The organism is Streptococcus sp. 9903, assembly GCF_013276625.1.
Classification (GTDB): Bacteria; Bacillota; Bacilli; order Lactobacillales; family Streptococcaceae; genus Streptococcus.
Window position 1 is genome coordinate 57672 of the sequence record NZ_VMLI01000005.1, and the last position, 55495, is coordinate 113166.

Annotated in this window: 73 protein-coding genes, 1 pseudogene and 1 riboswitch (1 of these 75 running past the window's edge); of the genes and pseudogenes, 10 read left to right on the plus strand and 64 right to left on the minus strand. The window is 40.7% G+C overall.

Annotated features, from left to right (window positions below; translation table 11 throughout):
- Positions 1–216 precede the first annotated feature (216 nt).
- From secY to HT696_RS03020, 57 genes are all read right to left on the minus strand, one after another.
- Complete coding sequence (gene secY, locus HT696_RS02735) at positions 217–1527, minus strand: preprotein translocase subunit SecY (RefSeq protein ID WP_049511466.1); 1311 nt, start codon at positions 1525–1527, stop codon at positions 217–219.
- Positions 1528–1539: 12 nt separating this feature from the next.
- Positions 1540–1980, minus strand: coding sequence for a 50S ribosomal protein L15 (gene rplO, locus HT696_RS02740; protein WP_000766087.1), 441 nt, complete (start codon positions 1978–1980; stop codon positions 1540–1542).
- A gap of 144 nt (positions 1981–2124) precedes the next feature.
- Entirely contained in the window at positions 2125–2307 is a 183-nt protein-coding gene (gene rpmD, locus HT696_RS02745; RefSeq protein ID WP_000057241.1) for a 50S ribosomal protein L30, read from the minus strand.
- A gap of 13 nt (positions 2308–2320) precedes the next feature.
- Positions 2321–2815: a 30S ribosomal protein S5 gene (gene rpsE / locus HT696_RS02750; RefSeq protein ID WP_000874202.1), complete on the minus strand. Its 495-nt coding sequence runs from the start codon at positions 2813–2815 to the stop codon at positions 2321–2323.
- 17 nt (positions 2816–2832) lie between these two features.
- A complete protein-coding gene (gene rplR / locus HT696_RS02755; protein ID WP_000624044.1) occupies positions 2833–3189 on the minus strand; it encodes a 50S ribosomal protein L18 in 357 nt (118 codons plus the stop codon).
- Between the two features lie 83 nt (positions 3190–3272).
- Complete coding sequence (gene rplF / locus HT696_RS02760) at positions 3273–3809, minus strand: 50S ribosomal protein L6 (RefSeq protein WP_000086635.1); 537 nt, start codon at positions 3807–3809, stop codon at positions 3273–3275.
- A 188-nt stretch (positions 3810–3997) separates the two neighbouring features.
- Positions 3998–4396 carry a 30S ribosomal protein S8 gene (rpsH, locus tag HT696_RS02765; RefSeq protein WP_000245504.1) on the minus strand — a complete coding sequence of 133 codons (399 nt, stop codon included), beginning with the start codon at positions 4394–4396 and terminating at the stop codon, positions 3998–4000.
- A 284-nt stretch (positions 4397–4680) separates the two neighbouring features.
- The gene (locus HT696_RS02770; RefSeq protein ID WP_001085697.1) at positions 4681–4866 is read right to left on the minus strand and encodes a type Z 30S ribosomal protein S14; all 186 of its coding nucleotides are present in this window, start codon (positions 4864–4866) and stop codon (positions 4681–4683) included.
- A gap of 17 nt (positions 4867–4883) precedes the next feature.
- Entirely contained in the window at positions 4884–5426 is a 543-nt protein-coding gene (gene rplE / locus HT696_RS02775) for a 50S ribosomal protein L5 (protein WP_000013542.1), read from the minus strand.
- A 23-nt stretch (positions 5427–5449) separates the two neighbouring features.
- Entirely contained in the window at positions 5450–5755 is a 306-nt protein-coding gene (gene rplX, locus HT696_RS02780; RefSeq protein ID WP_000497691.1) for a 50S ribosomal protein L24, read from the minus strand.
- A gap of 78 nt (positions 5756–5833) precedes the next feature.
- Positions 5834–6202 (minus strand): 50S ribosomal protein L14, encoded by a 369-nt coding sequence (gene rplN, locus HT696_RS02785; RefSeq protein WP_000616545.1) that lies wholly within the window; start codon positions 6200–6202, stop codon positions 5834–5836.
- Between the two features lie 25 nt (positions 6203–6227).
- Complete coding sequence (rpsQ, locus tag HT696_RS02790; protein WP_000440801.1) at positions 6228–6488, minus strand: 30S ribosomal protein S17; 261 nt, start codon at positions 6486–6488, stop codon at positions 6228–6230.
- A gap of 24 nt (positions 6489–6512) precedes the next feature.
- On the minus strand, positions 6513–6719 hold the full coding sequence (gene rpmC, locus HT696_RS02795; RefSeq protein ID WP_000772918.1) for a 50S ribosomal protein L29: 207 nt from the start codon (positions 6717–6719) through the stop codon (positions 6513–6515).
- A gap of 9 nt (positions 6720–6728) precedes the next feature.
- Complete coding sequence (rplP, locus tag HT696_RS02800) at positions 6729–7142, minus strand: 50S ribosomal protein L16 (RefSeq protein ID WP_000960946.1); 414 nt, start codon at positions 7140–7142, stop codon at positions 6729–6731.
- Positions 7143–7145: 3 nt separating this feature from the next.
- On the minus strand, positions 7146–7799 hold the full coding sequence (gene rpsC, locus HT696_RS02805; RefSeq protein WP_000529936.1) for a 30S ribosomal protein S3: 654 nt from the start codon (positions 7797–7799) through the stop codon (positions 7146–7148).
- A gap of 12 nt (positions 7800–7811) precedes the next feature.
- A complete protein-coding gene (gene rplV, locus HT696_RS02810) occupies positions 7812–8156 on the minus strand; it encodes a 50S ribosomal protein L22 (protein WP_000818137.1) in 345 nt (114 codons plus the stop codon).
- An 11-nt stretch (positions 8157–8167) separates the two neighbouring features.
- Complete coding sequence (gene rpsS, locus HT696_RS02815) at positions 8168–8449, minus strand: 30S ribosomal protein S19 (RefSeq protein WP_000533766.1); 282 nt, start codon at positions 8447–8449, stop codon at positions 8168–8170.
- A 103-nt stretch (positions 8450–8552) separates the two neighbouring features.
- Entirely contained in the window at positions 8553–9386 is an 834-nt protein-coding gene (gene rplB, locus HT696_RS02820; RefSeq protein WP_000512911.1) for a 50S ribosomal protein L2, read from the minus strand.
- 17 nt (positions 9387–9403) lie between these two features.
- Positions 9404–9700, minus strand: coding sequence for a 50S ribosomal protein L23 (locus HT696_RS02825; RefSeq protein WP_001055347.1), 297 nt, complete (start codon positions 9698–9700; stop codon positions 9404–9406).
- On the minus strand, positions 9700–10323 hold the full coding sequence (gene rplD / locus HT696_RS02830; RefSeq protein WP_000024549.1) for a 50S ribosomal protein L4: 624 nt from the start codon (positions 10321–10323) through the stop codon (positions 9700–9702). Before rplD ends, HT696_RS02825 begins: the two co-directional genes overlap by 1 nt.
- Positions 10324–10347: 24 nt before the next feature.
- On the minus strand, positions 10348–10974 hold the full coding sequence (gene rplC, locus HT696_RS02835) for a 50S ribosomal protein L3 (protein WP_173282719.1): 627 nt from the start codon (positions 10972–10974) through the stop codon (positions 10348–10350).
- 82 nt (positions 10975–11056) lie between these two features.
- Positions 11057–11365, minus strand: coding sequence for a 30S ribosomal protein S10 (gene rpsJ / locus HT696_RS02840; protein ID WP_001284513.1), 309 nt, complete (start codon positions 11363–11365; stop codon positions 11057–11059).
- Between the two features lie 243 nt (positions 11366–11608).
- A complete protein-coding gene (locus HT696_RS02845) occupies positions 11609–12235 on the minus strand; it encodes a phosphoribulokinase (protein WP_173282720.1) in 627 nt (208 codons plus the stop codon).
- Positions 12232–12822 carry an anaerobic ribonucleoside-triphosphate reductase activating protein gene (gene nrdG, locus HT696_RS02850; RefSeq protein WP_033678521.1) on the minus strand — a complete coding sequence of 197 codons (591 nt, stop codon included), beginning with the start codon at positions 12820–12822 and terminating at the stop codon, positions 12232–12234. Before nrdG ends, HT696_RS02845 begins: the two co-directional genes overlap by 4 nt.
- Positions 12815–13321, minus strand: coding sequence for a GNAT family N-acetyltransferase (locus HT696_RS02855; protein ID WP_173282721.1), 507 nt, complete (start codon positions 13319–13321; stop codon positions 12815–12817). The genes nrdG and HT696_RS02855 overlap by 8 nt, the downstream gene beginning before the upstream one ends.
- Positions 13322–13364: 43 nt before the next feature.
- The gene (locus tag HT696_RS02860; protein ID WP_000521618.1) at positions 13365–13505 is read right to left on the minus strand and encodes a hypothetical protein; all 141 of its coding nucleotides are present in this window, start codon (positions 13503–13505) and stop codon (positions 13365–13367) included.
- Positions 13506–13516: 11 nt separating this feature from the next.
- A complete protein-coding gene (gene nrdD, locus HT696_RS02865) occupies positions 13517–15724 on the minus strand; it encodes an anaerobic ribonucleoside-triphosphate reductase (protein WP_173282722.1) in 2208 nt (735 codons plus the stop codon).
- A gap of 119 nt (positions 15725–15843) precedes the next feature.
- Positions 15844–17382 (minus strand): damage-inducible protein CinA, encoded by a 1539-nt coding sequence (locus HT696_RS02870; protein WP_173282723.1) that lies wholly within the window; start codon positions 17380–17382, stop codon positions 15844–15846.
- Positions 17383–17637: 255 nt separating this feature from the next.
- Positions 17638–19170, minus strand: coding sequence for a cardiolipin synthase (gene cls, locus HT696_RS02875; protein WP_173282724.1), 1533 nt, complete (start codon positions 19168–19170; stop codon positions 17638–17640).
- Between the two features lie 145 nt (positions 19171–19315).
- Positions 19316–19786, minus strand: a complete 471-nt coding sequence (locus HT696_RS02880) for an SP_0198 family lipoprotein (protein WP_001827160.1) — start codon at positions 19784–19786, stop codon at positions 19316–19318.
- A gap of 87 nt (positions 19787–19873) precedes the next feature.
- Positions 19874–21124, minus strand: coding sequence for a folylpolyglutamate synthase/dihydrofolate synthase family protein (locus HT696_RS02885; RefSeq protein WP_173282725.1), 1251 nt, complete (start codon positions 21122–21124; stop codon positions 19874–19876).
- A gap of 307 nt (positions 21125–21431) precedes the next feature.
- Complete coding sequence (locus HT696_RS02890) at positions 21432–21737, minus strand: DUF1292 domain-containing protein (RefSeq protein WP_000017620.1); 306 nt, start codon at positions 21735–21737, stop codon at positions 21432–21434.
- 15 nt (positions 21738–21752) lie between these two features.
- Positions 21753–22172 carry a Holliday junction resolvase RuvX gene (gene ruvX / locus HT696_RS02895; RefSeq protein WP_050098599.1) on the minus strand — a complete coding sequence of 140 codons (420 nt, stop codon included), beginning with the start codon at positions 22170–22172 and terminating at the stop codon, positions 21753–21755.
- A gap of 3 nt (positions 22173–22175) precedes the next feature.
- On the minus strand, positions 22176–22442 hold the full coding sequence (locus HT696_RS02900) for an IreB family regulatory phosphoprotein (protein WP_000507059.1): 267 nt from the start codon (positions 22440–22442) through the stop codon (positions 22176–22178).
- A gap of 86 nt (positions 22443–22528) precedes the next feature.
- Positions 22529–23098 carry an SP0191 family lipoprotein gene (locus HT696_RS02905; RefSeq protein ID WP_164226535.1) on the minus strand — a complete coding sequence of 190 codons (570 nt, stop codon included), beginning with the start codon at positions 23096–23098 and terminating at the stop codon, positions 22529–22531.
- Positions 23099–23158: 60 nt separating this feature from the next.
- Positions 23159–23557 carry a transcriptional regulator Spx gene (gene spx, locus HT696_RS02910; protein ID WP_000591165.1) on the minus strand — a complete coding sequence of 133 codons (399 nt, stop codon included), beginning with the start codon at positions 23555–23557 and terminating at the stop codon, positions 23159–23161.
- A gap of 135 nt (positions 23558–23692) precedes the next feature.
- On the minus strand, positions 23693–26353 hold the full coding sequence (gene mgtA, locus HT696_RS02915) for a magnesium-translocating P-type ATPase (protein WP_173283310.1): 2661 nt from the start codon (positions 26351–26353) through the stop codon (positions 23693–23695).
- A gap of 194 nt (positions 26354–26547) precedes the next feature.
- Positions 26548–26698: riboswitch (M-box (ykoK) riboswitch) on the minus strand.
- A 57-nt stretch (positions 26699–26755) separates the two neighbouring features.
- Positions 26756–27817, minus strand: coding sequence for a Xaa-Pro peptidase family protein (locus HT696_RS02920; RefSeq protein WP_164226533.1), 1062 nt, complete (start codon positions 27815–27817; stop codon positions 26756–26758).
- The gene (uvrA, locus tag HT696_RS02925) at positions 27810–30641 is read right to left on the minus strand and encodes an excinuclease ABC subunit UvrA (protein WP_173282727.1); all 2832 of its coding nucleotides are present in this window, start codon (positions 30639–30641) and stop codon (positions 27810–27812) included. The genes HT696_RS02920 and uvrA overlap by 8 nt, the downstream gene beginning before the upstream one ends.
- A 374-nt stretch (positions 30642–31015) precedes the next feature.
- A complete protein-coding gene (locus HT696_RS02930) occupies positions 31016–31174 on the minus strand; it encodes a hypothetical protein (RefSeq protein WP_173219240.1) in 159 nt (52 codons plus the stop codon).
- A 94-nt stretch (positions 31175–31268) separates the two neighbouring features.
- Entirely contained in the window at positions 31269–31607 is a 339-nt protein-coding gene (locus HT696_RS02935) for a hypothetical protein (protein WP_173219237.1), read from the minus strand.
- Positions 31594–32016 (minus strand): DUF1492 domain-containing protein, encoded by a 423-nt coding sequence (locus HT696_RS02940; RefSeq protein WP_173219234.1) that lies wholly within the window; start codon positions 32014–32016, stop codon positions 31594–31596. Before HT696_RS02940 ends, HT696_RS02935 begins: the two co-directional genes overlap by 14 nt.
- A gap of 303 nt (positions 32017–32319) precedes the next feature.
- The gene (locus HT696_RS02945) at positions 32320–32568 is read right to left on the minus strand and encodes a hypothetical protein (protein WP_173219231.1); all 249 of its coding nucleotides are present in this window, start codon (positions 32566–32568) and stop codon (positions 32320–32322) included.
- The gene (locus HT696_RS02950) at positions 32555–32896 is read right to left on the minus strand and encodes a replication protein (RefSeq protein ID WP_173282731.1); all 342 of its coding nucleotides are present in this window, start codon (positions 32894–32896) and stop codon (positions 32555–32557) included. The genes HT696_RS02945 and HT696_RS02950 overlap by 14 nt, the downstream gene beginning before the upstream one ends.
- A gap of 50 nt (positions 32897–32946) precedes the next feature.
- Positions 32947–33213, minus strand: a complete 267-nt coding sequence (locus tag HT696_RS02955) for a hypothetical protein (RefSeq protein ID WP_023935896.1) — start codon at positions 33211–33213, stop codon at positions 32947–32949.
- 63 nt (positions 33214–33276) lie between these two features.
- The gene (locus tag HT696_RS02960; RefSeq protein ID WP_023935898.1) at positions 33277–33516 is read right to left on the minus strand and encodes a hypothetical protein; all 240 of its coding nucleotides are present in this window, start codon (positions 33514–33516) and stop codon (positions 33277–33279) included.
- The gene (locus HT696_RS02965; RefSeq protein ID WP_240147154.1) at positions 33516–34115 is read right to left on the minus strand and encodes a hypothetical protein; all 600 of its coding nucleotides are present in this window, start codon (positions 34113–34115) and stop codon (positions 33516–33518) included. The genes HT696_RS02960 and HT696_RS02965 overlap by 1 nt, the downstream gene beginning before the upstream one ends.
- Before the next feature lie 427 nt (positions 34116–34542).
- Entirely contained in the window at positions 34543–35049 is a 507-nt protein-coding gene (locus tag HT696_RS02975; protein ID WP_173219225.1) for a hypothetical protein, read from the minus strand.
- Positions 35050–35507: 458 nt separating this feature from the next.
- On the minus strand, positions 35508–36737 hold the full coding sequence (locus HT696_RS02980) for an AAA family ATPase (RefSeq protein ID WP_173219222.1): 1230 nt from the start codon (positions 36735–36737) through the stop codon (positions 35508–35510).
- A 3-nt stretch (positions 36738–36740) separates the two neighbouring features.
- A complete protein-coding gene (locus HT696_RS02985) occupies positions 36741–36896 on the minus strand; it encodes a hypothetical protein (protein WP_173219219.1) in 156 nt (51 codons plus the stop codon).
- Positions 36889–37164 (minus strand): XRE family transcriptional regulator, encoded by a 276-nt coding sequence (locus HT696_RS02990; RefSeq protein ID WP_173219216.1) that lies wholly within the window; start codon positions 37162–37164, stop codon positions 36889–36891. Before HT696_RS02990 ends, HT696_RS02985 begins: the two co-directional genes overlap by 8 nt.
- Complete coding sequence (locus HT696_RS02995) at positions 37157–37498, minus strand: DNA-binding protein (RefSeq protein WP_173219213.1); 342 nt, start codon at positions 37496–37498, stop codon at positions 37157–37159. The genes HT696_RS02990 and HT696_RS02995 overlap by 8 nt, the downstream gene beginning before the upstream one ends.
- A complete protein-coding gene (locus HT696_RS03000; protein WP_173219211.1) occupies positions 37495–37710 on the minus strand; it encodes a hypothetical protein in 216 nt (71 codons plus the stop codon). Before HT696_RS03000 ends, HT696_RS02995 begins: the two co-directional genes overlap by 4 nt.
- Position 37711: 1 nt before the next feature.
- Complete coding sequence (locus HT696_RS03005; protein WP_173219208.1) at positions 37712–37912, minus strand: hypothetical protein; 201 nt, start codon at positions 37910–37912, stop codon at positions 37712–37714.
- Between the two features lies 1 nt (position 37913).
- Positions 37914–38423: a hypothetical protein gene (locus HT696_RS03010; protein ID WP_173282728.1), complete on the minus strand. Its 510-nt coding sequence runs from the start codon at positions 38421–38423 to the stop codon at positions 37914–37916.
- A gap of 280 nt (positions 38424–38703) precedes the next feature.
- A complete protein-coding gene (locus HT696_RS03015) occupies positions 38704–39330 on the minus strand; it encodes a Rha family transcriptional regulator (protein ID WP_173219203.1) in 627 nt (208 codons plus the stop codon).
- Between the two features lie 14 nt (positions 39331–39344).
- Complete coding sequence (locus HT696_RS03020; protein ID WP_000040966.1) at positions 39345–39545, minus strand: helix-turn-helix domain-containing protein; 201 nt, start codon at positions 39543–39545, stop codon at positions 39345–39347.
- 207 nt (positions 39546–39752) lie between these two features.
- Here HT696_RS03020 and HT696_RS10635 point away from each other — a divergent pair, with 207 nt between their 5' ends.
- From HT696_RS10635 to HT696_RS03055, 7 genes and pseudogenes are all read left to right on the plus strand, one after another.
- Positions 39753–40310, plus strand: a complete 558-nt coding sequence (locus tag HT696_RS10635; RefSeq protein WP_240147153.1) for a helix-turn-helix domain-containing protein — start codon at positions 39753–39755, stop codon at positions 40308–40310.
- Positions 40311–40787: 477 nt separating this feature from the next.
- A complete protein-coding gene (locus tag HT696_RS03030) occupies positions 40788–41612 on the plus strand; it encodes a KilA-N domain-containing protein (RefSeq protein WP_078748291.1) in 825 nt (274 codons plus the stop codon).
- A gap of 160 nt (positions 41613–41772) precedes the next feature.
- Positions 41773–42940: pseudogene (locus tag HT696_RS03035) on the plus strand (site-specific integrase).
- A 160-nt stretch (positions 42941–43100) separates the two neighbouring features.
- Positions 43101–44045: a magnesium transporter CorA family protein gene (locus tag HT696_RS03040; RefSeq protein ID WP_000815623.1), complete on the plus strand. Its 945-nt coding sequence runs from the start codon at positions 43101–43103 to the stop codon at positions 44043–44045.
- Positions 44046–44056: 11 nt separating this feature from the next.
- Positions 44057–44734, plus strand: coding sequence for a DUF1129 domain-containing protein (locus HT696_RS03045; RefSeq protein WP_173219197.1), 678 nt, complete (start codon positions 44057–44059; stop codon positions 44732–44734).
- A gap of 278 nt (positions 44735–45012) precedes the next feature.
- Positions 45013–46047: a S66 peptidase family protein gene (locus HT696_RS03050; protein WP_173283313.1), complete on the plus strand. Its 1035-nt coding sequence runs from the start codon at positions 45013–45015 to the stop codon at positions 46045–46047.
- Between the two features lie 105 nt (positions 46048–46152).
- The gene (locus HT696_RS03055) at positions 46153–46416 is read left to right on the plus strand and encodes a SemiSWEET family transporter (RefSeq protein ID WP_000166114.1); all 264 of its coding nucleotides are present in this window, start codon (positions 46153–46155) and stop codon (positions 46414–46416) included.
- 84 nt (positions 46417–46500) lie between these two features.
- Here HT696_RS03055 and HT696_RS03060 read toward each other — a convergent pair whose 3' ends face one another.
- Genes HT696_RS03060 through mutL form a run of 3 tightly spaced genes read right to left on the minus strand, consistent with a single transcriptional unit; the run spans position 46501 to position 49632 of the window.
- A complete protein-coding gene (locus tag HT696_RS03060) occupies positions 46501–47064 on the minus strand; it encodes a DNA-3-methyladenine glycosylase I (RefSeq protein WP_173219191.1) in 564 nt (187 codons plus the stop codon).
- A gap of 9 nt (positions 47065–47073) precedes the next feature.
- The gene (gene ruvA, locus HT696_RS03065) at positions 47074–47667 is read right to left on the minus strand and encodes a Holliday junction branch migration protein RuvA (RefSeq protein WP_173219189.1); all 594 of its coding nucleotides are present in this window, start codon (positions 47665–47667) and stop codon (positions 47074–47076) included.
- 15 nt (positions 47668–47682) lie between these two features.
- The gene (gene mutL / locus HT696_RS03070; RefSeq protein WP_173283315.1) at positions 47683–49632 is read right to left on the minus strand and encodes a DNA mismatch repair endonuclease MutL; all 1950 of its coding nucleotides are present in this window, start codon (positions 49630–49632) and stop codon (positions 47683–47685) included.
- A 205-nt stretch (positions 49633–49837) separates the two neighbouring features.
- On the opposite strand from mutL, the gene HT696_RS03075 reads away from it, so the two are divergent.
- The 3 genes from HT696_RS03075 (at position 49838) to HT696_RS03085 (ending at position 52211) form a co-directional block, all read left to right on the plus strand.
- Complete coding sequence (locus HT696_RS03075; protein ID WP_173274955.1) at positions 49838–50278, plus strand: LytTR family DNA-binding domain-containing protein; 441 nt, start codon at positions 49838–49840, stop codon at positions 50276–50278.
- Positions 50275–50733 (plus strand): DUF3021 domain-containing protein, encoded by a 459-nt coding sequence (locus HT696_RS03080; protein WP_173274954.1) that lies wholly within the window; start codon positions 50275–50277, stop codon positions 50731–50733. The genes HT696_RS03075 and HT696_RS03080 overlap by 4 nt, the downstream gene beginning before the upstream one ends.
- Before the next feature lie 215 nt (positions 50734–50948).
- The gene (locus HT696_RS03085) at positions 50949–52211 is read left to right on the plus strand and encodes an NRAMP family divalent metal transporter (RefSeq protein ID WP_173274953.1); all 1263 of its coding nucleotides are present in this window, start codon (positions 50949–50951) and stop codon (positions 52209–52211) included.
- Positions 52212–52497: 286 nt separating this feature from the next.
- Here the strand turns inward: HT696_RS03085 and nrdI are convergent, their stop codons facing one another.
- The 4 genes from nrdI to HT696_RS03105 form a co-directional block, all read right to left on the minus strand.
- Complete coding sequence (gene nrdI, locus HT696_RS03090) at positions 52498–52968, minus strand: class Ib ribonucleoside-diphosphate reductase assembly flavoprotein NrdI (RefSeq protein WP_049539619.1); 471 nt, start codon at positions 52966–52968, stop codon at positions 52498–52500.
- A 77-nt stretch (positions 52969–53045) separates the two neighbouring features.
- On the minus strand, positions 53046–53579 hold the full coding sequence (locus HT696_RS03095; RefSeq protein ID WP_000729015.1) for a hypothetical protein: 534 nt from the start codon (positions 53577–53579) through the stop codon (positions 53046–53048).
- 60 nt (positions 53580–53639) lie between these two features.
- Complete coding sequence (locus HT696_RS03100) at positions 53640–54926, minus strand: response regulator transcription factor (RefSeq protein ID WP_173274952.1); 1287 nt, start codon at positions 54924–54926, stop codon at positions 53640–53642.
- Positions 54927–54937: 11 nt separating this feature from the next.
- Positions 54938–55495 carry the end of a sensor histidine kinase gene (locus HT696_RS03105; RefSeq protein WP_345789485.1) on the minus strand. It continues 1113 nt past the right edge of the window, so only the last 558 of its 1671 coding nucleotides appear in the window; the start codon falls outside the window, past its right edge; its stop codon occupies positions 54938–54940.

Genomic DNA, 55495 nt, shown 5'->3' on the forward strand with positions numbered 1-55495 from the left:
ACCCCTATTTAAAAACAAAATAGAAGAGGGGAGACCAAACTCTCACAAATGTCAGAGTTTAAATCTCCACTCCCTCAGCATTTACTGATTCATACTCAATGAAAATCAAAGAGCAAACTAGGAAGCTAGCCGCAGGTTGCTCAAAGCACTGCTTTGAGGTTGCAGATAAAGCTGACGTGGTTTGAAGAGATTTTCGAAGAGTATCAGTAAATACTTTTATTCTGTTCTATCCATGAAACCAACATACTTACGTTTCAATAGGTAACCTTCCAATTGCTTGATTCCTTCAATACCTGTAGAGATAATGATCAAGAGACTTGTTCCCCCAAAGGCAACAACATCAGAAAGACCAAATACATCTTTAGCTGCAATCGGCAAAATGGAAATCACACCAAGGAAGAGGGAACCAACAGTTGCAAGACGACGAAGAAGTTTAGACATATATTCTTCTGTACCTTTACCAGGACGAACTCCATGGATATAGGCACCGCTCTTTTGTAGGTTCTCTGCCGCTTTTTCAGGATTAATCTGCACAAACGTATAGAAGAATGTAAAGAGAATAATCAACAAAGCATACATGGCAATACCAGTTGGAGAAGTGGTTGCCAACATCTCTTGTGCTACCCTTACCCAAGCCCAATCATGACCTGTAGCGCTCAAAAACTGAAGAATCGCCGCAGGCGCTGCAGTAATGGAACTGGCAAAGATAACAGGGATAACTCCAGCAGGGTTTACCTTCAATGGAAGGTAAGAGCTAGATGGAGCACCTTGTGCAACCTTCGTATATTGGATTGGAATTTTGTATTCTGCTTGTTGAACATAAGTTGTAAAGTAAATGATCAACAATACAGTAATAATCAAAATGATTACGAAAATGATAGATGAAGTGATACGGCTACTTGGGACGTTCACAAAGTAGTCCACATAGATGCCCTGAATCATCTCTGGAATTGAGGCAACAATCCCGGCAAAGATAATCATGGAAACACCGTTTCCGTATCCCTTATCTGTAATTTGCTCACCCAACCAAGTGACAATCATACTACCAGCTGTTAAGATGATACCAATCGTCAGAAAAACTTGTGGAGTTAAAGCAGTTTTAATCAATTGAGCTCCAGCCAAGGTATTAAAACCAGCTGTAATCCCGATAGATTGCACAAAAGCGAGAACTAGAGCAATATAACGAGTGGCTTGATTCAATTTTCTTCGGCCTACTTCCCCTTGTTTTCCCCACTCTACAAACTTGGGTAAAATATCCATTTGCAAGAGCTGGACAACAATAGAAGCGGTGATATAAGGACTAACTCCTAGGGCAAAAATCGAAAAGTTTTTTAGGGCATTCCCTGAGACCAAGCTCAACATGTTTAAGAAGGATAATCCACTTAAAGCATTCAAGCTATTGGCATTCACACCAGGAACTGTAATGCTAGTCCCGATACGAAAGACCAAAACGATAAAAATTGTAAATAAAATTTTTGATCGAACCTGCTTGACTTTAAGAGCTTCTCTTAATAATTTAAAAAACATAGGTCACCTCTCTTAGATGACTTCTACTGAACCACCTTTAGCAGTGATAGCTTCTTCAGCTGATTTAGAGAATTTAGCTGCTTTCACAGTCAATTTCTTAGTCAACTCACCGTTACCAAGAATTTTAATACCTGATTTTTCAGCTTTAACAATTCCTGCTTCGATAAGAACAACTGGAGTTACTTCAGCACCATCTTCAAAGACGTTCAATTGGTCAAGGTTCACAATTGCGTATTCTTTAGCGTTGATGTTAGTGAATCCACGTTTTGGAAGACGACGGAACAATGGAGTTTGTCCACCTTCAAAACCAAGGCGAACTCCGCCACCGCTACGAGCTTTTTGACCTTTTTGACCACGACCAGATGTTTTACCGTTACCTGATGAAGTACCACGACCAACGCGGTTACGTACTTTACGAGAACCTTCTGCAGGTTTCAATTCATGAAGTTTCATTTTTATTTTCTCCTCTTTTGTAAAATGCTAGCGCCGATAAGGGAGAAAAGGTTGTCTCCCCCATCAACTCGCCTATACGACGTCATCATAGATGACTATATCTAGTTTTAGGGGATGGTATAGTGCACATCCCCTAAAAATTCATTAGTTTACTTCTTCAACTGTTACCAAGTGAGATACTGCTGTGATCATACCACGGATAGCAGCGTTATCTTCTTTAATAACAGAGCTGTTCAATTTGCCAAGTCCAAGTGCTACAACAGTTTTACGTTGTGATGGAATGCGTCCGATTGGAGACTTAGTCAAAGTAATTTTAATTTGAGCCATTTTATCCCCTTTCTTATGCCAAATCAGAAACTGAAATACCACGAAGGGCAGCAACTTCTTCAGCGCGTTTCAATTGTTTCAAACCTTCAACAGTTGCACGAACAATGTTGATTGGAGTGTTAGAACCAAGTGATTTAGATGTAATATCTGCCACACCTGCCAATTCCACAACGGCACGAACTGCACCACCAGCGGCAACTCCAGAACCTTCTACAGCAGGTTTCAACAATACTTTAGCTCCACCGAATTCTGAAAGAACTTCGTGTGGGATTGTTGTTCCAACCATAGGAACTTCGATCAAGTTTTTCTTAGCATCATCTACTGCTTTACGGATTGCTTCTGGAACTTCTTGAGCTTTACCAGTACCAAATCCTACGCGACCGTTGTGGTCACCAACAACAACAAGAGCTGCGAAACGAAGACGACGTCCACCTTTAACAACTTTTGTAACACGGTTGACAGCAACTACGCGTTCTTCTAATTCAACTGCATTGTCTTTAAATGCCATTTTCTAGTGTCCTCCTATTAGAATTTCAATCCGTTTTCACGAGCTGCATCAGCCAAAGCTTTCACACGTCCGTGATATAGATATCCACCGCGGTCGAACACCACTTCTGAAATACCTTTAGCGTTTGCACGTTCTGCAACGAGTTTACCGACAGCAACGGCTTGTTCAGTTTTAGTTCCTTTTGAAACTTCTTTGTCAAGAGTTGAAGCACTTGCGAGCGTTACACCCGCTACGTCATCAATCACTTGAGCGTAGATGCCTGTATTAGAACGGAATACGTTCAAACGTGGGCGATCAGCAGTTCCAGAGAGTTTTCCGCGAACGCGACGGTGGCGTTTTTGGCGGAGTTTGTTTTTATCTGGTTTTGAAATCACAGTTTTCACCTCTTTAGTTTTAAATCGTGTGCTATGCACAAAGTTGGAAAATAGGTTGGTGGTTGAAAATCAACCACTCAACATTATTTACCTGTTTTACCTTCTTTACGGCGAACGAATTCACCAACGTAACGGATACCTTTACCTTTATATGGTTCTGGTGAACGAAGGCTACGTACGTAAGCAGCTGTTTGCCCAACTACTTCTTTTGAAATTCCGCTAACAACGATTGTTGTTGGGTTTGGAAGTTCAAAAGTAATTCCTTCTGGAGCTTCAACTTCGTCTGGATGAGATTTACCAACAGCCAAAACAAGTTTAGATCCTTGAAGTTGTGCACGGTAACCAACCCCGCGCATTTCAAGTTCTTTCTTGAATCCTTCTGATACACCAACAACCATGTTGTTCAAAAGGGCACGAGTAGTTCCGTGGATAGTTTTCATTTCTTTTGAATCGTTTGGACGGTGAAGAGTTACTTCAGTGCCTTCCACACGGATTTCAATATCTTTTGAGAACTCACGAGTAAGTTCTCCTTTAGGTCCTTTTACAGTTACAAGGTTGTCATTGTTAGTGAGTTCAACACCAGCAGGCAACACGATAACTTTATTACCAATACGTGACATGTTTATTTTCTCCTGTTAAATTGTCAGGCCAGAACGGCCAGTTTTCACGGGGGCTAAATCGATTTCTCGATTTAAAGGAACATTTAGGTTTCAATTTCAAAGTGAATCTAGGCATCGTCTCGCAGGCATAACTTTGGGTTAGGCAAGAGACGATAACGAAGAGTCACAAAGAAATTGGGAGCTAAATATTACCAAACGTAAGCGATAACTTCTCCACCAACATTCTTTTGGCGTGCTTCTTTATCAGTAAGCAAACCTTCAGAAGTTGAAAGGATAGCAATTCCAAGTCCGTTAAGAACTTTTGGAAGGTCTTCACGTTTTTTGTAGACACGAAGTCCTGGTTTAGAAACACGTTTCAAGTTAGTGATAACTTTTTCACCGTTTGGTCCGTATTTAAGGAATACACGGATGATGCCTTGTTTGTCATCTTCGATGATTTCAACGTTTTTTACAAAACCTTCGCGTTTAAGGATTTCAGCAATCCCTTTTTTGATGTTTGATGCAGGTACTTCAAGTACTTCGTGTTTAGCTTGGTTAGCGTTACGAATACGAGTTAGGAAGTCTGCGATTGGGTCAGTCATAACCATTTTGTTTTTCTCCTCTTACTAGTAGTTTGCAAGTTGCACTTGCTAGTTAACACATGATACAAAGAGCGTAACAGCAAGAGCAAAAATAGGCAATTTGATGCAGGAGCGATGCTCCAAAGAAAATTGGTCTTTTTTGCCAAAGCTGTAGCTCGTGTTCAAATTGGCAAGCCCAACTGAACCCGGGCTAAACTCTGTGTGAAAAAGATAAACTTTCCTAGAAACTTTAGTTTCTTCGTCAAGTTCCCTATTTTCACTTGGAGTTTTGACGCCCTTGATATCTTAAATTACCAAGATGCTTTTGTTACACCAGGAATTTGTCCTTTGTAAGCTAATTCACGGAAGCAAACACGGCAAAGTTTAAATTTGCGGTAAACTGAATGTGGACGACCACATTTTTCACAACGAGTATAAGCTTGAGTAGAGAACTTCGCTGGACGTTTGTTCTTAGCAATCATTGATTTTTTAGCCATTAGATTTACCTCCTATATTATTTTGCAAAAGGCATTCCAAGGCCTGTAAGCAATGCACGTGACTCTTCGTCAGTGTTAGCAGTTGTTACGATAACGATGTCAAGACCACGAGTTTTGTCAACGTCATCGAAGTTGATTTCTGGGAAGATCAATTGTTCTTTCACACCAAGTGTGTAGTTTCCGCGTCCATCAAATGATTTTGTTGGAACACCGTGGAAGTCACGTACACGTGGAAGTGAAACTGAAACCAATTTATCCAAGAATTCGTACATACGTTCACCACGAAGGGTAACTTTTGCACCGATCGCAACACCTTCACGAAGACGGAAGCCGGCGATTGATTTTTTAGCTTTAGTGATAAGTGGTTTTTGACCTGAGATAAGTGCCAATTCTTCAGCAGCTTTTTCAAGGCTTTTAGCGTTTGATACAGCTTCACCAACACCCATGTTCAAAACGATCTTATCTACTTTAGGCACAGCCATCACTGATGAGTAGTTGAATTGTTCTGTCAAAGCAGGAACTACTTCATTAAGATATTTTTCTTTTAAACGATTTGCCATTATACTTCTCCTTTCCTTCGTGATTAATCAAGCACTTCGCCTGATTTTTTGTTGTAGCGAACTTTTTTACCGTCTACAAATTTGTAACCAACACGACCAGCTACACCATTTTTGTCCAAAACTTGAACGTTTGATACGTGGATAGCTGCTTCTTTCTCGATGATACCACCTTGAGGAAGCTCGTTAGTTGGACGTTGGTGTTTCTTAACGATGTTAACACCTTCAACGATAACTTTGTTTACTTTTGGAAGGGCAGTAAGGACAACAGCTTCTGTTCCCTTATCTTTACCAGCGATTACGCGAACTTTGTCGCCTTTTTTTACAAACATTAGGTTTCTCCTTGATTTTTCTTACGCCCATAAGGGCACCCTGGAGGTAAATCCAGGGGACTAGTTTGTTTCTAAAAATTAAAGTACTTCTGGAGCAAGTGACACGATCTTCATGAAGCCACCTTCACGCAATTCACGTGCAACTGGGCCAAAGATACGTGTTCCGCGAGGAGTTTTGTCTTCACGGATGATAACTGCTGCGTTTTCGTCAAATTTGATGTATGAACCATCAGCACGACGAGCACCTGATTTAGTACGAACGATAACTGCTTTAACAACGTCACCTTTTTTAACCGCACCACCAGGAGTAGCTTGTTTTACAGATGCCACGATAACATCACCGATGTTTGCAAATTTACGTCCTGAACCACCAAGAACTTTGATAGTCAAGATTTCGCGAGCACCGCTGTTGTCTGCGACTTTCAAACGAGTTTCTGTTTGAATCATTTCAGTTTTCTCCTTTCAGGTTTGATTAGATGATGACCGCTTCTTCAACAACTTCTACAAGACGGAAACGTTTTGTAGCTGAAAGCGGGCGAGTTTCCATGATACGTACGATATCGCCTTCTTTGGCAACATTGTTTTCATCATGAGCTTTGTATTTTTTAGAGTAGTTAATACGTTTACCATAGACTGGGTGGTTACGTTTTGTTTCAACTACAACTGTGATTGTCTTGTCCATTTTGTCAGATACAACACGTCCAACAAGAACTTTACGATTATTGCGTTCCATTGAAATTTCTCCTTCCCTAGTCTATTATTTCGCTTCAGATTGAACTGTTTTGATACGAGCGATTTGTTTTTTAACTTCTTTCAAGCGAGCTGTTTGTTCCAATTGACCAGTAGCAGCTTGGAAACGAAGTTCAAACAATTCTTTTTTCAATTCGTTTTCGCGCTTCGCGAGTTCTTCTTGAGAAAGACCACGAAGTTCTTTAACAAATTCTTTTACTTCATTAAGTTTCATGCCTTCTCCTTATTCTGCTTCACGTTTTACGAATTTACATTTAACTGGCAATTTGTGGCTAGCAAGACGAAGCGCTTCGCGTGCAATCTCTTCAGATACACCAGCGATTTCGAACATCACTTTACCACGTTTAACTGGTGCTACCCAACCTTCAGGTGCCCCTTTACCAGATCCCATACGCACACCGATAGCTTTAGCAGTGTATGATTTGTGTGGGAAGATTTTAATCCAAACTTTACCACCACGTTTCATGTAACGAGTCATGGCGATACGAGCAGCTTCGATTTGGCGGTTAGTGATCCAGTGGCTAGTTGTAGCTTGAAGACCGTATTCACCGAATGCTACTTCTTTTCCACCTTTTGCTTCACCGCGCATTTTTCCACGGAATTCACGACGGTGTTTAACACGTTTAGGTACTAACATTGGTTATTTACCTCCTTTAGTGTTTTTGCGAGCTGGAAGAACTTCACCACGGTAGATCCATACTTTAACACCAAGTTTACCGTATGTAGTATCTGCTTCTTCCCAAGCGTAATCGATATCTGCACGAAGTGTGTGAAGCGGAACAGTTCCTTCAGAGTATCCTTCAGCACGGGCGATATCTGCACCGTTCAAACGACCTGATACTTGAGTTTTGATTCCTTTAGCTCCAGCACGCATTGCACGTTGGATTGCTTGTTTTTGTGCACGACGGAAAGCAACACGTTGCTCCAATTGACGAGCAATTCCTTCACCTACAAGGTGAGCATCCAAATCAGGTTGTTTGATTTCGATGATGTTGATGTGTACTTGTTTTCCAGTCAATTTGTTAAGTTTTGCACGGAGTGCATCAACGTTAGCACCACCTTTACCGATAACCATACCTGGTTTAGCAGTGTGAAGTGAAACGTTAACTTTGTTTACTGCGCGTTCGATTTCAATAGTTGAAACTGCTGCGTCAGCAAGTTCTTTTTGAACGAATTTACGGATTGCAAGATCTTCATGAAGGTAATCCGCGTATTCTTTTTCAGCATACCATTTGGCATCCCAATCACGGATGATGCCGACACGCATACCAATTGGATGTACTTTTTGACCCACGATTTTACCTCCTTATTTTTCTGCAACAGCTACAGTGATGTGAGCTGTACGTTTGTTGATTGGTGAAGCTGAACCTTTCGCACGTGGACGGAAACGTTTCATAGTTGGTCCTTCGTTTGCGAATGCTTCAGATACTACCAAGTTAGCTTTATCCAAACCAAAGTTGTTTTCAGCGTTAGCTACAGCTGAGTTCAAAACTTTCAAGATGATTTCAGCAGCTTTGTTTGGAGTGAATGTCAAGATTGCGATTGCATCGGCTACGCTTTTACCACGGATGTTATCAAGAACAAGACGTGATTTACGAGGTGAAACACGTACTGTACGAGCCATTGCTTTAGCTGAAGTAATTTCTGCCATTTATGTTCTCCTTATTTTCTACGTGTTTTCTTGTCGTCTGCAGCGTGACCTTTGTAAGTACGAGTTGGTGCAAATTCACCAAGTTTGTGACCTACCATGTCTTCTTGGATGTAAACAGGTACGTGTTTACGTCCGTCATAAACTGCGATAGTGTAACCAATGAAACTTGGGAAGATCGTTGAACGACGTGACCAAGTTTTAATAACTTTTTTCTTTTCGTCGTTAGCTTGAGCTTCAACTTTTTTCATCAAATGCTCATCGACGAAAGGTCCTTTTTTAAGACTGCGTCCCATTTTTATATTTTCTCCTTTAAATGTTGTACCACAGCGGCTTGCGCTCCTATGGAGCGCTACCGAGCTGGCGGATTTACTAGTTGCTTAAGCGACTAGTTTAATATTATTTCTCGTTGCGACGACGAACGATAAGTTTGTCAGATTTCGCTTTCTTGTTACGAGTTTTAAGACCAAGAGCAGGTTTGCCCCATGGAGTAGATGGTGCTTTACGACCAACTGGTGCTTTACCTTCACCACCACCGTGTGGGTGATCGTTAGGGTTCATTACAGAACCACGAACTGTTGGGCGGATACCTTTCCAACGGCTACGTCCTGCTTTACCAAGGTTTACAAGTCCGTGTTGTTCGTTTCCGACAACACCAACTGTAGCACGGCAAGTTCCAAGAATCATACGAACTTCACCTGATTGAAGACGAACAAGAACGTATTTACCTTCAGAACCCAATACTTGAGCAGATGCACCAGCAGCACGTACCAATTCACCACCACGACCTGGTTTCAACTCGATGTTGTGGATCAAAGTACCAACTGGAATGTTAGCAAGTGGAAGAGCATTCCCGACTTTGATATCTGCTTCTGGGCCTGAAACGATACGTTGACCTACTTCAAGACCCTTTGGAGCGATGATGTATGCTTTCACACCGTCAGTGTAGTGTACAAGAGCGATGTTTGCAGAACGGTTTGGATCGTACTCGATTGTTTTAACAACTGCTTCAACGTTGTCTTTGTTACGTTTGAAGTCAACCAAACGGTAGAAACGTTTGTGTCCACCACCTTGGTGACGAACTGTGATACGACCGTTGTTGTTACGACCAGCCTTGCTCTTCAATGCAACAAGCAATGATTTTTCAGGAGTGCTTGTTGTGATTTCAGCGAAATCCAAAGAAGTCATATTACGGCGACCGTTTGTTGTTGGTTTATAAACACGAATTCCCACGATATTTCCTCCTTAGATTATTCAGCTTCAGCAGCAAACAACTCGATTGCTTTAGAATCAGCTGTAAGTGTGATGATAGCTTTTTTAGTTTTGTTAGTAAAACCAGTGTAACGTCCAACACGTTTAGCTTTTGGTTTTACGTTGATTGTGTTAACATTTGCAACTTTAACACCTTCGAAAGCAGCTTCAACAGCTTGCTTGATCAAAAGTTTGTGTGCACGAGTGTCAACTTCAAATACATATTTCCCTGCTTCAAGTTGAGCCATTGAGCTTTCAGTGATAACAGGTTTTTTGATAACATCATACAAATTCATTATGCAAGAACCTCCTCGATTTTAGAGATAGCTGCTTGAGTAACAAGAAGTTTGTCACTATTTGCGATGTCAAGAACACTTGCAGTTGTAGCAGTCGCAACTTTCACGTTTGGAAGGTTACGAGCTGAAAGAGCTGCGAATTCGTTTCCTTCTTCAAGAATAACAAGGACTTTAGAATCGATGCTCAAAGCTGCAAGAACTTTTGCAAATTCAGCAGTTTTTGGAGCTGTAAATTCAAGAGAATCAACGGCTACAAATTTGTTTTCAGCAACTTTTTCTGAGTAAACAGATTTAAGCGCAAGGCGACGAACTTTTTGAGGAAGTTTGTACGCATAGCTACGTGGAGTTGGTCCGAAGACGATTCCACCACCACGCCATTGTGGAGAGCGGATAGAACCTTGACGAGCACGTCCAGTTCCTTTTTGACGCCATGGTTTGCGTCCGCCACCTGAAACAGCTGAACGGTTTTTAACTGCGTGAGTTCCTTGACGAAGGCTAGCACGTTGGCTGATGATCACATCAAACACAACAGATTGGTTTGGTTCGATACCAAAGATTGCATCGTTAAGAACAACTTCGCCCGCTTGTTTACCAGTTTGGTCGAATAATGTTACATTTGCCATTTTGACTGTATTCCCCTTTCCTTATTATTTACCAGCTTTAACTGCTGATTTGATAGTGATAAGAGATTTCTTAGCACCTGGTACGTTACCTTTGATAAGGATAACGTTCTTTTCTGGAACAACTTGTACAACTTCAAGGTTTTGAATTGTTACGCGGTCGCCACCCATACGTCCTGCAAGGTTTTTACCTTTGAATACGCGGTTAGGTGCAACAGGTCCCATAGAACCTGGACGACGGTGGTAACGAGAACCGTGAGCCATTGGTCCACGTGATTGTCCGTGGCGTTTGATAACACCTTGGAAACCTTTACCTTTAGAAGTACCAGTTACGTCAACAACGTCTCCAGCTGCGAATGTATCAACTGTGATTTCAGCACCAACTTCCAAGCCTTCAACGTTTTTGAATTCACGAATGAAGCGCTTAGGAGCCGTGTTAGCTTTCGCTACATGTCCTTTAGCAGGTTTGTTGCTCAATACTTCGCGTTTGTCATCGAAACCAACTTGGATAGCGTTGTATCCGTCTGTTTCAACAGTTTTAACTTGAAGGACAACGTTTGGAGTTGCTTCAATAACTGTTACAGGGATCAATTCGCCAGCTTCAGTGAAGATTTGAGTCATTCCCACTTTTTTCCCTAAGATTCCTTTTGTCATGAGAAAATAGTTCCTTTTCTATATTTTTTATTCAAAAAGTTTTTAACGAGCGTTTTTTATGCTCAAGGTATCAAGCTTTAGATTAAAGTTTGATTTCTACGTTTACACCACTTGGAAGATCCAATTTCATCAAAGCATCAACTGTTTTTTGAGTTGGGTTAACGATATCGATCAAACGTTTGTGTGTACGCATTTCAAATTGTTCGCGAGAGTCTTTGTATTTGTGAGTCGCACGAATGATTGTGTAGAGGCTACGTTCAGTTGGAAGTGGAATTGGACCCGCAACTTGTGCACCTGTACGAGTAGCTGATTCTACGATTTTTGCAGCCGCTGTGTCAAGCGTACGGTGTTCGTAAGCTTTCAAACGGATACGGATTTTTTTGTTTGCCATCTTTTTCTCCTTTTCGTCTATTTAAGATAATAGGCTAGCTCCACAAGAAAACCGACGCGGTGTTGCGTGGCAATGCAACCGAGCGTGTCGCAACCTCTTGCATCAAAGCTAAGGCTGTAATTTACAGCACCATAATAGAATAACACAAAGCCCCTGCGATTGCAAGGGATTTGTTAGGTTTTTTTCGTTTTTTTACGATGAAACTGTTTTCCTATTTTTCTTTTTAAAATTAGGGATTTTCTTCTATATAAACTGACTCCTCTTGACCTCAAATTTACCTTCTGATTGGTCCACTAGAATGTCCGCCCTTGACTCAGTTTCTTTATAGTATCGCAGATACTGCTCCCGTCTCATCTGATGGCTAGCCAATATAAAGGATGCATCGCGATTTCTCACAGTCGTATCTCTAGCAAGGCGTCGCTTTAATTCGGTCTCCTCATCCGTGTAGAAACAGATAGTTTTGTCAAAGAGTTCTTTGGGTAAAAAGCCAACAGACATCCCTTCGACAATCAGAATTGGCTTTGCTCCAGACAAGACCTCACTAGCTTTCCAAGGTTCTTCAATTGTTAAGATATCCATGCCAGCCTTTAAAGCGAGAATGTCTCTTTCTAAACTTACCAGTTCATGAGCCACAGGTAAACAAGCGGTCACTTTTTGGTCTGGAGTCTCCTTTGGCACCACTAAATGACGATTTGAAGCAATGTAAGGATCGGTTTCCAATAAGTTTACCTTTGCAGAATCTAGGGTTTGGTACAATTCCTGTGCAAAAGTTGATTTACCCGAAGCCCCATGACCGTATATTCCCAGTGTCCTGACTTTCCCCGTCTCGATCTCTGAGACTAGTTGGTCTACTAAGTCTTTTTTCTTCATTCTCTCTTCACCTGTTCATAGCTTTCTTTTCCGTCATTAAGCTTGTCCCAAATCACTACTTGCCCACTTTGGAGCGATTTTTGCACATCTATAATTCGTTGGTTGGACGAACCTCGAAACTGAAGCATAAGATTTCTCTTAGTTCGATCATACCGTCCATCGACAAGAATGTCAATCAGTGACAAGAGTTCCAGTTTATCTGGAGTTTCCAACATCATTTCTTCCCAAGTATAGCCCGTCCAGGACCAGATGTCTTTATCTGGCAATTCCTTCCGGATACGTTTCACGAGTGGCAAGAGAATTCCCGTATTGAGAAAGGGTTCCCCTCCCAGTAAGGTTAACCCCTGAACATAAGGCTGGGCAAGATCTGCCATGATTTGCTCTTCTAATTCTGCTGTGTAGGGAATTCCTGCATTGAAAGACCAAGTCGCAACATTATAACACCCCTCGCAGTGAAACATGCAGCCTGATACATAGAGAGAGTTACGCACACCCTCTCCATCCACAAAGTTAAAGGCCTTGTAGTCAATGATACGCCCTTGACTGAGTTCCTCGCTTTTCCATTCTTGTGGTTTCGGATTATTCATTCGCTACCTCTATCCAATAACGCTCGACTCCATTACGAACATCCTCAAGGAGCCCACCATTTGCTAGAATGACTGCTCTACTAGCAGGATTATTCACACTACAGGTCACAAGAGCTTTCTTTATGTTTTTTTCTTTAGCAACTTGCAAGCCCTGACGGAGAGTCTCTTTAGCATAACCCTTCCCTCTTTCAGATGGGCGAATGGAGTAGCCAATGTGACCAGCATAATTCAGTAAACCCTCATGTAGTCTCAGCCGTAGATTCAAAAAGCCTAAAGCATGGCCTGATTTATCAAACAATACGAACTGAATTGATGGAACGCGATTTTCCAGCAATCCTATTCCCATTTCTTTATTATGGCTAGTTTCTAGCCACTCCTCATAATCAAAGTTCTCAGTATCCCAAAAGCCACCGTTATGAGCCGATTGAGTCTGTTCAAACTCTGCCATCATCTCTAAAACAGTTTCTTTATCTGTTAATCTTGGTCTGCGTAATTCCATCCTTACCTCCCACTAAGAGAAAAGCGAGAGTTGACTCTCACTTTTATTTTTTCTTATTCTTGTTTAAAAATTGTTCTCTGAGGTTGAGCAAGCGTTCTTTTTTACCAGCTCCACCTTTAGAGTGTTTCTCGTGATAACGGGTCACTTGTGCACGCCCCTTATCGTCTAATTGATATTTTCCCATTTCATTTCTTTCTAATTTGTTACTTGATGACCAGCCATTTTAATCGTTGAGCCATTCATGTGTTTGACACGCGCTGCAATTTCCTTGTGACGCCCATTGACCATAGGTCTCGCTTGAGGATTACCTAAATAGCCACAAGTCCGTTTAACAACGTCTACTGTTTTAGGGTCGCTATTGCCACAGTTAGGACAAGCAAAGCCCCTCTCAGTTGGTTCAAAATCCCCTTCAAAGTCACACTTGTAGCAACGGTCTATTGGAGTATTGGTCCCAAGATAGCCCACACGGTCATAGGCATAATCCCAGACAGCTTCCAGAGCCTTAGGATTTTGCTGGAGGACTGGATACTCACAATAATGGATGAAACCACCTGACGCACCTGCTTCTGGATAGACTTTCTCAAAGTCCAATTTTTCAAACGGCGTTGGATTTTTACGAACATCGTAGTGGAAAGAGTTAGTGTAGTATTCCTTATCTGTAATATCAGGAATAGAACCAAACTTCTCTGTATCTAGTCTACAGAAACGATCTGTCAAACTTTCAGACGGTGTTGAGTAGATAGAGAAATGATAGCCATATTGGTCAGACCACTCTTCTACCCGGCGTTTCATATCTCGAATAATGTCTAGCGTGAATTCCTTGGCTTCTGGATTGTGTTCCCAGCTATTTCCAAAGAAGACTGTCGCTACCTCGTACAAACCGATGTAACCCAGCGAAACGGTTGCGCGACGATTCTTAAAGAGCTGGTCAACACTTTCTTCTTTACCTAGACGATGGCCAAAAGCACCGTATTGATAAAGGATAGGAGCATTGGCTGGCGTCGCCTCTTTCGTGCGTTCGACACGGTAAACAAGAGCATCTTCAGCGATATTCATTCGCTCGTTGAAGATTTCCCAGAACTTATTCATGTCGCCCTCAGACTCAAGAGCAATACGAGGTAGGTTAACTGTCACAACACCAAGGTTCATGCGACCTGAATTGACTTCTACACCATTTTCATCCTTCCATCCTTGAAGGAACGAACGGCAACCCATAGGAACTTTGAAAGAACCTGTCAACTCAACAATCTTATCATAGGATAAGACATCCGGATACATCCGTTTAGTTGCACACTCGAGGGCCAACTGTTTGATGTCGTAGTTAGGCGAACCTTCCTCTAAATTGAGTCCTCTTTTAAGCGTAAAGATGAGTTTAGGGAAGATAGCTGTGCGGTGTTCTGAACCAAGTCCCTTGATTCGGATGTTCAAGATAGCTTTTTGAATTTCCCGCTCAAAACGACTGGTTCCCAGACCAAAACCTAGCGAAGTAAAAGGTGTTTGTCCATTTGAAGTGAAGAGAGTATTGATTTCATACTCGAGAGATTGCATGGCATCGTAGATGTCCTTTTGCGTTTTCTTCCAGGCATAATCTTCCCGTTTTTCAGGCAAAACCCACTCTTCTGCATCTTTGAGATGTTTTTGATAATTCTTCTCTGCATAAGGCGCCAAGACTTCATCGATACGGTCAGCTGAACAGCCCCCATACTGGCTTGAAGCAACGTTGGCAATGATTTGGGAAATCTGAGCTGTTGCAGTCTGAATAGACTTGGGACTTTCTACCTCTGCATTTCCAATCTTAAAACCATTTTCCAACATCCCCTTGAAATCAATCAAACAGCAGTTGGTCATAGGAGTATAGGGACTGTAGTCCAAATCATGATAATGGATATCCCCCTTTTGGTGGGCATTGGCTACGTGCTTGGGAAGCATTTGCAGTCCGATTGATTTCCCAACAATCCCTGCTGTCAAATCACGCTGGGTATTAAAGACATCGCTGTCTTTATTAGCATTTTCATTGACAACTGCCTGGTCTTTGTTGAGTAGTTTATGGATACTAAAGTTGATATCTGTCGCTTTTGAGCGCTCAAAATCCCTCTGCGTCCGATAAGTAATATACTCCTCAGCCAGCGCATATTCTTTGGCTTCAAGGAGTTCATGTTCTACAATATTTTGAATTTCGTAAATCTTAACCCCCTGTGGAAAGCGACTATGAATTTCTGTGACAATTCGCTCGGTCAGAGCATTGAGGCGTTTTTCGACCAAGGGTGTCACATCCATAACCTTGTCTGCCGCCTTGTGGAGAGCCTTGTCAATCTTGTCCACATCAAATACAACACGTCTCCCATCTCGTTTCTCGACGAAGAGAGTTGGCAAAATTGTAATTTTTTCTTCTAGTGCAATCATATGCATTCTCTTTTCTAAAATGTTCTTTCTAAAAAGTATTATACCACTCTAAAAAGAAAAATCAATATCTTGTGTTAAAAATCCTAAAATTTTTAAAAATACACAAGATATTGATTTGGTTATTTAATTTTATAGACTTTAAACTCTGAGTAATCCGTCTTTACTGGTTGGTAATTTTCTTTTAAGAGTGTTTCCACTTCAGACCAGACTGGCACCTTGTCATTCACCACAATCACCTTAGGTTGTTTTTCTTTCAAGTCATTGAGTAGCTTATTCCGGTTTTCCTCAGTTGCTGTATAGTGCACGGGAGACAAAATCGCCGATGGCGACAAGCGCTCACTCTTACGATAAAGAGTCGCAGTATCATCCCATGCATAGATAGCATCTTCCGTATTTGTCTCCTCTTTTACCAAATCAGCAAGACGATTACGTTCTTGATAAGGTACCGGATAAAGGACAAACTTCATCAAAAAAGGAACAGTCAAAAGATAGACAAGCCCTAAAACTGGCAGATATAGATTTCCTTTAAAAAAACGACTCCATAGGCTAACTGGCGTTTCTCTTCGTCTTCTTCTAACACTACGCCCCCTCTGTTGACTCTTAATATTGGTTACCAATAAAAGTAGGAAAACAGGGAAGACGACCATCAAATAAGAAGCGTGCAGAGGCTCTTGTGAAAAGAAAAGCAAAATCAAACCTAAAATTGTCACAAGACTTGCAGGAACCGAAATGACGTATAGTTTAGAGGGCTTGGATTGAAAGAGACCTAAAAAGATACAAACCACAAATCCCAAACCAAGGGACAACAAGCCATAAAAAGCCATATTCTCTAAAATTTTAGAAGTGAAATCAAAGCTAATACTGTCAATAGGATAACGAATACCACTAATGGCATCCCCAAAACTTCCTGTTGCAACACTATAGTAGGCAGTTGGATAAAAGATAAGTGAAAAACCTAAAGCCACTGCAAGAAACTGATAAAACCCATGCGCAAAGCGTCTATGCCCAAGGTTAAAGACCAACAAGCCTAAACTCACTACAGCAATAAACAGGAGCGATGACAAGGGGGCAAAGAAAAATCCTCCCGCCAAAGCCAGCCCAATCCGTATAAATCCCTTATCATGGCTTGGATTGCTTAGATAGGCCGCAACTAAACTAAAGGCCGCGAATAAGAAAGGAAGCGCTAAAAGAGTCGCATAACCTCCACCAAAAGCAAGACCTGTAACTAGCATGTAAAAAATAGTCACCACTTGTCCAGCTTGGTCTCCTTGCTCTGTCAAGGTGTCCGCCGATTGAAAGAGGAAAAATCCTCCTGCTACCAAGGCTAACCACTCAAAAATGGCAAAGAAAAATCCGCCCTGAGTCACATAAGTCAGCAAATAATAAAGCAAACCTTGACTTCCATAATAGTCGCTGTAAATCTTCCCTGTCTGATGAAGCGCCCAACCTGCATAAAAATCCTGCACTTCTTGTGCACTCATTAAATCGAGTAATAGCGGTACTCCTAGAGTTATCCCCGTTACAAGCGTACTCCATAGTAAAATTTTCACCAAAGGAAGACGACTTGATTCACGATGATACGATTCTTGTTCGATTTGGTATTCTAGAGGTTCACGATTCTCCTGATGAACTTCTTCTACTCTACCATACACACTCATATCGTTTCTCCTATTCAATTTATCTGTCTTAGTATATCAAAAAGTCCTAGGATTGTCAGCTTGCGATGGCTGTTTGAGTGATTTTTTGCATAGTTTCACAAAGGTTTCAATTTCCCGAAAGCGGTGTAAATGTGTCTGTTTAAATGACATGATATAATCCAATTCTTTCTGAGTCAGCATCGTCCCTCCCTATATCTTTCTATTCGTAAAAAGCAAGAAAAAGAGGACTCGGTCATTTCCTAAGTCCTAGATTTCTTATAAGATTGGGGCGAATAACTGGGCGATTTCTTTTACAAGCTTTTGATACCAGCTCGTTTTGATAGAATGGGGATAAACTTCCTGAGAATCTGCAAATATATTTTGAAAATCTCGGGCTATTTCCATTATAGAAGGAGTTTTATAGAGTAAGACTGCATTTTCATAATGGTGTACCAAGCTTCGGTAGTCGAGATTGATTGTCCCCACCACCGCAAAATCCTCGTCTACCAACATCTGCTTACTATGAATAAAACCTGGACTATACTCATAAATTCGAACACCAGCAGAAAGAAGGTCTGGATAAGCGCCTCTTGTGACTAACTGAATGAACTTCTTATCTGGTATGTAAGGGGTGATAATTCGAACATCGACCCCTCTCATAGCTGCATTTTTGATTGTCTCCGTTAAATCATAGTCTATGATCAAATAAGGTGTCGTAATATAGACCGATTCCGTTGCTTGATTGATCAAACTCTGATAAACCTTTTTCCCTACCTGCGTTCGAAAAATTGGCTTGGGTCCACTCCCGTATGGAATGGTTAAACCGTCACTTGGGATAGAATGATTTTCTAAATGATATTGATCAAAATCACTAATCTCTCCTCGATTGATGTACCAAGTGGTTAAAAACAAGCGTGTCAGGGCTTTTACTGCTAGCCCGTCCAAGCGAATTCCACTATCCTTCCAATAACCAAATCTCTCGACATGGTTAATGTACTCATCTGCCAGATTGACCCCACCAGTATAGGCTATCTGACCATCAACAATCAATATTTTTCTATGATCTCTGTTATTATAGGCCACTGTCAAACGAGGAATAACTTTATTGAATTTATGGGCCTCGATGCCCAGCTGACGAAGTCGATGTGCATAATCTCCTGTTAAAGTAGCCATACAGCCAATATCGTCATAGAGCAGTTTAACTTCAATGCCTTGAGCGACTTTTTGCTCCAAGATTTCTAAAATACGATTCCACATCAAACCTTCTTCTATAATGTAATATTCCAAGAAGATAAATTTCTCAGCCTTTTTAAGATCTTCTACCATCTTTTTCCACATAGCCTCTCCGTTAGGAAAAAATGTAGAGGCAGTTTGATCATAGACATCGGCATTGGTATCCATACTCAATAAGGACTTGATGACGCCATATGCCGCCTTGTCACTTTCTTTTAATTCCTCTTTTAGTAGCTGGCTATTTGCTTCTTGGAAATGCATGGAGCCTAGCTTCTTCAGTTGTTTGATTTCTTTTTTGGACAATCTCCTCTCACCAAACATCAGATAGAGCAAGGGGCCAAATACTGGCACAAAGGCTACTAATAACCAGGTTACCTTATTCTCAGGAGTCGTATTACGGTTGACTATCGAAATGATTGTGATGATACTCAGTAGAATGAGGACAGTAATCCATAAAATGGGGGCCATGCGCCCTAAATAAAGAAAGAGACCAAAAACCAGACAAAGTTCAAGTAGCATAATCGAAAGACTAAAGCCATACTTGGACATCAATAATTGAAATTTTCTATATTTCATATCCCCTCCTTGATATTTTGAACACTAAAAACAGGTAATTGATACTAGTATAACTCAGGTATTCGGTAGAAGGCAAGTATTTATGATTATTTTCTAAGCAAAAGTAAAAAGGCTGAAAAATCCAGCCCTTCCTACTTGCATAGTCTTATTTAGTTAAAACGATTTGGTCCGATGGGTCTCTATCCATATCGTCTACGACGATTTGATTACCGTTTACAGTGTAAATTTTGACATCATCGCCAATAATCATGCGTTGATTTGCTGCATCAAATGTGACCTGTTTGACTTTCTGATCCCCGTCAGATTCGAGCTCAGTCCATGTACCAGTCGTTCCAGTGACCACTAAAGTGATACGGTCTCCGTCATCTTGGCCTGTATAAGTCCCATCAATATCAGTCGGTTGAGCAACAGGTTGGTTCTGTACTGGAGCCGCTTGATTTTGATTACTTCCTGCATTTGCAGTATTGGTATTCTGTTGAGCAGGTTGTTGAGCAGGTTGTTGGACCTGCTGCTGAGCCACAGGCTGTTGAACTGGTTGTGTTCTTTGGGAACAAGCAACTAGCAAAGATACACTCGCTAAAGAAACAATAGAAAGTGCTGCTGTTTTGAATGTCATAATAAATGTCCTTTCTCTTGCCATGCTAGAAAAATAGATTTTCCTTAGCCAGCAATTCATCTAGTATAACAAAGACAAAAGAAGAGGTCAATTTATCTGCTCATGCCCCAGTAGGTGGCTCCGTACTTCTGAGATAAAATAGAGAGACCCTGTAATGAATAACAAGTCCTGAGCATCTGCTCTTTCTTCAAAACTGCTGATAAATTCTCTGTAAGAAGGAATGACATGGTAACCTGTTACATCTGTCTCATCCAGAGAACCTTGATAGTCAAAACCAGTCACCTTGAGTGCCACCTGAGGCAATTTTTGAGTCAGATAACCCAACATCCCTTGATAATTCTTGCGTTTCAAGGCCCCAAAGAGGATTTGAGGCCGATAGCCTTCCTGCTCTTTTTCTTTGACAAACTCAACCAAGCGAGTCAAGGCAGGGAGGTTATGGGCACCGTCCAAGTAAATCTGCGGACGAATACGCTCCAAACGCCCAGCCCAATGGGTCTTCTCCAAAGTCTGTCTTACAGCCTGCTCATCAACAACTTCCTTTCCTTCCCTCATAAAAAGAAGGAACGTTTGCAACGCCAAGGCCGCATTTTCCTGCTGATAAGCTCCTTCCAATCCTATGTTCAACTGCGAAAAAGTTCCCAAAGAACTTGAAAAATCACCATCCTGCATTGAAAATTCCTGGCCTGCCTGATAAAGGGTAACAGCTAAAGAGTCTGCTTTTTTCTGACAAACAAGCCTAGCTTCTGAAGGCAACTTAGCAATCACTGCCTTTTTACCAGCCTTAAAAATACCAGCTTTCTGCTCTGCAATTGCTTCTAGACTGTCACCCAGAGTCTCCTGATGGTCAAGTCCGATGGAGGTGATGACAGCAATCTCTCCAGTTACCACATTGGTCGTATCAAGTAAGCCACCAATTCCCACTTCTAATAAAACCAAGTCCACCTCTTGCTCCCTAAAATAGAGAAAAGCAATCAAGGTCAGCAATTCAAAAAAGGACAACTGATCATGGGTTTGCAGAAGCGTTTTCTCCATCTCCTTGACCTGCTCGGCCAAACGGATGAAGTCTGTGTCTGCTATAGGTTGCCCATTAATGCAGATTCGATCATTGATAGAGACGATATGAGGGGAGGTAAAGGTCGCAACTTTTTTGCCATGCCCCATAAATAACTCCCTCATAAAAGCAATGGTAGATCCTTTCCCATTAGTCCCTGTTACGTGGATAATAGGGTAAGACTGCTCAGGATTTCCTAACAAATCCACCGCTGCTTGCATTCGGCCCAAACCTGATCGAAAATTCAAACCAATCCGACTATGGAGCCATTCTTCTACTTCAAACATATACATCTCCTTAATTACAGGTTCAATCAACTGCCTCAATAAAGTCTCATAACTAACAAAAACGAGGCCAGGATTTTCGTCCCGACCTCTCACCTGGTTAGCTAATCACTAGCAACTATGAATATTAACTTGGGCTAAAAACATCCACTGGATGTTCCAACTCTTCCAATTTCTAGGAGTTGGGGTGATACAGTCTCCCAGACTTACCAGCTCTCTCTTATTTCAAGGAGCTGGGCTAAAAACATCCACTGGATATGCCTGCGTTTCTATTTTCTAGCGCAGGGCTAAACACGTCCACTGGACGTGTTTACTCCTCCATAAAGCTATTGAAGACTTCTTCAATCATGTTCCATTCGTCTTCTGAGTCTTCTGGGATTGGTTGCAATTCGCCTTCTGTTCCATCTTCGTTTTCGATGAATGAGTAAGCTTGGATTTCAACTTGTCCGTCTTCGTCTTCTTCTGCGTTAACTGGTACTAGAAGAACATAGTTTTTACCAAATTCTTCTTTTCCGTCAATGGTCAAAAGGATTTCAAACAAGGTTTCATTTCCTTGCTCATCTACTAGTGTGATTAGTTCACGTTCTTCGTGGTCGTGGTTATGATCGTGTGACATAGCCTCTCCTTTATATTAAAATTTTCTATCTAAATAATTTTGTAAAATCAGCTGAGCTGCTAACTTATCAATGACTTTCTTGCGCTTGTTACGGCTGATATCCGCTTGTTCAATCAACATGCGCTCAGCAGCCACTGTTGTCAAGCGTTCATCCTGATAGTCTACTGGTAAACCAAAAAGTTCTTCTAACTTCGCTCCGTAGGCTTGACTAGCTTCCACGCGCGGTCCGCTTGTATTGTTCATGTTTTTAGGCAAGCCCACTACAAATCGTTCCACCTTGTAAGTATCAACCAATTCCTTAACGCGATCAAAACCAAATCGGCCTTGCTCCTCATTGATTTGGATGATTTCAAGTCCTTGAGCTGTAAAACCGAGTGGATCGCTAATCGCCACCCCTACCGTTTTTGAACCGACGTCCAATCCCATAATTCTCATAGGTTACAGATCGACTCCTTGTCCTTTTAGGTAGTAGCGAACCAACTCCTCAACGATTTCATCACGCTCATACTTACGGATTTGATTTCGTGCATTATTGTAACGAGGAACGTAGGCAGGGTCTCCACTCAATACGTAACCTACGATTTGGTTAATCGGGTTGTAGCCCTTATCGTTCAACGAAGCATAAACATCAGTCAGAGTTTCGCTAATTTCTTTTTTATTGGAATCGTCCAATTTAAAACGTACTGTTTCTTCAGTAAATCCCATTCTAACACCCTCTTTCCTTAGAATAGTACCATTATAGCATAATTCCTTACGTTCTACAATTCAGGCAGTCTATTTATTTGGATTTTCTACTGTTCTGTCGCACCATTTGCTAATCTGTCTGAAATATATTTGCTTGGTTCATTCTTCAAGAGATTTTCTAAACCAATGTTCTTCAAATATTCTAACTGAGAAGCCTTCTTGACATCCAAAACTTGAAAATCAAAACTAGTCGTTGTTTGAAGTTCTGTTGCACTCAATAGTTTAGTTTCAAGCTTAAATCCTGCCAATTTACGAGCTTCTATGATGGACTCATCCTTCTCCTCCGCCTCGAGAAGAGCTTTTTGGGTTTCTTCCACTCCATGTTGGTCAATATAGGTCTTCAACTCATCAGAGACTGGACGTTTTTGTTGAATGGTTAGGTTCAAAAAAGTCTTGTCTTTATAAGTAATGGTTTGGGTTTGCTGGCTGCCATCATCTGACTTGGGCAAGACCAAAGTCTTGGTTACAACTGTATTCTTCTCAGCATTTTCAATAACTGGCAATGCTGACTGAAGCGTATCCTTTTCTGTTTTTGTAGCTGTTCCAGTTTCTTTCTTCTGTCCGCAACCAACCAGGATAAAAAGGAAAGCTAGACTAACAAGAACAATTTTTTTCATTTCTTTCTTCTTTCTTTTTGAAATTAAAATAAGACTGGGAGTTGCTCCCAGTCTTGATGTTTATAGAGCTGCACGCAAACGTGCTTCTGCATTTTCTACATTACGGACAGAGCGTGGTAGGAAGGCACGAATATCGTCTTCCTTGTAGCCAACTTGTAGGCGTTTTTCATCCACAAGAATTGGGCTCTTTAAAATTCTCGGTGTTTCCATAATCAGATTGAGGACTTCATTGACACTCAAATCTTCAATATCCACTCCAAGGGCTTTGGCATAGCGATTTTTAGATGAGACGATGCTGGCTATTCCGTTATCTGTTTTGGTTAGAATATCCAGTAATTCTTCTCTCGTAATTCCTTCTTTACCAAGATTTTGTTCTTTATAACTTAACTGGTGGGCATTGAGCCAGGTTTTTGCTTTTTTACAGCTAGTACAACTTGAGACTGTATAAATTTTAATCATGTACCTACCCCTTTCGCTACATGTTACTATCAGTTTAGTCTATTATACCATAAAAAACATCCGACTTGCGACCTATTTTTAAATTTTTTTGACTTTTTTCGTCATTTTCGTACTTTTTTCTTGACAAAATAAAATTTACAGCCATTCGTTATATTTCTTGATATAGATTTTTTTCACAATTGTCACACTAATCATATACAAAATAATGATGAAAAGTAAAAAGATGAAATAAATCGATTTTAAAGGAGTTAGATGGAGAAGGCTAGCTAGTGGACTGTAGGGAAGGAAGGTCACAAAGGCTGCAGCCAATAAGGTTGTCACAAGGACTAGCCAAGCTGGACGACTTTGTAAAAAAGGAATTTTGGCTGAACGCAACATATGAATAACCATGGTCTGCGACCACATAGACTCGATAAACCAACCTGTCTGGAACAAGACAATAAATCCTACGGCCGACTCTGCTCCATGAACATAGGCATGACCTGTCGTCATGGGTACAATGATAAAATAGAGCAAAATAAAGGTCAAAATATCAAAGGCAGAAGAGATAGGCCCCATCCAAACCATGAAACGTGTGATGGACTTAGCTTCCCATATATGCGGATTTCTCAAAAAATCTTTATCCACCTTGTCAAAAGGCAAGGCAATACAAGACAAATCATAGACTAGATTTAAGATAATCAAATGGACTGGCGCCATCGGTAAAAATGGTAAAAAGATTCCAGAGACCAATAGGGATAAGATATTTCCAAAATTAGAACTCACTGTCATTTTGATATATTTGGTCATATTGGCATAGACCTTACGACCTTCAACAAGTCCTTTTTCAAGTACCATTAGATCCTTATCAAGCAGGATAACATCAGCCGTTTCTTTGGCAATATCTACTGCTGTATCAACAGAAATCCCCACGTCTGCAACTTTCATAGAAGGAGCATCATTGATTCCATCTCCCATATAGCCAACAGCATGACCATTAGCCTTAAATTGCAAAATAATTCGTGCTTTTTGGTCAGGAGAAAGTTTGGCAAAGACGGTTACCTCCTCTACGGCTTGGGCCAATTCTTGATCACTCATCTGATCAATTTCAGATCCTAACAGCATCTGATTGATATCCAAACCAACCTTTTCACAGACTGCTTGGGTAACTTTTTCGTTGTCTCCCGTCAAAATCTTTGTTTGAACTCCATGTTCTAACAGAGCCTTAATTGCTGGTGCTGCAGATGGTTTAGGAGGATCTAGGAAGGCTAAATAACCAGTTAGAATCATATCCCCTTCGTCATCAACTGTATAGGCATGACCTTCCCTCAAACCTGACTTATAGGCCACTCCCAAGATACGCAAACCTTGTTGATTTAGTTGTCTGACTTCCACTAAAATTTCTTCTCTAATAGCATCTGTCAAGGGAGTAATCACTCCTTGGTATTCCGCATAACTGGAAATCGTCAACATTTCCTCTAGGGCACCCTTGGTTACCAAACTAACAATTTCGTGTTCATCCTTAACGATAACACTCATCCGTCTACGTTCAAAATCAAAGGGAAGCTCATCTATTTTTTGAAAAGTTTGATCCAGATTTTGTAAGAGGGTGTGTTCTTTGGCTTCCTTTTCAGTCCGTTTGATGATAGCTCTGTCCATCAAATTTTTCAAGCCCGTTTGAAAATAAGAATTGAGATAAGCTCGTCTCAAGACGGTCAAATCCAAGCGTCCGTGGATGTCCAAGGGATATTCAAGGACAATTTCGTCTTGGGTTAGAGTTCCTGTCTTATCTGTACACAAAATATCAATCGCCCCTAAGTCCTGTATGGCATTGAGTTTCTTGATAACCACTTTTTCCTTGGCCATAATGATGGAGCCCTTTGCTAGACTGGCCGTGATAATCATAGGAAGCATCTCAGGTGTCAGTCCAACACCAACACTCAAAGCAAATACGCCAGCTTCCAGCCAGTCACCATCTGTTAAACCATTGGACAAGAAAACGATGGGCACCATAACCAACATCAAGCGAATCAGGAGCCAAGAAATACTATTCATCTCCCGCTCAAACGAAGTAGGCTCGTCATAGGTGTTCAAAGTCTGCTCAATGGCCCCCATCATGGTATCATCACCAACTGCTAAAACCACGGCCTTGGCACTACCAGACAAGACATTGGTTCCCATAAAGGCTAGCGCTTCTGCTTCTAGCAGACTATCAGATTGTTGAACTGTTGCCTTGGTCAAGGCCAATTTTTCAACCGATTCACTTTCACCTGTCAAACCCGACTGTTGTACAAAGAAATCGCGCGACTCAAATAAAAGAAGATCTGCTGGAATCATGTCTCCAGCGCTTAATTTAACCACGTCACCCACTACCAAATCATCGATAGGTACTTCTTGGATTTCTCCTTGACGAATGACAGTCGCTGTGTTGACAATCATTTTTGATAGATTGGTCGCAGCCTTATCACTACGGAGTTCTTGGACAAAGCGTATGCCACCAGAAATGAGGACTAGGACAACGATGATAATAGAAGTCGTCGGATCCTCTTGACCTGGTTTTGCCAACCAGACATTGGTCACCAAGGAAATCACGGCGATGACCAGTAAGATGATCGTAAAAGGATTGATAATGGATTCGTAAATCTTTTTGAGGATACTGTCTTCTTGACCCTTTGTGATGGTATTTTCACCATATAGGTCACGATTTTTCTCCACCTGCTCCTCAGTCAATCCTGTTAGACTTGTCTTATAAAAAGATAGAGTTTCGTTTAAAGATGTATGAATAGCTGTTGCTAATCTTTCTTTTGTAGTTTTCATTGGTTTCTCCTATCTGTATGAATGATGTGTTTCATACACAGAGACCAATCACTTTATAAGGACAGAACGACACAAATCAGCGATTGGCTGTGTATGTGCGGTTCCGGATGATCGTCAATTTGCATCGTCTATCTCCTTTCTTTGATTTAAACAGTAGAAAATCCCACCATAAAATGGCAGGATTAAAAAACTAATTATCTGTTTTTCGTTCAAGCTTTAACTCCATAGGGCAATGTAATGAGCTTAGTCTTGGCCTTCGCGACCAGGACTGTTGACCAACGAGTAGTGTCTCCACTGCTTTGCGGTAGTCATCCGTATCCCTATGGTAGCCTCACCTACCGTTTTCGTCTTTCAGTATAAACCTTTAAAATTTAAAAGTCAATCATTTGAGTTGTTTAACTCTTAAATAACTATCAACTCTTTTGGAGCTAGGGTCAACAATTCACAACCTGTCTCTGTAATCAAGATATCATCCTCAATACGAACTCCATATTTGCCTTCGATATAGATACCTGGTTCATCGGTCAAGGCCATACCCGCCTTAATAGTTTCTGTAGAAGTCTGGCTAAAGTAGGGTTCCTCATGGATATCCAGTCCAATACCGTGTCCAATACCGTGGGTAAAGTAGTCGCCATAGCCCGCCTCGATAATAATATCACGAGGGATTTTGTCAAAGTCACGGAAACCTAAGCCAGCCTTAGCCTGGTCAATCAAGGCTTGGTTGGCTTTAAAAACCGTATTGTAAATCTCTGCCTGCTCGTCGCTAACATGTCCTAGATAGATAGTCCGTGTCATATCACTGACATAGTGGTCATAAAGGCAACCGAAGTCCATAGTAATGGCTTCTCCTAGCTCAACTGGTTTATGCATAGGATGGGCATGAGGTTTCGAAGAGTTGATGCCACTTGCTAAAATAGTATCAAATGATAGGCCTGAAGCTCCCAACTCACGCATGCGGAAGTCAAGGAAGTTGGCAATCTCAATTTCAGTCTTTCCTGGCTTAATAAAGTCAAGCGCATCGCGGAAAGCTTGGTCTGAGATAGAACAAGCCTTGCGAATCGCTGCAATCTCCGCCTCATCCTTAATCATTCGAAGACCTTCAACAAATTGAGTTTGTGGAAGCAAGTCAATTCCTTCAAAGGCTGCCTGCATACGGTGATAATAAGAGACTGAAATCTCGTCCTCAAAACCAATACGAGACAAGCCCATATCCTTGACAATTCCTGCAATGACAGCCAATTCATCACGGTCAGCCACAATCTCAAAACCACTGGTTTCTTGCTTGGCTGCAATGATATAGCGAGAGTCTGTCACCAATACCTGACGGTCACGGCTGATAAAGACTGTTCCGTTTGAGCCCCAAAAACCAGTCAGGTAATAGACGTTTTTAAGGTTATTGATGATGATACCATCTAGTTCTTTTTCTTGCATTTTAGCTAGAAATGCTTGTACACGTTTATTCATGATGTAACTTTCCTTTCAAATAATGTCCTGTGTAGCTGGCTTCGTTGGCCGCTACTTCTTCTGGAGTTCCTGTTGCGATGATGGTTCCACCACCGACACCGCCCTCAGGTCCCAAGTCAATAATATGGTCTGCCGTCTTGATAACGTCTAAATTGTGCTCGATAACAAGGACTGTATTGCCATCGTCAACAAAGCGAGCCAAGACTTTAAGCAAGCGAGCGATATCCTCAGTATGAAGCCCTGTCGTCGGCTCATCCAAAATGTAGAAAGATTTTCCTGTCGATCGTTTGTGAAGTTCGCTAGCCAGCTTCATACGCTGGGCTTCTCCCCCAGAAAGGGTGGTAGCTGGTTGACCTAGCGTCACATAGCCCAGTCCCACATCCTTGATAGTCTGCAGTTTGCGTTGAATTTTCGGAATGTGTTGGAAGAACTCCACCGCATCGTTGACGGTCATGTCCAAGACCTGCGAGATATTTTTTTCCTTGTAGTGAACTTCTAGGGTTTCACTGTTGTAGCGAGTTCCGTGGCAAACTTCACAAGCCACGTAAACATCTGGCAAGAAGTGCATCTCAATCTTGATAATCCCGTCACCTGAGCAGGCTTCACAGCGACCTCCCTTGACGTTGAAACTGAAACGACCCTTCTTGTAGCCTCGAATCTTGGCTTCATTTGTCTGGGCAAATAGGTCACGTATATCGTCAAAAACTCCTGTATAGGTAGCTGGGTTGGATCTAGGCGTTCGTCCGATAGGACTCTGGTCAATGTCAATCAAGCGGTCGACATGCTCAATCCCTGTAATAGTCTTAAACTTACCAGGTTTGTCTGAGTTGCGGTTGAGTTTCTGGGCAATAGCTTTTTTGAGAATGCTATTGATTAAGGTCGATTTCCCTGAACCCGACACCCCTGTCACTGCGATGAATTTTCCTAGTGGGAAGCGAGCTGTGACATTTTGCAAGTTGTTCTCACGCGCTCCCATCACCTCGATAAAACGTCCATTTCCTACACGGCGCTCGTCTGGCACTGGAATGGCTCGTTTGCCTGACAAGTACTGGCCTGTGATAGACTTACTGTTACGAGCTACCTGTTTAGGCGTACCTGCCGCAACAATTTCCCCACCAAAAACACCGGCACCGGGACCAACGTCAATCAGATAATCAGCCTCACGCATGGTATCTTCGTCATGTTCTACTACTATGAGAGTATTACCCAAATCACGCATCTTTTTCAGACTGGCAATCAAGCGGTCATTGTCTCTCTGATGAAGACCGATTGACGGCTCGTCTAGGATATAGAGGACGCCTGATAGGTTAGAACCAATCTGAGTTGCCAAACGAATACGCTGACTTTCCCCACCTGAAAGGGTTCCTGCTGAACGAGACAGAGTCAGATAGTTAAGACCCACGTTATTAAGGAAGGTCAAACGGTCCTTGATTTCCTTGAGAATGGGACGAGCAATAATAGCTTCATTTTCAGAAAGAGTCAACTGACTGACTAATTCCAAGTGATCAGCGATAGACAGGTCTGATATTTCTCCGATATGTGGTCCTTGCTCGCCACCCACACGAACAGACAAGGCCTGATCATTGAGGCGATAACCGTGACAGGTTCCACAGGTCAGCTCATTCATGTAGAGGCGCATCTGGGTGCGGGTGTAGTCACTATTGGTTTCATGGTAGCGACGCTTGATATTATTGACAACTCCCTCAAAAGGAATGTCGATATCACGCACACCGCCAAATTCATTCTCATAGTGAAAATGGAATTCCTTACCATCAGATCCATAGAGAATCAAGTTCTTGTCTTCTTCTGACAAGTCCTCAAAAGGCTTATCCATATCCACTCCAAATGCCGTCATGGCCTGCTCTAGCATGTTTGGATAGTAGTTGGATGAGATAGGATTCCAAGGAGCCAAGGCTCCCTCACGTAAGGTTTTGCTGGCATCTGGTACTACCAAATCAGTATCCACCTCCAGCTTGATGCCCAAACCGTCACACTCACTACAAGAACCAAAAGGAGCATTGAAGGAGAAGAGACGTGGCTCTAACTCTGGGACAGTAAAACCACAAACTGGACAGGCATAATGCTCAGAGAACAACAACTCAGAGTCGTCCATAGTGTCGATAATGACATAACCTTCTGCAATACGAAGGGCAGCCTCAATGGAATCAAAGAGACGACTACGAATGCCCTCCTTAATAACAATACGGTCAACCACGACATCAATATTGTGTTGCTTGCTCTTGGACAACTCTGGCACTTCGGTCACATCATAGACTTCCCCATCCACACGGACACGAACATAACCATCTTTCTGAACCTTCTCAATAACACTCTTATGTTGGCCTTTTTTCTTGCGGATAACAGGAGCTAAGATTTGCAGGCGCTGACGTTCAGGTAACTCCAAAACCTTATCCACGATTTGCTCTACAGAAGAAGCCTTGATAGCTCCATGCCCGTTGATACAGTAAGGCGTCCCCACACGTGCGTAGAGGAGACGCAAATAATCATTGATTTCAGTCGTCGTTCCCACGGTCGAGCGAGGGTTTTTGCTAGTCGTTTTCTGGTCAATAGAAATAGCTGGGCTAAGACCATCAATAGCATCTACATCGGGCTTCTCCATATTTCCCAAGAATTGCCGAGCATATGCTGACAAACTCTCCACATAGCGACGTTGTCCCTCCGCATAGAGGGTATCAAAGGCCAGACTGGATTTCCCTGAACCTGACAAACCTGTCACAACAACCAGCTTGTCTCGTGGAATCTCCACATCAATATTTTTTAAATTATGGGCACGCGCCCCATGAATGACAATTTTATCTTGCATCTTTGTTCTTTCTAGTCCATTATTGCTTACCATTATACCAAAAAAAGTGAGATTCTATTACCCAAAAGGATGAATTTATAGTATAATAAAAAACTTCTTATTTTATGTTTCCTTAGGGCTTCCTAACCCTTATATCACGCGCTTTTGAACAAAAAATACTAACATTACTTTTTACTACTTGCTCCCCCAAAGTACGCAAAAAGGGGAGCAAAAAAGCCCCACAAAAGGGCAATCAATCGATGAGTTCAGCAGGCAAGAAACTAGCACGGTCAAACGTGCTTTTTTTATTGCTGATAAGTTCATTATACCACGTAGTATATAAAAGGCAAAAATAACTCATATCAAAAAGCACTTAGATTTCTCTAGGTGCTTAATTAAATTGATTCTAGTTTTAGACTCCTGACAAATTCATCCCATTCGTCATCTAACTCCTCAACAGTTTTGTTTTTATTTCGTTCATAGGCTTTTTTTAACAATTCATCCAGATTGTCGTCTTCGGCTTCTGGCCAATCATAAATATCTTTTTTAACCATATCATTCAATCCTTCCAAATTCAAATTTAAACACTTCACATAAAATTTTAAGTATTTTCTCTTACGCTATGACTTCATTATAAACTTTCCTATCCTAATATTCAATCAACAATACACCGTCTCGATAGCTTTTAGCAAAGTCTAGCAGTATCTCAGCTTTGAGACTTTCATACTCAGCCTTATCAATGCCCAATGCCTCGTATAACTGCCATATCTTTAACCTCTCTCCAGTTCGCCTTGTAAAGAGATTGGAGAATATATCACGCCTTACATCGTCCAGATTGTCCCTGAAGGCTTCAATCACGCGCACCAATTCCAGCGCTTTGGCTTCAAATGCTCCATCTTGACCGTATAGGCTCAATTTAACCAGTGAGTGATAGCTTTTCAGAAATCTGTAGGCCTGCTTTGTTGTCTCTTCTTTATCGATTGGCATTTTTAACCTTGGCCAAGTTCTCAATGGCTTTTTTCTTAATTCTGTAAATTTGTACTTTGCTAAAATTTAACTCCTTACAAACCTCAGCCATAGGTAGGTTATTCACATATATCATTGTCAATACCAAACATTCTTCAATTTCATCTAGCTGATCTATTAATTTCATTGTTGCTATCCGCTCGTCTATAAGGGCGCTCATTTGCTCCACTATCTCATCTTTTTGTTCCAAGATTTCAAGTATCTTATCCTCAGTAGTATTGGTTTTGCTAGTTTTTACCCTTGTAGTGAATTGATTGGATCCAGATAATAGTCCATTGTCTAAACTTTGGTACTTTAGTTGCAGTCTCTGGATAAGGTCGTTCCCTTTCTTTACTCTTTTTAGTTGTTCCTCTATTTCTTTAATGGTCAAGTTGACTCTCCTTTTTGGTGTAATATTTGCGTTTTCTCTATGTTCGCTCTAGCTTCAAATGCTTTCCCGTGAGAAAAAATGTACAGTGACGGTGTGAAGCTCATAGAAGCGCGTGGGGAGGGAGATAGCCCCCCATATCTCCTTGTGGTTTGATAAGCAATTAAGGGATGTTTTTATCTCTCTTATTTCCTTGTCATTCTGCAAGCAATTAAGGCAAGTTATTTCTTTGCTTATCTGCTTGTCATTTCTCAGGGAGTTAAGGAGGGTTTTTATTGCTCTTATCTGCTTGATAACTGATAAGCTCTATTCATTACAAAAACCTATATTGTCCCAGAATATCCGCAATCCTTTTGTATTTTTAATTTCTGAAATAGCTTTTTCTGCTTCTTCTTTTGTCGGATAGACTTCTATAATATCTTTGGGATTTTTTCCACCTATCCTATATCTTACCTCAAAATGTCCAGTATCAATCTGCGTCAAAAACACGGTATCAACTTCATCAACCACCGCTAACTTATTCAACTTATTTAAACGGTTTTTAATCGCCTTCATCTAGTATCTTCGCCTCTAATATTTCTAATTGCTCTACTACTTCAACCATTTCAACCGCCTTATAAGCCATGTTTAGAATGCTCTGGGCGCTTTGTTGTCTAGCGTAAGGGCTTACTGTCTCATCTAGCATAATTTCCCTCAATACGGTTACAGCCTCAACACTCGCATTCTGTAACAGCGTAGTAGACTCCTTGAGTTGTTCGCTACGTCTTTCACGGTAAACCCTCTTAAAAGTTACATCGTTCAAGTAATTGTAAGCCGTCCTTCTGGTTATTCCACTTAATTCACTAGCTTTTTTTACATTCCCAGTCATGAGATAATTGGCCATAAATATTTCTTTTTTTCTGCTTAATTCTGTCAAATACTAGTCACCTCACTTTATTGGTCTAATTCTGGAAACTCACTTATCCCAGTCATTTCCCTAAGTTCATCCATACGTTTTTTTGATTTCTTATAGTCTGCTAGCTTAATATCTTTAAATGGTGTTTTAATAAAATCATCCATATCTATCTTTATTTCATCTTGCTGAAAAGCAAATCTTAAACAATCCACATATAAAGATATACATTCATCAGTTGTTGCATATTCCGTCTTTCCAGCATACTCTTCTAACTTTTCTAGTCTTGCTTTTAAACTTCTAACCATTCCCCTACCTCGTGTGTAATTCTGTCTGATTTATGTAAAAAAAGGGGATTGCTCCCCTCCACATCACAAACCTAATAAACCACGTCTTTCTTTGCCCAGTAGCTTATCATACAAGGCTTTATCTTTCTCATATAGTTCATGTCTACGCTTGTAGCCCATAGCCTTAAACTCTTCAAGGGTTACAGCTTCCTCTTCGTAAGATTTTGAAATACTTTCTACGTTCTTGGCAAGCCCCTGCAGTAAGTCAGCTTGTCTCTTCTCTTCTTCGATTTCTTGAAACAGTTGTTTATGTTCATCTTTCATTATTGTTCTCCCTCAAAATAGTTAATACGATTCACAAAATACGCCAAATCATCACTCGGATCTAAATAGCGGTGCTGGTTTCCCATATAACCAGCTACACCACTGTAAATGTAAGGCTTACTTACTCCACTATATTCTGGAGATGTATTCAGGCGGTCAAATAACTCTTCGATACCTGTTTCTCTTACCTCATCAGCCAATCTCTTAGCAGTGTTTTTGTAGTTTTCGTTATAATTTGCAATCAACTCTAAAAGCTCAATAGATTTCTGTTTGATTTCTTGACGCTGGCGTTTCACTGTTTCATCTTGTTCTAATGCTGTCTCTAAATAACCTTTCGCATTAATTTTTCTAGCGTCTGCCACTATTGAGTCAATTCGTTCTTTTTCGAGTTTTGTTCTTTGTGCTTTCATATCAGCAATATATTTCTCTTTAGAATTGACTGCCTTAAAATCTTCAAAAGTTTGTAACTCAGCTTTCTTAGATTTAATAGCCTCAACTTCTTTTTCGGTTTTCTTGATTTCCTCATCAAAGCGATCAAAAATCTCTAATTGAGTCCGTACTTTGTCCATCTGGTTTTTGACTTCTTGCAATGTTGGCATTTCTTTTTCCTCCAATCTTTCCAAAAACAAAAGAGGCATAGCCAAAATAGATTACTCTACTTTATGCTATACCTCTGATTTTTTCAGTCAGTATTCTTTTTAAATATTGTTGTTTTAGATTCCACGCTGGAGACAATCTCGCCGTCTTGTATTTTAAGCGTGATACTCCCAAACCTTGGAACCTCTAACAGTTTTATTATACCATAACTTTTGAAATAAATAAAGCCTTCTTGTATTTCCATGTTTAGCCTCTCATGCTATTTGTATAGAACCATCATACTGGTTAGTGTATCCATATCCTCACTATTCCCCACTGTTGCCTCTGTATATTTCACGTCAATAACTTCAACGCCTGCCATAAAACCATTTACCCGGCTTTCAAAATCCTCTAGGCTTTACTTGTATTTCTGATAAAATAGTTTAATTTTCATGTTGTTTTTCCTCCTTTTTTTATACTCCGATAGTCAATCCCCACAAGTTTTTTACGTTCATCGTGGATAATATATCCCTGTTGTATGGCTATAATTACAAAATGTTTTAGTAGTTGGTCTTCATGCTTCAAAGTCTGAATAAGCTCACTGTTTTTAAAAGTTTCCCAGTCAGAAATATAAGAAGCAGATTCTCCATCTTGTGGTGAAAGAAGATCCAACTTTCTTTCCTCCATCTTCTCGTATATCCTTTTTGTGCTATGCCTTAATCGTGGAGTTTTAGACAGCAATTCCCTAGATGGATTTCCAAAGTTCATACCTTGCCATGTACAGGTTAGCTTATCGAACACTAGATATTTTCTTGCTTTATCAAAAATATACCTCATCGGTTCGTTATCACCAGTCCACTTAATAACTTCTCCAATATTTTCCATGTAGGGCATTGTCTTGAATGCTAAAAAGTGCTTATCCTGGATAACTCGTTTTTTTAATCTCTTCTTTACCACTAGTTACCTACTCCATTTCTTTACAAGTTACACCCGCGCACCGTGGAAGTGTTGAAGGACAGGGTTACAGGGTTACAGGGGGCGTAGCTCAATCGCCCCTGTTCCTGTACCTGTTCTTACTTCCACAATTCACGGACACTTGGACAAACTAGAATTGACGCTAGGCTATTCTAGTCGTGTCCCTGATTTTGTCCCTGTTTACATTGTAAAATTTTACAACGCTTTACAAGTCTTTACATATTCCAACAAACCCCATAAAACCAATGGTTTAAAGGTATTATTTATTAGTTTACAAATGTAAAAAAACGCTATTTTACATCTTTTACACCGAGTTGTAAAGAGTTGTAAATTTTACGTTTGTAAAGGTGTAAAATCTTGTAAAATTTTTACACTTTTTTTACAACTTTTTACAAGTCTTTACATTGTAAAATTTACAAGTCTTTACACATTTTGAATTGTTAATAAGTTGGGTTTTCTTGTATCAATCCATCTATAACCACCACATTATTATCAGATTCCTCAATTAGTTTATCTAAGCTAGGTCTACTAATTTTTGCGAAACGTGAAAGCTCTGATTTTCTTGGTAATCTATTATTTACCTGTTCAAAGTCTGCTATCATAGATTTTAATTTATTCGTCGCTCTTTCTCTAATTTCTTCATTAGCCAACACCTTTTCTTTAATATCCTTTGGTAATGGTATTCCTGGTTCGTGGTAAGCTAATATTTTCTCCTTATCGTTTATCAACTGTGGATAGTAGAAAAGAAAATTTTTCTCCCCGTCATAATCAACTTCCGAGGTGACCGCTTCAAGTCTCCAATAAGTTCGTGTTTTTAATGGCAAATCTATGTTATCAAAATTTTGTAGAATTTCTCGCGTTTGTTCAGTAGGTAAATGTTCCAGCGCTACCTCTATATGGTTTCGTAAATCCTCGCTTGTTGCTCTCTTGTTTTTGAAATTGATATAGTCATTTGTTACATTTAGCTGAAAATATCTTTTATTGTGCGTAGTTATTACATTCTTGGCCAAATCCCAGACAGCTTCTAATCTCTCTAGGCGTAACAATTCGGGATCTAATTCCATCTTGAAAAATTCTAACAAGCTATCGCAATGAGCTAGGGACTCTGACCACTGGGCAAAGTCTGAACTTTCCGTAGTCCCTTTCGGTCTATCTCTATGACTTTGTGTATAGATCAGGCCACCGCCTACGTGTTGGTTAATCTGTTGCAAATAATCCCCTAAGGAGCCCCCGAACTGCAGTAGTTTCAAATTATCAATACTATCAATAATAACCACTTGAAAAGCGTTGTTTGGTACTTTATCTTTTACAACTTTGGCTAAATCTTCTAAGGCCGTTGACTTTGGAAGAGTTAAGATAGAAATATTGTCAAGATCTTTTTGCTCAACTTCTAAAAGTTGGGCAATCTGCATGAACTTACTAAAACAGTCGTTTTCTTTATGATTCGTATTGATATACAAGACGTTGAAAGCTCTTTTACTCTTCCACTCTAGCCAATTACTCCCCTGGGCTAAAGATAGAGCTAGGGAAATAACTACGCTAGTCTTTAAGGATCTTCTTGGCGCCGATATACCCAATACTTGCCCGCGTCTCAACAATCCTGTCAAAATGCTAGCAGATGGCCCTATTGTCTCGGCAGGAACTTGTCCTAGTTTTTTAATTTCTGTCATTGGTTATCCTTTCTGGTTTTTCAATCGTTTCTTTTTCAGTTTCTTTAATTGTTGTAACTCTTTTCGTTGCTCAAGCGTTAATTGTCTATTTTTCCAAGTGTAGCCGTTGGTAGTCCGGACAGATTTTCTCTGTCCGGGGAATCTTTCAAAGCTAGCCATTTTCCACCCCCATAAACTTCCAGATGTCAGATATTTTATAATAGATTTTCCTAGTGTCTTCTAGTGGGGGCTGGTATCGTCTTAGCCCAGCATCTTCCCACTTTTGGAGTGTCTTGTACTTTATATCTAACTCGTCCATAGCCTCCTGGGCTGAGATTAACCCTGTCAAACGTGGTTTGACTGTATCACGCGCCTCCAGGTAATTCTCCACAAGCTCCAGAACGCCATGAGTTAGCTCATATTCGCTCTCTTTACTAAGACTAAACATATTCATCAGCTCCCTTCAGTAGTTGCTTGTAGCTCTCTAAATCAGCATTTAAAAGGACGGTTAGGCGTTTCTGTTCTTCCTGTACTTGGTTATAGAATGCTTTTGCTCCGTCCAGTAACTCCTCTTTGTTAGCAGGGATAAAATATCCTCTAAATGTCCCATGACGTACCCCGATGATAGGAACACCGTAGCGCGTGATCAGACGGCTGATAATATCTTGCACGGTTCTTTCTGCCAGCTTAGTGATCAGGCTGATTTCTGCCCCTGTTATGGAGTTCTCAGCCCCTACCTTGATTAGTCTTAATACTCGTTTGTCATTCTCTGATAGACTCATTCAGTTCCTCCGTAAACTCTTACCCCTGCAAGCTGGATATATCGCCCATAATCAGGGTTTAAATCCTCGCTAGGTGTTTCTATCGTCTGTTGGTTTTCTCGCTCAAATTGGGCGCTTTTTTTGCGGTCTCGGTGGTTTAGATAAAGCAATATGCCAATCGATACCACCATAAAGATTACCGCTTGTGTGTTGGTCAAATCTAATTCATTCATGTTATGCCCTCGCTTTGTAATTCTTGATATAGTCCACTTGATCAGTTCGCTCCATCTTCAGGAACTCGTCCACCTCTTCGGTGCTTACCTTTCTATCTACAAAATCAGCAATAAACTGGAAGAGGTTTGGGCGTTTCGCTTTAATCTCAGCCATTACTTCATCAAATTCTGCCTGTGTCATGTTGTCTAGGTCTAGTGTCATTTTAACCCTCCTCATGAATCATCATTCCACGGGTGTACCCAATCGAACTTGTCCATAAGTCCAAGAGATTTTTTTTACCTCGTTTTTTCTTGGCAATATCAACTGCTAAAAGTTCCCATACATAATTTAATAATTGACTTTGATCCATAGGATAAACATTCTCTTTGGTCAATTCTGCTAGATAAGTGGTTAAGAAAAGAAATCCATCAAATCTAGAAACCAGTTTTATAAAATCAGTGTTACCCCAATAATTTCCATAAAATGAGCGTTCTTCCCACTCCAATTCTCCTATTACCTCAGAAACTACTCTCTGTTTCATCCTTTCCGTCTGTTCCTTAAGTGTTTGCTGTTTTTCACGATATTCTGTACTGTTTAGTTCATTGTAAACATCATCCAAGTCGTTCAATACCCTACTGATTTCTCTTTTAGCTAATGCAGTTTCAGCCCCTACAAGACTTTCTTGTATTTCTTCTAAATTTGTTGAAATAGCTTCTAATTTATCTGCTATCATATTTTCCTCCGTTGGCCTTTAATGTCGTTTCTTATACAGGATTGGCACCACTCCAAACGCTGGGCGATTGCCCCAAGTTGGCGAACGCTTGGAAGTGGTGTCCAGTTTAAAGAATTAGCGCTCTCCGTATGGTCAAAATGCCCTAGATATGCTATAATCTAGGTATAAATCTTTACTAAAACCTCTTTGATAATAGCTTGCCTGCTTTTTGTTAAATTCGTTTTAGTGTTAGTGTGAAAGGCTTTGCGGTGTGGTTATTGCTAAGCCTTTTTTGTTGCAATCACGCGCTTCTTTGGCGTGTTTTTTTATTTCTGAATGCCATAGCTTTGATTTCCTGATAACTCATATTCAAGCCAATCATGGCTATTACCATATCCTCAAATGCTTGGTATTGCTCCAGCTCGTCACTGGTCAAGCTATCAATGCCATTATAGCCCCCACGTTCTTCCCTTAACTGCTTAGCGTTCCTGTCGGTTACTGCTTTTAGTAGCAGGTTGTTCATGGTGCTATGCGGGTACTTTGGGGCTTGTTCCCAATTCTCAATACTGTCATGCAAGGTTTTTCTTTTTGGCTTTTCTAGCGCCCTCTGCATACGAAACTTAGAAAGTTCCTCACGCATTTCAAAGAATGCTTTGACTAGGTTGGTTTTGAAGTTGGCCACTTGCTCGGTATTCTTTAAGAATGTAACTAACAAGGTTGCTTGTTGCTCATTCAAAATATAGTCCTTGGTATTCTGGCCACTTTGTAAAGGTCGCATTTTAAATGACACCTTTCCAAATTGCTCCAGTCGTCCAATTTGTTTTCTAATGTGTTCCTGTATTGCGTGGTGTTTTATTCCAGCGCATTCAGCTATGATTGCACTCGTAGTATACGGCTCTTTTTTACCGTCCATATAGACTAGTTCCATCGGTTTGCTCCTTTCTAGCTATAAAATAGTTCATCTATGGTTATATCTGATTTGATTTCTGCAACCATTGACTTAATCGCTAGGCGTTCTTTGTCATTGAATGGCGTTTTACCTAATTCTTTGTTGTTGTACGACTGCAAAGAAATTTTTAGCTTGTCCGCCATTTGTTGCTGAGTTAGTCCTAACATAACCCGATAGCCTCGTAGTTTGCTCATAGATTTGCTCCTTTCTAAAAAAATCCCCCTCCATGAATAGATTGAAAGTGTGAAAGGTTGAAGGGAGTGGTATCCAATTTGGATAACTTTCGTTTTATTATATATCCATTTCGGTTAATTGTCAACTGTTTTTTAGAATTTTTTGTATCATTTCTTGATACTTTTATAAAAATCAGATATAATCATCTGTGAAAGGTGTGATAAATTATGAATAGATTGAAAGAACTGAGAAAACAAAAAGGGCTAACCCAACAAGGATTAGCTGATGAAATTTCTGTATCTAAAATCACCGTATTGCGATGGGAAAACGAGGAACGCCAAATTAAACCAGAAAAAGCCCAGCAACTAGCTGACTACTTCGGGGTAAGCGTTGGGTATCTGCTGGGGTATGAGGATGACTCTAGCTTAATAAAAGAATTAGGCCAAAAAATTTCTAAAATGTCCGGTACAGAGGCAATGAATTTTGCTTTTACAGAAGAAGGTGACTTACTCGCTGAATTAATGTATCAAGCTGAATTAAAAAAAGAAAAGCAAAACAACAAAAAATTTAGAAACTTTGTTAAGTTCTTAAAATCAAATATAATCGTTTTAAACGATGAAGAAATTGAAAATTTTTACAATATGCTTTTAACTGCTGATTTAAACAGTGGAAATAAAAAGAAATTATTTGAAAAAGTGGCAGATGAAGACTTTACTAAAGCTGTTGATTTCTTAGAAAATAACGGATACACTATCTTCTTCGATAAATCATATAACGATGACTAATATCACGCCATCAGCAAAGTCGTAAGTCTATATAGATAAAAATCCCCCATATTTGCCAATATCAACCATCTTTTCATGGTCTATTGTGCAAAAACGGGGGAAATTGAAGAATAGAAAGCCAATTTTACAGACTAAAGCGCAAAAATGAGCGAAATTGAAGAATAGCAACAAAAAAAGGTAAGTCAATACCCTTACCTTTAATCAAGACTAATATAATCAACCTAATTGAACCAGATGGTGCTAACTCTCTATACACTATAGAGGACGCTCCCGATAAGATGATTACAACATTATTATACCACTCTTGAATTTAAAATGCGACCTATAGCATGCCCACGCGCCACAATGTTCAACAATCCTGAAGCGCGTGGATTCTCGTGGTTCGTTCGTGCTTCAAGCCTATATAAGCCCCATATCTACTAATTTTATTGATGTCAACAAATATCAACCACTTACAATGTTTTAGAAAGGACTACCATGGTTAAAATCAACGCAAACGGTAAAGAAATCACTTTACTAGCCAATAATACTGATTATATCAGCTTGACCGATATAGCTAAATATAAAAATAGCGAAGATCCTAGAATAGTCATATCAAACTGGCTTAGTAGTTACGCTACTATAGATTTTTTAGCAACTTGGGAAAGTATTAATAACCCAAATTTTAACCGTATGGAATTCCATACGGTTAGAAATGAACCTGGTAGGCTTGTAATGACTTCTAAACAATGGATAGAAAGAATGAACGCCATCGGTATCACTTCAAAAGCTGGCCGTTACGGTGGAACATATGCCCACTCAGACATAGCCTTTGAGTTTGCTTCTTGGATTTCCCCAGAGTTCAAACTCTACATCATTCAAGACTATCAACGGCTTAAACAAGAAGAGGCCTATAGAAATCAGTTAGATTGGCAAGTGAACCGCTATATTTCAAAACTCAATTACACAATACAAACTGATGCAATTAAAGAAAATATTGTCCCAACACTCCAGCCGTCTCAAATATCATACGCTTACTCCTCTGAAGCTGACTTGGTTAATGTTGCCTTGTTCGGTATGACTGCCAAAGAATACAAGAAAGCTTTCCCAGAAAAAGACGGCAATCAGCGAGATAATGCCACTATTGAACAGTTATTAGTTCTTAATAATTTACAAAGTCTTAACGCTGAAATGATAAAACAAGGGCTATCACAAAGCAACCGCCTAACTGAACTCAATAGAATCGCCAAAGAACAGTTAGAGGTACTTTACAAAAACAATCAAAAAGCTCTGGACAATCTAAAACGCCTAGCCGATAAATAGCCCCATATCCGCCTTGTTTCCTACTCTGGTATTATTTACCGTCTGACTATTTAAAATTGAATACAGGGCAATCTGTGAAGCCCTAGCATGATATAAACCACAATCTAAAACCTTTTTGATAATAGCTTGCCTGCTGATGTATTTTAGAAAGGTTTAAATCATGAAAATAACTGAAGTTATAAAAAAAGACGGTAGTAAAGTCTATCGTGCTAATGTATATCTAGGAGTTGACCAGGTAACAGGAAAGAAAGTTAAAACTAAGGTAACGGGGCGGACACAAAAAGAAGTTAAGCAGAAAGCTACTCAAGAAAAAATAGCTTTTCAAAAAACAGGATCTACTAGACAAAAGGCTAGCACCATAAAAAACTATCAAGAATTAGCCAATCTCTGGTTAGAAAGTTATAAGAATACGGTTAAGCCAAACACTCAAGGCAATGTTAGAAAGTTAATCGATAATCATATATTGCCCATTTTCGGGGCTTACAAGCTCGATAAACTCACTACTCCACTTATCCAGTCAATTATCAACGAACTTGCTGACAAGACTAATAGAGGGGAAAAGGGGGCTTTTCTACACTATGACAAGATACACGCTTTAAATAAACGTATCTTACAGTATGGCGTAACCATGCAAGCTATACCGTCTAATCCTGCGCGTGATGTTGTTTTACCTCGCAACACTCAGAAAGCAAAGCGCCGAAAGGTAAAACACTTTGAAAATCAAGAACTAAAAAAGTTTCTTGGTTATCTCGATAATTTAGATAGCGATAGATATCGTTACTACTATGAGACAACGCTCTATAAGTTCCTATTGGCTACTGGTTGCCGTATCAATGAAGCTTTAGCTCTTTCCTGGTCTGATATAGATTTAGATAATGCCGTGGTACATGTTACCAAAACACTAAATCGGGATTTAGAAATCAATAGCCCAAAATCTAAGACTAGTTATCGGGATATAGATATAGATCAAGCGACTGTTAGCATGCTAAAACAGTACAAAACTACGCCAAACTAAAGAGGCCTGGAAGATAGGGCAACGTGAAAGTGTAGTATTTTCTGATTTCATTCATGAGTATCCTAGCAGTTCAAGACTTAAAAGAAGATTGCAAACACATTTTAAGCGTGCTGATGTTCCTAACATTGGATTTCACGGATTCCGTCACACTCACGCTAGTCTCTTGCTTAACTCTGGAATACCATACAAGGAACTCCAGTACCGCCTAGGTCATTCCACTTTATCAATGACCATGGATATATATAGCCACCTCTCAAAAGAGAACGCAAAAAAAGCAGTCTCATTCTACGAAACTGCACTAAAAGCACTATAGGGGGAGCAAAAAGGGGAGCAAATTTTAAAATCAACATTTCAAGACAAAGTAAAAATCCAATAGCAACAGGATTTTTGTTAGATTTATTTTGAAAAAGGCCGATTTTATAGTATAATAGTACGGTGTGAAAAAATATGAAAAATGAGAAAGGATAAGGGATATGAAACAAGTTTTTCTCTCTACAACAACTGAATTTAAAGAGATCGATACGCTTGAACCGGGTACTTGGATCAATCTCGTCAATCCGACTCAAAATGAATCACTCGAAATCGCTAACGCCTTCGATATTGATATTGCCGACCTTCGAGCACCGCTCGATGCGGAAGAAATGTCTCGTATTACGATTGAAGACGAGTACACCCTGATTATCGTTGACGTGCCGGTCACAGAAGAAAGAAATAACCGCACCTACTACGTAACCATCCCGCTTGGTATTATCATCACCGAGGAAACCATTATCACTACGTGTTTGGAACCATTACCGGTCCTCGATGTCTTTATCAACCGTCGATTGCGTAATTTCTACACCTTCATGCGTTCGCGTTTCATCTTCCAGATTCTCTATCGCAATGCAGAACTTTACCTAACAGCCCTTCGTTCGATTGACCGCAAGAGTGAACAAATCGAAAGTCAACTGCATCAATCAACTCGTAATGAAGAATTGATTGAGCTCATGGAATTGGAAAAAACCATCGTCTATTTCAAGGCTTCCCTCAAAACAAATGAGCGTGTGATTAAAAAATTGACCAGCTCAACCAGCAATATCAAGAAATACCTTGAAGACGAAGACCTGCTTGAAGATACCCTGATTGAAACTCAACAGGCCATCGAGATGGCAGATATTTATGGAAACGTCTTGCATTCTATGACAGAGACCTTCGCCTCTATCATTTCTAACAACCAGAACAACATCATGAAAACCTTGGCCCTTGTGACCATCGTTATGTCCATCCCAACCATGGTCTTTTCTGCCTACGGGATGAACTTTAAGGATAATGAAATCCCCCTAAACGGAGAGCCAAATGCCTTCTGGTTAATCGTCTTTATCGCCTTTGCTATGAGTGTCTCGCTCACTCTCTATCTCATCCATAAAAAATGGTTCTAAGAGGAGTTCCTATGTCTCAGATTGATCTACAAAAATTAACTAAGAAAAACCAAGAATTTGTCCACATCGCTACCCAACAATTCATCAAAGATGGAAAAACAGATGCTGAAATTAAGGCTATTTTTGAGGAAGTTATTCCCCAAATCCTTGAAGAGCAAGCCAAAGGCACTACTGCTCGTTCCCTCTACGGTGCACCAACTCACTGGGTTCACAGCTTCACTGTCAAGGAGCAATATGAAAAAGAGCATCCAAAAGAAAATGATGATCCAAAACTCATGATTATGGACTCAGCCCTTTTCATCACTAGCCTCTTCGCCCTCGTCAGCGCCCTCACAACCTTCTTCTCAGCAGATCAGGCTATCGGTTACGGTTTGATTACCCTCCTGCTAGTTGGACTGGTTGGTGGATTTGCCTTCTACTTGATGTACTACTTCGTTTACCAATACTATGGACCAGATATGGACCGCAGTCAACGCCCACCTTTCTGGAAATCTGTACTGGTTATCCTAGCTTCTATGTTCCTTTGGTTGCTTGTCTTCTTTGCAACAAGCTTCCTACCAGCTAGCCTTAACCCAGTACTTGCTCCAGTGCCGCTGGCTATTATCGGAGTAGCCCTCCTAGCCCTTCGCTTCTATCTCAAGAAACGCTTGAACATCCGCAGCGCAAGTGCAGGACCAACACGTTATTAAGAAGAATCATAAAAGCAACTGCAGGTGCGGTTGCTTTTTCACTACTTTCTTGATTTAAAAGCATTCTTCTGAAATCCCACATAGCTCTATCTAATCTTTTGTGATAAAATAGGCTCATACTCAATGAAAATCAAAGAGCAAACTAGGAAGTTAGCCGCAGGTTGCTCAAAGCACTNNTGAAACTGACGAAGTCAGTAACCATACATACGGCAAGGCAAAGCTGACGTGGTTTGAAGAGATTTTCGAAGAGTATCAATCTATTTCTAGGAGGATGAGATATGATTTCTACTATTGGTATTGTTAGTTTATCTAGTGGCATTATCGGAGAGGACTTTGTCAAACACGAAGTGGACTTGGGTGTCCAACGTCTCAAGGACCTGGGACTCAATCCTATCTTTTTGCCCCATTCGCTAAAAGGATTAGACTTTATCAAGAACCATCCTGAAGCTCGTGCAGAGGATTTGATTCATGCCTTTTCTGATGATAACATCGACATAATCCTATGTGCCATCGGTGGGGACGATACCTATCGCTTACTACCTTATCTTTTTGAAAATGACCAACTCCAAAAGGTTATCAAACAAAAAATTTTTCTTGGCTTCTCGGATACAACCATGAACCATCTCATGTTGCGTAAACTAGGAATCAAGACTTTTTATGGTCAATCCTTCTTAGCAGACATTTGTGAATTAGACAAGGAGATGTTGCCCTATAGCTTTCACTACTTTAAAGAATTGATTGAGACTGGAAGAATTTCAGAAATCCGCCCTAGCAATGTTTGGTATGAGGAACGAACGGATTTTAGTCCCAAGGCTCTGGGGACACATCGTATCAGTCATGCAAATACTGGTTTGGAGTTGTTGCAAGGAAATGCCCAGTTCGAGGGAAAAATCCTCGGTGGGTGTCTTGAGTCCCTCTATGATATCTTTGACAACTCTCGATACACAGATAGCACGGAGCTCTGCCAAGAATACAAACTTTTCCCTGACTTGTCAGACTGGGAAGGAAAGATCCTCTTGCTAGAAACAAGCGAAGAAAAGCCTGATCCGGAATACTTCAAAAAGATGTTGCGGACTTTAAAGGACACTGGTATATTCGAGGTCATCAGTGGACTCCTGGTCGGAAAACCTATGGATGAAACTTTCTATGACGACTATAAAGAGGCACTATTGGATATTATTGACAGCAATATCCCGATTATCTATAATCTAAATGTCGGCCACGCAACTCCGAGAGCAATTGTCCCCTTTGGCGTCCATGCCCATGTAGATGCACAGGAGCAAGTCATTCGCTTTGACTATAACAAAAAATAAATAGTTTCTCTATTTTTGTGCTTTTGTATTCGTTTTCGTTACAATTTGTATCTGAATTTATTGCATTTCGCTAATTTCTATGTTATCCTTTTGAAGGAGGTGTATATGACAAAACAAAAAATTAATCGAATCGTAGGTTCTATTGGTGCCTTTATTGGAATTATAGTATTTATTGCCTACATACCTCAAATTATCGCTAATTTACAGGGAAATAAAGCTCAACCATTTCAACCTTTATCAGCTGCTATATCTTGCTTAATCTGGGTTATTTATGGATGGACAAAGGAACCTAAGAAGGATTGGATACTAATCATTCCAAATTCAGCTGGTGTTATTTTAGGTGGAATCACTTTTTTGACTTCACTCTAACAAATCTAATAGTATATATAAAAAGCTGGGAAGAGTTTCTCAGCTTTTTTCTATATTCTCAGATATTCTAATTACCTATACTCACTAATTGCCGCTTTTCCACTCACAATCATTCTCATGGTCATCAACTAGCCCTGCAGCCTGTAGAAAAGACAAGATAGCGACTGGGCCTGTGAACTTGAAACCTCTTTTTTTGAGATCTTTGGCTAATTTTTCAGACAAGGGTGTTTTAGCTGGGGCTTGGCGGTAGTCGGGAACATCATTAACGATCGTTTTCCCCTCAACAAAAGACCAAAGATAGGCATCAAAAGAGCCGTACTCTGCCTGTAGTCGTAGAAAGGCTTGAGCATTAGCGCGTGTAGAAAAAATCTTGGCTCTATTTCGGATGATGGCTGGATTGTCTAACAAGGCTTCCAATTCGGTGTCGGTCATCTCTGCAACTGCTTGAATTTGATAGCCATGAAAGGCTTCTCGGAAAGCTTGGCGTTTGTTGAGCACCGTTTCCCAAGATAGGCCTGCCTGATAGGTTTCCATACACAATAACTCAAACAATGCTTGGTCATCATGGAGAGGCTGGCCCCACTCCTCATCATGATAGGCAATGTAGAGCGGATTGGTCATCTTGACCCACGAACAACGTTTTGTCATGCTCTACTCCTATTTGACCAACATTTTAAGGGCCGACTTGATATAGTTCTCAGCTGTATCTGTCGTTCCTTCAAAGAATTTCTTGATTTTCTTGAGTTCTGTTGCCTTGTAGCCCAGAGCCAGCATAGCTTCCATGGCTTCTTCCAGTTCTTGGTTTTCAGTGCTAGCTTGCACTGCCACCTTAGCAGGAAGGTCATCTCCTGCAACTACTACCTTGCCTTCCAAGTCCAGCACCATCTGCTGGGCTGTTTTCTTGCCAATTTTAGGGAATTTGGTCAAGTAGGTGATGTTCTTGGTTTCAATGGCTTGAACCAAGCCAGCATTGTCATCAGCAGCGATAATAGCAAGAGCTGATACAGGACCAATCCCAGAGACCGAAATCAGACTGAGAAAGAGTTTTTTCTCGTCTTCTGAGCGAAATCCATAAAGCAGATGAGCGTCCTCACGCACGACTTGATGCACATAAATCTGAGCCTCCTGATTGACCTGTCCCGAGTAAGCATAGGGATTGGCCACATGCAGGATATAACCGATACCGTTGGTTTCAAGAACAATGTATTTAGCAGTGATTTTGGTAATGATTCCTTTTAAATATTCGTACATAGTTTTCCTTTTAGTTTAATATTTCCCCAACTCACGGAGACTGGTGTGATTTTCCTGAATGCGTCGGAACATCTTTTCCATATCCGACTTAGTAAAATGCACCAAAACAGGACGTCCGTGAGGACAGTTGTAGGGATTGTCACATTGAGAAAGTTGATAGAGGAGTTGCCTAGCTGAGTGGTCATCGATACGGTGATTGGCCTTAATAGACCGTTTGCAGGACATCATGATAGCCAGCTCTGCTCGGTATTTCTTGATAGAAACTTCCTTGGTCAAAAGGAGCATGTCACACATTTCATAGATTCCTGACTCAATCTCCTCCTCTGCCATCCAAATAGGATGTTCACGTAGGATAAATTGATTCTCCCCGTACTCTGCTAGAAAGACGCCCACTTCCTCTAAAAGCGCCATTCTTTCCTTGAGCCGAAGGGCATCATCCGCTGGAAATTCAAAGATATAGGGCACTAGGAGTTGCTGCTGGCTCTGGTCAACATTGCCAATGCTTTCACGGTACTCCTCGTACTTAACCCGTTCCTGAGCCGCATGTTGGTCTATGATGTAGAGCCCATCTCGCCCTTGGGCAAAGAGATAGGTTCCATGCATCTGTCCGAAAAATTCCAACTCTGGGAAGCTGGATGATTCTTCTCGCTCCAGCTTGTCATAGGCCTTATCAAGACTCGCAAGGTCTAACTCTGGGTGATCTAGCTGGTCGTAGTTAGCAGGCTTTCTCTCTGCAAAATGCAGTTTAGCTGGCTTGGTCAATTGATCTAAGGTTTCCTTGGCAAACAAAGTCAAGTCTTGCCCTTCCTCAGTCAATTCCACCTGATAATCAGCCACCTCAGCTTGACTAGGTCTTGTAGGCTCAGTTTTCTCATAGTAGAGCGTATTTTCTTTGAGTGGGAGAATAGTTTGCTCCACCTTCTCACGATTGCGCACGGTCGATTTGGCAAGATTTTCCAAGGCATCAGGTATCAAGGTTTGTTCCTTGAGACTATTAGAAATAGCTTCTGAGACCAGCGTCATCAGTTCTTTTTCCTTGGAAATCCGCACCTCTTGCTTGGTTGGATGCACATTGACATCCGCTAGATAGGGGTCGATATGAATGTGAATGACAGCTAGTGGAAAACGGCCTACCATGAGCTTACTTCCGTAACCATCTAAAATAGCACGATTGAGTAAAAAGTTCTTGATATAACGGCCATTGATGAAGAGACTGATATAGTTGCGGTTGGCTCTAGTTAACTCAGGCAAGGACACAAAGCCAGAAATTTCGAAATCAAGGTCAGAATTCTCAATTTCAATCATCTTCTTGGCGCTAGCTAAACCATAAATCCCTGCGATTGCTTGTCGCAGTTGACCAGTCCCTGCTGTTCGCGTCATTTCCTTGCCATCACTGATCAAACTAAAAGAAATCTCAGGATGGGCTAAACCCAGACGATTAACAATATCAATGATATGAGACAACTCTGCTTGCTGGCTCTTCATATACTTGAGGCGGGCAGGTGTGTTGAAAAAGAGGTCCTCCACACAAACCTTGGTTCCCACAGGACTAGTCGCTGGAATGATTTCTTCTACTTCTCCTCCACGAGCGACTAACTTGGTTCCATGACTAGCACTATCCACCGCCGTCAACAAAGTCAAGACACTAACAGACGCAATAGAAGGCAAGGCTTCACCACGAAAACCAAGCGTCCGAATCCGAAAGAGATCTGCTTGATTTTTTATCTTACTGGTCGCATGACGACGCAAGGCCAATTCCACCTCATCGTGAGCAATTCCATGACCATTATCTGTGATTTGAATCTTCTTGAGACCAGCTTCCTCAATCTCAACGATAATCTGACTAGAGCCCGCGTCAATGGCGTTTTCTACCAGCTCCTTAACAACACTAGCTGGACGCTCGATAACCTCTCCAGCTGCAATCTGGTTTGCCAGCACCTCTGGCAATTCAATAATATGAGACATCTTTCAGCCCCTTTCTGTATCTATTTTCCTAGAAATTGATTAGTGCTATTATACCATATTTCAGATAGGACAGAAAAGCTCCACCACATAGGAGCCAAATCCCTCCACATAGACAAAGTACCTTGCCAGGTCTCCTAAAATAGTGTTTAATAAAGATATACAGGAAGTGATCACAACCTTGTATAACTGAAAAGGAGAGAAATTTATGAAAGTAGAACTACAGATTAGTGAAACTTACGAAGAGGAAAAGCTGATTGTTCAAGCACCTCAGCCGACAGATAAAGTCCAGAAAGTCATCGATTTCGCAGAAAATCTTGACCGAAAAGAAACAATCAAAGGAAAAATCGATGATCAGGTCTATCTCGTTGAGATTGGTAAGATACAACGCTTCTATATCGAGAATCGAAAGGTTCTAGCAGAAACCGCGAGTCAGACCTACAACATTGATTTACGGCTCTATCAGGTCCTTGAACTTTTGCCAAGCAATTTTATCCAAATTTCCCAATCAGAAATCATCAATATCAACTCCATCTCTCATCTCAAGCTCACGCCCAACGGTCTAGTAGAAATCTTTCTAAAAAACGAAAGTTTCACCTACTCTTCACGTCGTTACCTAAAAACCATCAAGGAGAAATTAGAACTATGAAAAAACAAGTATTTCACGATGCAGCTGCCGGTGTCCTCATCGGCCTCATCCTCTCTATCATCTTTTCATTCATCTACGCCCCAAACACCTACGCCCCACTAAGTCCCGAGTCTCTGATCGGACAAGTGATGGTGCAACATCAGGTTCACGGTGCCTTGGTCTTGCTCTACTGCACACTTATTTGGGCAGCTATCGGTATTCTCTTCAACTTTGGAAAGCGATTATTCAGCCGTGATTGGAGCTTGCTCCGTGCAACTCTGACTCATTTTTTCCTCATGCTAGTAGGCTTTATCCCACTAGCAACTCTGGCTGGTTGGTTCCCCTTCCACTGGTTCTTCTATCTCCAGCTCATCCTTGAGTTTGCGATTGTCTACCTTATCATTTGGACTATTTCCTATAAAAGAGCATCAAAAAAAGTAGACCATATCAATCAACTCTTGAAGCATAAAAAGTAAGAACCTCATAATAAGCAAATCCGAGAAAGAGACTTCTCGGTTTTTCTTTATCCTGCTGTACCTTACTATCATAGCAGTTATTTTCAGATCTTCTTTGTAAATTTTCTGTAATTTTCTATCTTTTTTCAAAATATTCTTGCATTTTCCCAAAGTTTTTTGTAGAATATAGATTACATATCCAGATTATTCTGAAAATTCAAAAAGGAGTATTTATCATGTCGCAAGCTATTTCCTTAAATCAATCAACCTGGACAAGTAAACTAAAAGCAATGGGGCCTGGAATCCTAATGGCTTCTGCCGCTGTTGGCGGTTCCCACATTGTATCCTCAACTCAAGCTGGCGGTTCTTACGGTTGGTCTCTACTTCTCTTGGTTATCTTAGCCAATGTCTTTAAATATCCATTTTTCCGTTTTGGTGCTGAATACACCGCTGATACTGGAAAGACTTTGGTTGAAGGTTATGCCGAAAAAGGAAAACTCTATCTCTGGATTTTCTTTATCCTAAATGTCTTTTCGGCTATGGTCAACACAGCTGGTGTCGCCATTCTGTGCTCAGCTATCATCGCCAGTGCCTTCCCAATGATTGGACTTAGCATCACTCAGTGGTCCCTCATTCTCGTTGCCATCATTTGGGCTATGCTACTCTTTGGAGGCTACAAACTTTTAGACGGCATGGTCAAATGGATTATGTCTGCTTTGACCATTGCAACTGTTCTTGCAGTTATCATCGCAGCGGTCAAGCATCCAGAATACAGTTCTGATTTTGTCGAGAAGACACCTTGGCAAATGGCAGCTCTGCCCTTCATCGTCTCCCTCCTAGGATGGATGCCAGCTCCTATTGAAATTTCAGCTATCAATTCACTTTGGTCTGCTGAAAAGAAAAAGACCGTCAACTTTAACACAGAGGACGCTCTGTTTGACTTTAACACTGGTTATATTGGAACAGCTATTCTAGCCGTCTTCTTTGTGGCACTGGGAGCACTTATTCAGTATCCTACAGGGCAGGCGGTTGAAGCTGCTTCAGCCAAATACATCTCTCAATTCGTGGGCATGTATGCCTCTGTTCTTGGCGAATGGTCCCGTTACTTGATTACCTTTATTGCTTTCCTCTGTATCTTTGGAACAGTTATCACTGTTATCGATGGCTATTCTCGCGTCAATCAGGAATCTCTCCGACTGCTAATCAGTCAAAAAGAAGACAATCGTAAATCTTTGAACATCTGGATGACCATCACTGCTATCATCGGTATCGTCATTATCAAGTTCTTCGCCGGTCAGGTTTCGACCATGCTCCGCTTTGCCATGATTGGTTCTTTCCTGACAACACCATTCTTCGCTCTTTTGAATTACGCCTTGGTAACGCATGAAAACAAAAATCTTCCTTCTTGGCTCAAACACCTTGCCATTGCAGGATTGATTTTCCTCTTTGGCTTCGCCATCTTCTTTATCTACGCACTCGCAATCGGAAAAGCAGGTTAACTGACAAGCGCGAGATGAAGATAATACTCTTCGCAAATCAAATTCAAACCACGTCAACGTCGCCTTGCCGTACTCAAGTACAGCCTGCGGCTAGTTTCCTAGTTTGCTCTTTGATTTTCATTGAGTATAAGGTTTCATTTCAAGAGAAAATTCAGCAAATATTTCTATGATAAAAAGCATAAGAACAAGGTTTTGAATACCTGAACTTATGCTTTTTTATGTTCTTAAAAACTATTTATACTCAAAAAAAACAGTTGAAAAATCCCAAACGCCTCTTATATTGATTTTAATTCTCCTTTTCCAACTCATACAAATCTGCGATAATAGCTGCGACACGTTTGATGTCTTCCAGCATGCCTCGCATTTCAAAGTCAGCCAATACAGGGAAGCCAAAACGTTGACTGTATTGCTTGGCTGTCAGGCAGTATTGGTTATTAAAGTTACGATTCCCTGAACCAACCACACCAAAACACTTACTAGCATTGTCACCATAGGCGATAAAATCCCCAACGGGTGTCGTCAAAATCTCGACATCTCCATTATCCACGCCATTCCCACCTTCGAGATAGGTCGGCAAAAAAGCGACGTAAGGGTGGTCCATTTCATAGAAATCATGACCTTCCTTGACCAAATCCTTGATATGAATCTTTTGGACTTCAATCCCCTCGTACTGGGACAAGAGATAATCTTTCAAGCGCGTCACAAAACTTTCAGTGTTGCCACTCAAACTAATATAAACTAAAGAAATTGTCTTCATATGTACCTCCATGATTTTATTTTTAATCGAAAAAGAACTACCAAGATTGTATCTTGATAGTTCTTTTTTGTCAATACTTAGGCAAGATTTTCTGCTTCCTCTTCTTCTGCCAAGGCTTTCTGCTGACGCCACATCTTATAGAAGACAAGAGCTAGGAAGAGAACATTGATGACGATATAGAAAATGCTGACAGCTTTTGAACCAATACTCATTGTCAAACGCATGCTCTCATCTTGAACCAACTGCACAGCGTCCTGTAAACCAACATAGCCATAAATCGAACCGATAATAGCTAACAAAACATAGCCAACGTAAGTATAGTTTGCATATTGCAAATTCTTACGAATAAGGAAGACAATCGCTACGACCACTAAAATAGCAGATAGCACAATCAAGGCCATATTAAAAATAGAATGATACGCTTCTGCTACTCCATAGTTGTAATTAAGCTGGTCTTCTAATTGCTGAGCACTGACCCCTGCAACTTGTTTCTGAGCGGCACGAAGAGCTTCTTTGCTAGGTAAGGGACTCAACATTCCAAACAGAGACATTGCTGAAATAAGAGCAGACAAGATTAGCAAGACCCATAGATAAATCGGTTTCTTTTTCATGATAGAACCTCCTAATAATATTATTCATATTATAGCACATTTTGTAAAGGAATACAAATCTTACAGTATCGTTTCTACCTGTTTTCGGTAGGCTTTTGGCGATTTTCCGCACAATTTTCGGAACACTTTATAGAAATATCCAAGGTTACTGTAACCAACAGCATAACAAATATCTTCGATACTGTCACTGGTTGAAAGCAAGAGCTGCTGGGCAGCCTTAATACGTTGTTTGTTTAGTAATTCTGCAAAGGTCGAATCGGTTTCTCGCTTAATCAACTGCCCCAGATAGACAGGATTGATAAAAAGATCCTTACTAATATCCTTGAGAGAAAGTTCTTTCTGATAATCACGCCCAATGACTTCCAGCACACTGACCACATTTTCATTCATACGGTATTGACCGAAAAAGCTGATCAGAGTTTCCTTGATATAAGAAATCAATTCATCGAAGGATTGAATAGCATGAATGGTTTTGACGATATTCGTCATATCATCAGCTTTGAGATGTTCAAACAAGTGGAAAACATCCATGACAAACTGGATAAAAAGCTGTTTGGTAATGGGAACACGCGGTGTATTTTCAAGAACCACCTTCTCCAAGAGGTTTAACTCTTCCACGATTTGATTGAGATTCCCCTGAATGATAACCCTATAAATCGGTTCGTAATAGGCAAAGAGACTCTGAGACTGTTGTAGATTTACAGAACCGTAAAAGAGGGCTTTCTCAGCATTCAGCTTCCAGCGTTCAAATTGTTCTTGATAGGGAGCTTCAAAGGGAGTAACGACTAAACCATCTAGGGCTTGGTCAGAAATGAAAATCTGCCAGTCTTGGCCTAAGACATAGTAGGGAATGGTGAAGGAGCCTTGTTTTTCCTTGGATAGACCTATCCACCAATTCTCCTTACCTCCTAGATAACTAACAAATCCAGCCTCGTCTAAATCTTGACTGAGGGTCTGACTTTTCTTTACTCTCTCACCGAGCTGACCTGCAATCTTTTCCAACAGATTTCCCAATTCTACCTTATCTACTGGCTTAACTAGATAGTCCACAACACTAAGGTTCATGGCCTTTTTGACATAATCAAACTCCTGATAACCTGAAAGCAGGATATAAGCAGCATCTGGTAAAATCTCTTTCATTTCCCGAATCATATCGAGCCCTGTTTTGTCTGGCATATTGACATCTGAAATGATAACATCGACGGGATTTTCCTGCACATATTCTAGGGCTTCATCGGCATGACTGGCTGTTGCGACGACCTCCATATCCCACTTATCAAAGGGGATCAAACGCTTCAGACCTTCTGTCACCATGTACTCATCATCTACTAATAATACTTTATACATCTTCTCCCTTTCTACTCATCTTGAATTGTAATACGATACTGAACACCTGCTTGCTCTGCAGAATCTATAGTAATAGCATATCGATCCCCAAAATAGAGCACAAAACGCTCATGGACATTGACAATCCCGATAGACTGCCTTTGATCACTGTAGCTGGCTTGGTGTTCAAAATGTCTCTGACTTAATTTTTCTCGAATACTTGCCAGTTTTTCAGCCGACATTCCACGGCCATTATCTACCACTAAAATTTCCACAAAACCGTCCTGTTTAAGCGCCTTGATGCTAATCACATTATCTGTCCGTCTGTGGTCAACACCATGCGCGAAATAATTTTCTACCAGAGGTTGTAAGGTAAACTTGGGAATCTTCATATTCTCTAACTCTGGATCTATCTTGAAACCATAGGCAATGGACTTGGGATAGCGAACCATGCAGAGATAGCTGTATTTACGGCAAAATTCTAATTCCTGTTTGAGGAGGGTCTCTCTTTCATCGGAAATATTGTTACGCAAGAGACTACTGAACTCATAAATGATATCTGCCAACTCGTCCTGACTCTGCATAACTGC

Coding starts and splice junctions, on each gene's coding strand:
- secY (WP_049511466.1), bottom strand. CDS start 1,527: ATGTTTTTTAAATTATTAAGAGAAGCTCTTAAAGTCAAGCAGGTTCGA.
- rplO (WP_000766087.1), bottom strand. CDS start 1,980: ATGAAACTTCATGAATTGAAACCTGCAGAAGGTTCTCGTAAAGTACGT.
- rpmD (WP_000057241.1), bottom strand. CDS start 2,307: ATGGCTCAAATTAAAATTACTTTGACTAAGTCTCCAATCGGACGCATT.
- rpsE (WP_000874202.1), bottom strand. CDS start 2,815: ATGGCATTTAAAGACAATGCAGTTGAATTAGAAGAACGCGTAGTTGCT.
- rplF (WP_000086635.1), bottom strand. CDS start 3,809: ATGTCACGTATTGGTAATAAAGTTATCGTGTTGCCTGCTGGTGTTGAA.
- rpsH (WP_000245504.1), bottom strand. CDS start 4,396: ATGGTTATGACTGACCCAATCGCAGACTTCCTAACTCGTATTCGTAAC.
- HT696_RS02770 (WP_001085697.1), bottom strand. CDS start 4,866: ATGGCTAAAAAATCAATGATTGCTAAGAACAAACGTCCAGCGAAGTTC.
- rplE (WP_000013542.1), bottom strand. CDS start 5,426: ATGGCAAATCGTTTAAAAGAAAAATATCTTAATGAAGTAGTTCCTGCT.
- rplX (WP_000497691.1), bottom strand. CDS start 5,755: ATGTTTGTAAAAAAAGGCGACAAAGTTCGCGTAATCGCTGGTAAAGAT.
- rplN (WP_000616545.1), bottom strand. CDS start 6,202: ATGATTCAAACAGAAACTCGTTTGAAAGTCGCAGACAACAGCGGTGCT.
- rpsQ (WP_000440801.1), bottom strand. CDS start 6,488: ATGGAACGCAATAATCGTAAAGTTCTTGTTGGACGTGTTGTATCTGAC.
- rpmC (WP_000772918.1), bottom strand. CDS start 6,719: ATGAAACTTAATGAAGTAAAAGAATTTGTTAAAGAACTTCGTGGTCTT.
- rplP (WP_000960946.1), bottom strand. CDS start 7,142: ATGTTAGTACCTAAACGTGTTAAACACCGTCGTGAATTCCGTGGAAAA.
- rplV (WP_000818137.1), bottom strand. CDS start 8,156: ATGGCAGAAATTACTTCAGCTAAAGCAATGGCTCGTACAGTACGTGTT.
- rpsS (WP_000533766.1), bottom strand. CDS start 8,449: ATGGGACGCAGTCTTAAAAAAGGACCTTTCGTCGATGAGCATTTGATG.
- HT696_RS02825 (WP_001055347.1), bottom strand. CDS start 9,700: ATGAATTTGTATGATGTTATCAAAAAACCTGTTATCACTGAAAGCTCA.
- rplD (WP_000024549.1), bottom strand. CDS start 10,323: ATGGCAAATGTAACATTATTCGACCAAACTGGTAAACAAGCGGGCGAA.
- rplC (WP_173282719.1), bottom strand. CDS start 10,974: ATGACAAAAGGAATCTTAGGGAAAAAAGTGGGAATGACTCAAATCTTC.
- rpsJ (WP_001284513.1), bottom strand. CDS start 11,365: ATGGCAAACAAAAAAATCCGTATCCGTTTGAAAGCTTACGAACACCGT.
- HT696_RS02845 (WP_173282720.1), bottom strand. CDS start 12,235: ATGAAGAAAAAAGACTTAGTAGACCAACTAGTCTCAGAGATCGAGACG.
- nrdG (WP_033678521.1), bottom strand. CDS start 12,822: ATGAATAATCCGAAACCACAAGAATGGAAAAGCGAGGAACTCAGTCAA.
- HT696_RS02855 (WP_173282721.1), bottom strand. CDS start 13,321: ATGGAATTACGCAGACCAAGATTAACAGATAAAGAAACTGTTTTAGAG.
- HT696_RS02860 (WP_000521618.1), bottom strand. CDS start 13,505: ATGGGAAAATATCAATTAGACGATAAGGGGCGTGCACAAGTGACCCGT.
- nrdD (WP_173282722.1), bottom strand. CDS start 15,724: ATGATTGCACTAGAAGAAAAAATTACAATTTTGCCAACTCTCTTCGTC.
- HT696_RS02870 (WP_173282723.1), bottom strand. CDS start 17,382: ATGAGTGTGTATGGTAGAGTAGAAGAAGTTCATCAGGAGAATCGTGAA.
- cls (WP_173282724.1), bottom strand. CDS start 19,170: ATGAAATATAGAAAATTTCAATTATTGATGTCCAAGTATGGCTTTAGT.
- HT696_RS02880 (WP_001827160.1), bottom strand. CDS start 19,786: ATGACATTCAAAACAGCAGCACTTTCTATTGTTTCTTTAGCGAGTGTA.
- HT696_RS02885 (WP_173282725.1), bottom strand. CDS start 21,124: ATGTTTGAAGTAGAAGAATGGCTCCATAGTCGGATTGGTTTGAATTTT.
- HT696_RS02890 (WP_000017620.1), bottom strand. CDS start 21,737: ATGTCACACGATCATAACCACGACCACGAAGAACGTGAACTAATCACA.
- ruvX (WP_050098599.1), bottom strand. CDS start 22,172: ATGAGAATTATGGGATTGGACGTCGGTTCAAAAACGGTAGGGGTGGCG.
- HT696_RS02900 (WP_000507059.1), bottom strand. CDS start 22,442: ATGGGATTTACTGAAGAAACAGTACGTTTTAAATTGGACGATTCCAAT.
- HT696_RS02905 (WP_164226535.1), bottom strand. CDS start 23,098: ATGAAAAAAATTGTTCTTGTTAGTCTAGCTTTCCTTTTTATCCTGGTT.
- spx (WP_000591165.1), bottom strand. CDS start 23,557: ATGATTAAAATTTATACAGTCTCAAGTTGTACTAGCTGTAAAAAAGCA.
- mgtA (WP_173283310.1), bottom strand. CDS start 26,353: ATGAAAACTACAAAAGAAAGATTAGCAACAGCTATTCATACATCTTTA.
- HT696_RS02920 (WP_164226533.1), bottom strand. CDS start 27,817: ATGAATAAACGTGTACAAGCATTTCTAGCTAAAATGCAAGAAAAAGAA.
- uvrA (WP_173282727.1), bottom strand. CDS start 30,641: ATGCAAGATAAAATTGTCATTCATGGGGCGCGTGCCCATAATTTAAAA.
- HT696_RS02930 (WP_173219240.1), bottom strand. CDS start 31,174: ATGGTTAAAAAAGATATTTATGATTGGCCAGAAGCCGAAGACGACAAT.
- HT696_RS02935 (WP_173219237.1), bottom strand. CDS start 31,607: ATGCCAATCGATAAAGAAGAGACAACAAAGCAGGCCTACAGATTTCTG.
- HT696_RS02945 (WP_173219231.1), bottom strand. CDS start 32,568: ATGAAGGCGATTAAAAACCGTTTAAATAAGTTGAATAAGTTAGCGGTG.
- HT696_RS02950 (WP_173282731.1), bottom strand. CDS start 32,896: ATGGCCAATTATCTCATGACTGGGAATGTAAAAAAAGCTAGTGAATTA.
- HT696_RS02955 (WP_023935896.1), bottom strand. CDS start 33,213: ATGGTTAGAAGTTTAAAAGCAAGACTAGAAAAGTTAGAAGAGTATGCT.
- HT696_RS02960 (WP_023935898.1), bottom strand. CDS start 33,516: ATGAAAGATGAACATAAACAACTGTTTCAAGAAATCGAAGAAGAGAAG.
- HT696_RS02965 (WP_240147154.1), bottom strand. CDS start 34,115: ATGCCAACATTGCAAGAAGTCAAAAACCAGATGGACAAAGTACGGACT.
- HT696_RS02980 (WP_173219222.1), bottom strand. CDS start 36,737: ATGACAGAAATTAAAAAACTAGGACAAGTTCCTGCCGAGACAATAGGG.
- HT696_RS02985 (WP_173219219.1), bottom strand. CDS start 36,896: ATGGCTAGCTTTGAAAGATTCCCCGGACAGAGAAAATCTGTCCGGACT.
- HT696_RS02990 (WP_173219216.1), bottom strand. CDS start 37,164: ATGTTTAGTCTTAGTAAAGAGAGCGAATATGAGCTAACTCATGGCGTT.
- HT696_RS02995 (WP_173219213.1), bottom strand. CDS start 37,498: ATGAGTCTATCAGAGAATGACAAACGAGTATTAAGACTAATCAAGGTA.
- HT696_RS03000 (WP_173219211.1), bottom strand. CDS start 37,710: ATGAATGAATTAGATTTGACCAACACACAAGCGGTAATCTTTATGGTG.
- HT696_RS03005 (WP_173219208.1), bottom strand. CDS start 37,912: ATGACACTAGACCTAGACAACATGACACAGGCAGAATTTGATGAAGTA.
- HT696_RS03010 (WP_173282728.1), bottom strand. CDS start 38,423: ATGATAGCAGATAAATTAGAAGCTATTTCAACAAATTTAGAAGAAATA.
- HT696_RS03015 (WP_173219203.1), bottom strand. CDS start 39,330: ATGGAACTAGTCTATATGGACGGTAAAAAAGAGCCGTATACTACGAGT.
- HT696_RS03020 (WP_000040966.1), bottom strand. CDS start 39,545: ATGAGCAAACTACGAGGCTATCGGGTTATGTTAGGACTAACTCAGCAA.
- HT696_RS10635 (WP_240147153.1), top strand. CDS start 39,753: ATGAATAGATTGAAAGAACTGAGAAAACAAAAAGGGCTAACCCAACAA.
- HT696_RS03030 (WP_078748291.1), top strand. CDS start 40,788: ATGGTTAAAATCAACGCAAACGGTAAAGAAATCACTTTACTAGCCAAT.
- HT696_RS03040 (WP_000815623.1), top strand. CDS start 43,101: ATGAAACAAGTTTTTCTCTCTACAACAACTGAATTTAAAGAGATCGAT.
- HT696_RS03045 (WP_173219197.1), top strand. CDS start 44,057: ATGTCTCAGATTGATCTACAAAAATTAACTAAGAAAAACCAAGAATTT.
- HT696_RS03050 (WP_173283313.1), top strand. CDS start 45,013: ATGATTTCTACTATTGGTATTGTTAGTTTATCTAGTGGCATTATCGGA.
- HT696_RS03055 (WP_000166114.1), top strand. CDS start 46,153: ATGACAAAACAAAAAATTAATCGAATCGTAGGTTCTATTGGTGCCTTT.
- HT696_RS03060 (WP_173219191.1), bottom strand. CDS start 47,064: ATGACAAAACGTTGTTCGTGGGTCAAGATGACCAATCCGCTCTACATT.
- ruvA (WP_173219189.1), bottom strand. CDS start 47,667: ATGTACGAATATTTAAAAGGAATCATTACCAAAATCACTGCTAAATAC.
- mutL (WP_173283315.1), bottom strand. CDS start 49,632: ATGTCTCATATTATTGAATTGCCAGAGGTGCTGGCAAACCAGATTGCA.
- HT696_RS03075 (WP_173274955.1), top strand. CDS start 49,838: ATGAAAGTAGAACTACAGATTAGTGAAACTTACGAAGAGGAAAAGCTG.
- HT696_RS03080 (WP_173274954.1), top strand. CDS start 50,275: ATGAAAAAACAAGTATTTCACGATGCAGCTGCCGGTGTCCTCATCGGC.
- HT696_RS03085 (WP_173274953.1), top strand. CDS start 50,949: ATGTCGCAAGCTATTTCCTTAAATCAATCAACCTGGACAAGTAAACTA.
- nrdI (WP_049539619.1), bottom strand. CDS start 52,968: ATGAAGACAATTTCTTTAGTTTATATTAGTTTGAGTGGCAACACTGAA.
- HT696_RS03095 (WP_000729015.1), bottom strand. CDS start 53,579: ATGAAAAAGAAACCGATTTATCTATGGGTCTTGCTAATCTTGTCTGCT.
- HT696_RS03100 (WP_173274952.1), bottom strand. CDS start 54,926: ATGTATAAAGTATTATTAGTAGATGATGAGTACATGGTGACAGAAGGT.